This is a genomic window from Vibrio sp. 1F255, from assembly GCF_041439145.1.
In the GTDB taxonomy this organism is placed as follows: Bacteria; Pseudomonadota; Gammaproteobacteria; order Enterobacterales; family Vibrionaceae; genus Vibrio; species Vibrio crassostreae_C.
The window spans coordinates 230,686-281,690 of sequence record NZ_JBGONQ010000002.1 but is presented as its reverse complement, the minus strand read 5'-3'; the positions used below and the strand labels follow the sequence as shown (position 1 = coordinate 281,690).

At 44.1% G+C, this 51,005-nt stretch carries 42 protein-coding genes and 1 other annotated feature; of the genes, 17 read left to right on the top strand and 25 right to left on the bottom strand.

Annotation, left to right across the window (positions count from 1 at the left end; genetic code table 11):
* Positions 1 to 377: 377 nt before the first annotated feature.
* The 3 genes from clpB to rluD all read right to left on the bottom strand — a co-directional run bounded on the left by clpB (position 378) and on the right by rluD (position 4,811).
* Positions 378 to 2,951 carry an ATP-dependent chaperone ClpB gene (gene clpB, locus ACED41_RS02755; protein ID WP_017062851.1) on the bottom strand — a complete coding sequence of 858 codons (2,574 nt, stop codon included), beginning with the start codon at positions 2,949 to 2,951 and terminating at the stop codon, positions 378 to 380.
* Positions 2,952 to 3,093: 142 nt separating this feature from the next.
* Positions 3,094 to 3,834: a peptidoglycan editing factor PgeF gene (pgeF, locus tag ACED41_RS02750; protein WP_065584732.1), complete on the bottom strand. Its 741-nt coding sequence runs from the start codon at positions 3,832 to 3,834 to the stop codon at positions 3,094 to 3,096.
* Between the two features lie 2 nt (positions 3,835 to 3,836).
* Positions 3,837 to 4,811, bottom strand: coding sequence for a 23S rRNA pseudouridine(1911/1915/1917) synthase RluD (gene rluD, locus ACED41_RS02745; protein WP_017059364.1), 975 nt, complete (start codon positions 4,809 to 4,811; stop codon positions 3,837 to 3,839).
* 137 nt (positions 4,812 to 4,948) lie between these two features.
* Here rluD and ACED41_RS02740 point away from each other — a divergent pair, with 137 nt between their 5' ends.
* The 6 genes from ACED41_RS02740 to yjjX all read left to right on the top strand — a co-directional run bounded on the left by ACED41_RS02740 (position 4,949) and on the right by yjjX (position 12,618).
* Positions 4,949 to 5,677 (top strand): outer membrane protein assembly factor BamD, encoded by a 729-nt coding sequence (locus ACED41_RS02740; RefSeq protein ID WP_017059363.1) that lies wholly within the window; start codon positions 4,949 to 4,951, stop codon positions 5,675 to 5,677.
* Between the two features lie 140 nt (positions 5,678 to 5,817).
* On the top strand, positions 5,818 to 7,242 hold the full coding sequence (locus ACED41_RS02735) for a lytic transglycosylase F (protein ID WP_346393666.1): 1,425 nt from the start codon (positions 5,818 to 5,820) through the stop codon (positions 7,240 to 7,242).
* Between the two features lie 424 nt (positions 7,243 to 7,666).
* Positions 7,667 to 8,002, top strand: a complete 336-nt coding sequence (hpf, locus tag ACED41_RS02730; RefSeq protein WP_004735034.1) for a ribosome hibernation-promoting factor, HPF/YfiA family — start codon at positions 7,667 to 7,669, stop codon at positions 8,000 to 8,002.
* Between the two features lie 110 nt (positions 8,003 to 8,112).
* Positions 8,113 to 8,234, top strand: a sequence feature (Phe leader region).
* A gap of 12 nt (positions 8,235 to 8,246) precedes the next feature.
* The gene (pheA, locus tag ACED41_RS02725) at positions 8,247 to 9,422 is read left to right on the top strand and encodes a prephenate dehydratase (RefSeq protein ID WP_017059361.1); all 1,176 of its coding nucleotides are present in this window, start codon (positions 8,247 to 8,249) and stop codon (positions 9,420 to 9,422) included.
* Positions 9,423 to 9,755: 333 nt separating this feature from the next.
* The gene (locus tag ACED41_RS02720) at positions 9,756 to 12,134 is read left to right on the top strand and encodes a bifunctional diguanylate cyclase/phosphodiesterase (RefSeq protein ID WP_017062854.1); all 2,379 of its coding nucleotides are present in this window, start codon (positions 9,756 to 9,758) and stop codon (positions 12,132 to 12,134) included.
* On the top strand, positions 12,097 to 12,618 hold the full coding sequence (yjjX, locus tag ACED41_RS02715) for an inosine/xanthosine triphosphatase (protein ID WP_017062855.1): 522 nt from the start codon (positions 12,097 to 12,099) through the stop codon (positions 12,616 to 12,618). The genes ACED41_RS02720 and yjjX overlap by 38 nt, the downstream gene beginning before the upstream one ends.
* Positions 12,619 to 12,746: 128 nt before the next feature.
* Here the strand turns inward: yjjX and trpR are convergent, their stop codons facing one another.
* Complete coding sequence (gene trpR, locus ACED41_RS02710; RefSeq protein WP_017059358.1) at positions 12,747 to 13,040, bottom strand: trp operon repressor; 294 nt, start codon at positions 13,038 to 13,040, stop codon at positions 12,747 to 12,749.
* A 172-nt stretch (positions 13,041 to 13,212) separates the two neighbouring features.
* Positions 13,213 to 15,162, bottom strand: coding sequence for a murein transglycosylase (sltY, locus tag ACED41_RS02705; RefSeq protein ID WP_371724423.1), 1,950 nt, complete (start codon positions 15,160 to 15,162; stop codon positions 13,213 to 13,215).
* 263 nt (positions 15,163 to 15,425) lie between these two features.
* Here sltY and ettA point away from each other — a divergent pair, with 263 nt between their 5' ends.
* The 3 genes from ettA to ACED41_RS02690 all read left to right on the top strand — a co-directional run bounded on the left by ettA (position 15,426) and on the right by ACED41_RS02690 (position 18,633).
* Entirely contained in the window at positions 15,426 to 17,093 is a 1,668-nt protein-coding gene (gene ettA, locus ACED41_RS02700; RefSeq protein ID WP_017056147.1) for an energy-dependent translational throttle protein EttA, read from the top strand.
* Between the two features lie 90 nt (positions 17,094 to 17,183).
* Positions 17,184 to 17,552, top strand: coding sequence for a PilZ domain-containing protein (locus tag ACED41_RS02695; RefSeq protein ID WP_371724422.1), 369 nt, complete (start codon positions 17,184 to 17,186; stop codon positions 17,550 to 17,552).
* A gap of 49 nt (positions 17,553 to 17,601) precedes the next feature.
* The gene (locus ACED41_RS02690) at positions 17,602 to 18,633 is read left to right on the top strand and encodes a M23 family metallopeptidase (RefSeq protein WP_029235755.1); all 1,032 of its coding nucleotides are present in this window, start codon (positions 17,602 to 17,604) and stop codon (positions 18,631 to 18,633) included.
* Positions 18,634 to 18,762: 129 nt separating this feature from the next.
* On the opposite strand, the gene tyrA is transcribed toward ACED41_RS02690, so the two are convergent.
* The 3 genes from tyrA to nagZ all read right to left on the bottom strand — a co-directional run bounded on the left by tyrA (position 18,763) and on the right by nagZ (position 22,317).
* On the bottom strand, positions 18,763 to 19,890 hold the full coding sequence (gene tyrA / locus ACED41_RS02685) for a bifunctional chorismate mutase/prephenate dehydrogenase (RefSeq protein ID WP_017062859.1): 1,128 nt from the start codon (positions 19,888 to 19,890) through the stop codon (positions 18,763 to 18,765).
* Positions 19,891 to 20,007: 117 nt separating this feature from the next.
* A complete protein-coding gene (locus tag ACED41_RS02680; RefSeq protein ID WP_017059354.1) occupies positions 20,008 to 21,081 on the bottom strand; it encodes a 3-deoxy-7-phosphoheptulonate synthase in 1,074 nt (357 codons plus the stop codon).
* 246 nt (positions 21,082 to 21,327) lie between these two features.
* Positions 21,328 to 22,317, bottom strand: a complete 990-nt coding sequence (gene nagZ / locus ACED41_RS02675) for a beta-N-acetylhexosaminidase (protein WP_371724421.1) — start codon at positions 22,315 to 22,317, stop codon at positions 21,328 to 21,330.
* A 121-nt stretch (positions 22,318 to 22,438) separates the two neighbouring features.
* Between nagZ and ACED41_RS02670 the strand changes: the two genes are divergently transcribed.
* Positions 22,439 to 23,554, top strand: coding sequence for an anhydro-N-acetylmuramic acid kinase (locus ACED41_RS02670; protein WP_371724420.1), 1,116 nt, complete (start codon positions 22,439 to 22,441; stop codon positions 23,552 to 23,554).
* A 45-nt stretch (positions 23,555 to 23,599) separates the two neighbouring features.
* Positions 23,600 to 24,520 (top strand): N-acetylmuramic acid 6-phosphate etherase, encoded by a 921-nt coding sequence (gene murQ, locus ACED41_RS02665; RefSeq protein ID WP_032545650.1) that lies wholly within the window; start codon positions 23,600 to 23,602, stop codon positions 24,518 to 24,520.
* A 108-nt stretch (positions 24,521 to 24,628) separates the two neighbouring features.
* Here murQ and ACED41_RS02660 read toward each other — a convergent pair whose 3' ends face one another.
* Positions 24,629 to 24,979 (bottom strand): DUF2799 domain-containing protein, encoded by a 351-nt coding sequence (locus ACED41_RS02660; protein WP_017059350.1) that lies wholly within the window; start codon positions 24,977 to 24,979, stop codon positions 24,629 to 24,631.
* A gap of 354 nt (positions 24,980 to 25,333) precedes the next feature.
* Between ACED41_RS02660 and ACED41_RS02655 the strand changes: the two genes are divergently transcribed.
* The 3 genes from ACED41_RS02655 (at position 25,334) to btsR (ending at position 29,596) form a co-directional block, all read left to right on the top strand.
* On the top strand, positions 25,334 to 26,824 hold the full coding sequence (locus ACED41_RS02655) for a carbon starvation protein A (RefSeq protein ID WP_017062863.1): 1,491 nt from the start codon (positions 25,334 to 25,336) through the stop codon (positions 26,822 to 26,824).
* A 264-nt stretch (positions 26,825 to 27,088) separates the two neighbouring features.
* Positions 27,089 to 28,759 carry a LytS/YhcK type 5TM receptor domain-containing protein gene (locus tag ACED41_RS02650; protein WP_371724419.1) on the top strand — a complete coding sequence of 557 codons (1,671 nt, stop codon included), beginning with the start codon at positions 27,089 to 27,091 and terminating at the stop codon, positions 28,757 to 28,759.
* A gap of 105 nt (positions 28,760 to 28,864) precedes the next feature.
* A complete protein-coding gene (gene btsR, locus ACED41_RS02645; RefSeq protein WP_017070063.1) occupies positions 28,865 to 29,596 on the top strand; it encodes a two-component system response regulator BtsR in 732 nt (243 codons plus the stop codon).
* Between the two features lie 139 nt (positions 29,597 to 29,735).
* On the opposite strand, the gene ispH is transcribed toward btsR, so the two are convergent.
* From ispH to murJ, 6 genes are all read right to left on the bottom strand, one after another.
* Positions 29,736 to 30,692, bottom strand: a complete 957-nt coding sequence (gene ispH / locus ACED41_RS02640; RefSeq protein ID WP_029235087.1) for a 4-hydroxy-3-methylbut-2-enyl diphosphate reductase — start codon at positions 30,690 to 30,692, stop codon at positions 29,736 to 29,738.
* Between the two features lie 156 nt (positions 30,693 to 30,848).
* Positions 30,849 to 31,280: an FKBP-type peptidyl-prolyl cis-trans isomerase gene (gene fkpB / locus ACED41_RS02635; RefSeq protein WP_017059345.1), complete on the bottom strand. Its 432-nt coding sequence runs from the start codon at positions 31,278 to 31,280 to the stop codon at positions 30,849 to 30,851.
* A 149-nt stretch (positions 31,281 to 31,429) separates the two neighbouring features.
* Positions 31,430 to 31,930, bottom strand: coding sequence for a signal peptidase II (gene lspA / locus ACED41_RS02630; RefSeq protein ID WP_004739521.1), 501 nt, complete (start codon positions 31,928 to 31,930; stop codon positions 31,430 to 31,432).
* A 157-nt stretch (positions 31,931 to 32,087) separates the two neighbouring features.
* Positions 32,088 to 34,964, bottom strand: coding sequence for an isoleucine--tRNA ligase (gene ileS, locus ACED41_RS02625; protein WP_017059344.1), 2,877 nt, complete (start codon positions 34,962 to 34,964; stop codon positions 32,088 to 32,090).
* Between the two features lie 63 nt (positions 34,965 to 35,027).
* Entirely contained in the window at positions 35,028 to 35,963 is a 936-nt protein-coding gene (gene ribF, locus ACED41_RS02620; RefSeq protein WP_017062867.1) for a bifunctional riboflavin kinase/FAD synthetase, read from the bottom strand.
* 70 nt (positions 35,964 to 36,033) lie between these two features.
* Positions 36,034 to 37,596 carry a murein biosynthesis integral membrane protein MurJ gene (murJ, locus tag ACED41_RS02615; RefSeq protein ID WP_032545655.1) on the bottom strand — a complete coding sequence of 521 codons (1,563 nt, stop codon included), beginning with the start codon at positions 37,594 to 37,596 and terminating at the stop codon, positions 36,034 to 36,036.
* A 251-nt stretch (positions 37,597 to 37,847) separates the two neighbouring features.
* On the opposite strand from murJ, the gene rpsT reads away from it, so the two are divergent.
* Positions 37,848 to 38,108: a 30S ribosomal protein S20 gene (gene rpsT / locus ACED41_RS02610; protein ID WP_004739529.1), complete on the top strand. Its 261-nt coding sequence runs from the start codon at positions 37,848 to 37,850 to the stop codon at positions 38,106 to 38,108.
* A gap of 297 nt (positions 38,109 to 38,405) precedes the next feature.
* Here the strand turns inward: rpsT and ACED41_RS02605 are convergent, their stop codons facing one another.
* A complete protein-coding gene (locus ACED41_RS02605) occupies positions 38,406 to 38,699 on the bottom strand; it encodes a metalloregulator ArsR/SmtB family transcription factor (RefSeq protein WP_004735028.1) in 294 nt (97 codons plus the stop codon).
* Between the two features lie 100 nt (positions 38,700 to 38,799).
* Positions 38,800 to 39,690 (bottom strand): transcriptional activator NhaR, encoded by an 891-nt coding sequence (gene nhaR, locus ACED41_RS02600; protein ID WP_017059341.1) that lies wholly within the window; start codon positions 39,688 to 39,690, stop codon positions 38,800 to 38,802.
* 389 nt (positions 39,691 to 40,079) lie between these two features.
* Here nhaR and ACED41_RS02595 point away from each other — a divergent pair, with 389 nt between their 5' ends.
* On the top strand, positions 40,080 to 41,225 hold the full coding sequence (locus ACED41_RS02595; protein ID WP_017059340.1) for a Na/Pi symporter: 1,146 nt from the start codon (positions 40,080 to 40,082) through the stop codon (positions 41,223 to 41,225).
* 259 nt (positions 41,226 to 41,484) lie between these two features.
* Here ACED41_RS02595 and ACED41_RS02590 read toward each other — a convergent pair whose 3' ends face one another.
* From ACED41_RS02590 to rppH, 5 genes are read right to left on the bottom strand one after another with little or no spacing between them, the layout of a single operon-like run.
* A complete protein-coding gene (locus ACED41_RS02590; protein ID WP_017059339.1) occupies positions 41,485 to 42,336 on the bottom strand; it encodes a thymidylate synthase in 852 nt (283 codons plus the stop codon).
* A gap of 9 nt (positions 42,337 to 42,345) precedes the next feature.
* The gene (lgt, locus tag ACED41_RS02585; protein WP_017059338.1) at positions 42,346 to 43,167 is read right to left on the bottom strand and encodes a prolipoprotein diacylglyceryl transferase; all 822 of its coding nucleotides are present in this window, start codon (positions 43,165 to 43,167) and stop codon (positions 42,346 to 42,348) included.
* A 57-nt stretch (positions 43,168 to 43,224) separates the two neighbouring features.
* The gene (locus tag ACED41_RS02580; protein ID WP_017059337.1) at positions 43,225 to 44,016 is read right to left on the bottom strand and encodes a sulfite exporter TauE/SafE family protein; all 792 of its coding nucleotides are present in this window, start codon (positions 44,014 to 44,016) and stop codon (positions 43,225 to 43,227) included.
* A gap of 8 nt (positions 44,017 to 44,024) precedes the next feature.
* Positions 44,025 to 46,274 carry a phosphoenolpyruvate--protein phosphotransferase gene (gene ptsP / locus ACED41_RS02575; RefSeq protein WP_017059336.1) on the bottom strand — a complete coding sequence of 750 codons (2,250 nt, stop codon included), beginning with the start codon at positions 46,272 to 46,274 and terminating at the stop codon, positions 44,025 to 44,027.
* 2 nt (positions 46,275 to 46,276) lie between these two features.
* Positions 46,277 to 46,795 (bottom strand): RNA pyrophosphohydrolase, encoded by a 519-nt coding sequence (rppH, locus tag ACED41_RS02570; protein ID WP_017059335.1) that lies wholly within the window; start codon positions 46,793 to 46,795, stop codon positions 46,277 to 46,279.
* A gap of 616 nt (positions 46,796 to 47,411) precedes the next feature.
* On the opposite strand from rppH, the gene mutH reads away from it, so the two are divergent.
* On the top strand, positions 47,412 to 48,077 hold the full coding sequence (gene mutH, locus ACED41_RS02565) for a DNA mismatch repair endonuclease MutH (RefSeq protein ID WP_371724418.1): 666 nt from the start codon (positions 47,412 to 47,414) through the stop codon (positions 48,075 to 48,077).
* Positions 48,078 to 48,131: 54 nt separating this feature from the next.
* Here mutH and ACED41_RS02560 read toward each other — a convergent pair whose 3' ends face one another.
* The 3 genes from ACED41_RS02560 to vpsR all read right to left on the bottom strand — a co-directional run bounded on the left by ACED41_RS02560 (position 48,132) and on the right by vpsR (position 50,878).
* Positions 48,132 to 48,443, bottom strand: a complete 312-nt coding sequence (locus tag ACED41_RS02560; RefSeq protein WP_004735016.1) for a DUF6482 family protein — start codon at positions 48,441 to 48,443, stop codon at positions 48,132 to 48,134.
* Between the two features lie 214 nt (positions 48,444 to 48,657).
* Complete coding sequence (locus tag ACED41_RS02555) at positions 48,658 to 48,909, bottom strand: DUF1127 domain-containing protein (RefSeq protein ID WP_371724417.1); 252 nt, start codon at positions 48,907 to 48,909, stop codon at positions 48,658 to 48,660.
* 634 nt (positions 48,910 to 49,543) lie between these two features.
* Positions 49,544 to 50,878 carry a cyclic-di-GMP-binding transcriptional regulator VpsR gene (vpsR, locus tag ACED41_RS02550; protein WP_017062873.1) on the bottom strand — a complete coding sequence of 445 codons (1,335 nt, stop codon included), beginning with the start codon at positions 50,876 to 50,878 and terminating at the stop codon, positions 49,544 to 49,546.
* Positions 50,879 to 51,005: the final 127 nt, after the last annotated feature.

Sequence of the window (51,005 nt, the reverse complement as noted above, 5' to 3'; positions counted from 1 at the left end):
ATATTCATCAACGAGTGCCCACACAGATTGATAGGTTTAAATTGTTAAAGAGCTTTACTTGTTGAGCCTTCCTTTTAGTAAGGAGCCTCTCGAAGTGGACGGTCATTCTAGCGGATTAGATTCCAGTGTCAAACACTTTTTCCAGCTAATTTTTCAAAGCATCTTAAATGCTTATCACCGTCTTGTTACTCAGTTCAAACCGCTTGGTTATCCTTGGCAACGGAGGCGCATTATAGAGAGAATAATCCTTTGTACAAGGCTAAAAACGAAAAAAAGCCGCCACCGGCGACCGTTCGAACACTATTCACACAAAGCGTTTAAAATAGGTACGATTAAGCCTTAATTTCGGCCAATCGTACCTACCGTTCTTACTTCAACTATTGGTGAGCAATAATGCGGTCGTTGTTTACTAATAGCTGCACTTTCTTATCTGGATTAATTTTTCCTGCCAGTATCGCTTTCGCTAACGGGTTCTCGACACTTTGTTGAATCGCTCTTTTCAAAGGTCGTGCACCATATACTGGATCAAAACCAACTTGAGAAATTAACTTGAGTGCTTTATCCGAAACTTCAAGCTCATAACCATTGTCTTCCATTCTCTTCTTAAGGTGCTCAAGCTGAATAGCGGCTATCGACTGAATGTGCTCTTGACCCAATGGATGGAACACCACGCTTTCATCAACTCGGTTCAAAAACTCAGGACGGAAATGTTTACCTACCACTTCCATCACTTCATTCTTTATTCCTTGGTAGTCGAGCGTATTGAAGTTCTCTTGAATTCTCGAAGAGCCAAGGTTGGATGTCATGATCACTACCGTGTTTCTAAAATCGACTGTACGACCTTGTCCATCAGTTAAGCGTCCATCATCAAGCACCTGCAATAAGATATTGAAAACATCAGGATGCGCTTTCTCTACTTCATCTAGCAAAATCACTGAATAAGGCTTGCGACGCACTGCTTCTGTTAAGTAACCACCTTCTTCATATCCAACGTAACCCGGAGGAGCACCAACCAAACGAGCAACAGAGTGTTTCTCCATAAACTCAGACATGTCGATACGCACCATTGCATCGTCACTATCAAACATGAAGTTCGCGAGTGTTTTACACAACTCCGTTTTACCAACGCCAGTTGGACCAAGGAATAAGAAAGATCCAATCGGCTTGTTTGGATCAGATAAACCTGCACGGCTACGACGAATCGCATTCGATACCACTTCGACTGCTTCCGCTTGGCCAATAACTCGCTTATGTAGAACACCTTCCATGTTAAGAAGCTTCTCTTTCTCGGCTTCTAGCATTTTAGAAACAGGTATGCCTGTTTGCTTCGATAGCACGTCTGCAATTTCTGCATCAGTGACCTTATTACGCAGCAGCGTCATTTCTTGCATTTCAGCTTGAGTCGCAAGATCTAACTGCTTCTCTAATTCTGGGATTCGACCGTATTGCAATTCAGACATTCGGTTAAGATCACCAGCACGTCTCGCAAAATCCATATCCATACGAGCTTGTTCTAGCTCTGACTTGATGTGTTGCGTGCCAGAAAGCGCGGCTTTCTCTGCATTCCACACTTCTTCAAGCTCTGCGAAATCTCGTTCTTTGTCAGAAAGCTCTTCTTGTAATGTTCGAAGGCGTTTTTCACTGGCTTCATCATTTTCATTGGTAAGAGCTTGCTGCTCGATCTTCAATTGAATGATTTTACGCTCGAGCTTATCTAGCGACTCAGGTTTTGAGTCGATCTGCATACGGATACTCGAAGCCGCTTCATCAATCAGATCAATCGCTTTATCCGGCAGTTGACGATCAGAAACGTATCGATGAGATAGTGTTGCTGCAGCCACGATTGCTGGGTCGGTAATTTCTACATGATGATGGAGTTCATAGCGCTCTTTCAAACCACGAAGAATCGCCACCGTGTCTTCAACCGTTGGTTCATCGACAAGCACTTTTTGGAAGCGGCGCTCTAACGCTGGATCTTTCTCTATGTATTGACGGTATTCATCAAGAGTCGTTGCGCCAACACAGTGGAGTTCACCACGAGCCAACGCTGGTTTTAGCATGTTACCGGCATCCATAGAGCCTTCACCTTTACCAGCGCCGACCATAGTATGAATTTCATCGATGAAGAGAATGATATTGCCCTCTTCTTTAGACAATTCATTGAGGACTGACTTCAAACGCTCTTCAAACTCACCACGATATTTAGCGCCAGCTACCAAAGCACCCATGTCTAATGAAAGTACGCGTCGGCCTCTTAAACCTTCTGGCACTTCATTGTTAATAATGCGCTGAGCCAAACCTTCAACGATAGCTGTCTTACCAACACCAGGTTCACCGATAATGACTGGGTTGTTCTTAGTACGACGCTGAAGTACTTGGATAGTACGGCGGATTTCGTCATCTCGGCCAATTACCGGATCCAGCTTGCCTTGCTCCGCTCTTTCAGTCAGATCGATGGTGAACTTCTCTAACGCTTGGCGTCGGTCTTCGGCATTTGGGTCATCAACTTTTTGACCGCCACGAACCTGCTCGATAGCTTGAGATAATTTTTGCTCAGTAAGACCTAGCTCTTTAAGCAGGTTACCTAAAGGGCCTTTATCTTCAATTGCGGCAAGTAGGAAGACTTCCGAAGAAATGTATGTGTCTTGACGCTTTTGTGCGACCTTGTCACATAGGTTGAACAAAGTACCCATTGCATTCGACAGTTGAACATCACCACCGATACCACTTACTTTCGGTACACGGTCTAATATTTCGCTTAGCTTTGAACGCAATTGAACCACATCAATATTCAGCATGGTGAGCAATGGACGAATTGCACTACCATCTTGATTAAGCAAAGACACCATTAGGTGCACAGGCTCTATATATTGGTGATCACGACCTAATGCGAGCGACTGAGCATCAGATATCGCAATTTGGAATTTACTAGTGAATCGATCGAGACGCATGCCAACCTTCCTACTCTTAGATATGTTTATCTTATGGTTAGAAGATGGATACGGTAACGCGGATTTTCAAGGGATAAGAATGAAGAATAGAGCTGTTATAAAAATATAAATGAGCTGGATGACTGGTTGCACTAGTTAAAGGTTACTCTAACCAAATAAAAGTAGCTTGGCGTCCAGTAATACCATCACGACGATAAGAATAGAACGCATCGGCATCAGCGAAGGTACATAGATTAGAGTCTGTCACAGAAGTTACACCAACTTTGTTCAGTCGTTGCGTTGCAAGCTGAGACATATTCGCTAGCCATTTGCCTGGTTCAGCTTTGGCTTCAAATGCGAGCTTAGCTTGAGAGTCAAAACTAACGAAAGCTTCCAACACATCATCGCCTACTTCAAAAGCTTGTTTGCCTATTGCAGGACCAAGCCAAGCAATGATCTTATTCTCTGAACCTAAGTTTGAAAACTTTGCGACGGCATTTTCAAGAATGCCACCAGCAAGACCACGCCAACCAGCATGAACTGCAGCAACTTGAGTGCCTTTGGTATCAGTAAGGATTACAGGTAAGCAATCGGCTGTCATCGCAGAACAAACAACATCTTTAGCTGTGGTAAATGCACCGTCAGCATCAAGAATATCTGCCGTAGGGTGTAAAACCGTAACGACATCTGTTGAGTGAGTTTGATGTAGCCATACCGGAGCGGCAGGCATATTAGCGTGTTGCTTGAGCCAGGCTCTGTTGTTTTCAACAAGCGAAGCATCATCCCCAACATGCGTACCTAGGTTTAATCCTTGATACGCACCAGTAGAAAAACCATCAAAACGTGTCGAAGCAAATGCTTTCACGTTTTTTGGTGCATTCCAGTTAGGGATGATCATCGACATGATTAAATGTCGTCTTCCAAGTTTTCGCGCGCATCAACACGTAACGCTTCAGCCATCACGACCATGTCATTTGGCACAGGAGCGTGGAACTCAACTTCTTCACCTGTAATTGGGTGAACAAATTTAAGCATAACGGCGTGCAGTGCTTGGCGATCAAAAGAACGAATCATTGTTGTTAGTTCTTCAGATGCACCTTTTGGAATACGAGCACGACCACCGTATGCAACGTCACCTAGCAGCGGATGCTGAAGGTATGACATGTGAACACGAATTTGGTGAGTACGACCCGTTTCTAGGCGTAGACGAATACGAGTATGCTCGCGGAAGTGCTCAGCAACACGGTAGTGAGTTACCGCTGGCTTTCCTAATTCATTTACATCCATCAAGGTACGCTTAGTTGCATGACGGCTAATGCCTTTCTCTACCACACCACCAGCGGTCATTTTACCAATTGCAATTGCTTCATATTCACGAGTAATACGACGCTTAGCAAGAGCACGCACAAGACGAGTTTGAGCTGGAACCGTTTTAGCCACAACCATAAGACCTGTTGTGTCTTTATCAAGACGGTGCACAATACCTGCACGAGGCACTTCTGCAATCTGTGGGTAATGGAAAAGCAATGCGTTTAGTATGGTTCCATCCGGTGTGCCTGCGCCTGGGTGTACAACCAGATCGCGAGGCTTATTGATAACCAATAAGTCATCATCTTCGTAGACAATGTTTAGAGGAATATCTTGTGCTTCCCAGCGCTCTTCATCTGCAAGTTCAGCTTGCAAGATGATCTCTTCACCGCCCAAAACCTTAACGCGCGGCTTTGTAATAACTTCGCCATCCACTTGGATTTTGCCGTCAAGAAGCCACTCTTTAATGCGAGAGCGAGAAAAATCGGTAAATAGTTCAGCGACAGCTTGGTCTAAACGTTGACCTAACTGGCTGCTTTTTACTGTGTCTGTTAATGTGATCTGCTGAGCCATATCGAACTTTTTTAAAAACCGTGAGACTAATACCCATTAGTATGGATAAAATAGAATAATTGCATCATTGTATCTGTTACTGGTTAGAAAGTAACGGAAGCTTACGAAATATTTAATTCAAGGAATCGACGCCTGACATGAAACACCTTACTTTATCGGGTCTATTAGCCGTATCACTCTTGGTTGGTTGTTCAAGTAGTGAAGAGATAGTGCCAGATGTACCACCATCGGTTCTCTACTCTGACGCTCAAGAATCACTGCAGAGCGGTAGCTGGCTTTCAGCAATAGAAAAGCTAGAAGCCCTAGACTCACGTTACCCATTCGGCGCCTATTCTGAGCAAGTACAGCTCGATCTGATTTACGCTTACTACAAAAATGATGACTTGGCACTTGGCCTCGCTACCATTTCACGTTTCCTACGTTTGAACCCAACGCATGAGAAACAAGACTGGGTTCTTTACATGCGCGGCTTAACGCACATGGCGCAAGACCGAAACTTCATGCACGATATTTTTAATATCGACCGTAGTGACCGAGATCCTGAACCAGTGAAACTTGCGTTTGCTGACTTCAAGCGACTACTCGAACGTTTCCCTAGTAGCCCTTATGCTGAAGATGCACAAAAACGCATGTTCGCACTTAAGAACCGCCTAGCAGAGTATGACTTAGCAACCGCTGATTTCTACCTACGCCGCGAAGCTTGGATTGCTGCGATCAACAGAACGCAAGAGCTGCAAAAAACTTACCCAGACACCATTGCTGCGCGTAAGTCTTTAGATATCCAGCTAAAAGCTTATCAACAACTCGGCCTAGATGACGCTGTGTTAAGAACAGAAAAGTTGATTGAGTTAAACCCACTACCTTAATCAAACCTCTTACATCTCAATCCTAAAAGAGCGCTAATTTACTAGCGCGCTTTTTTTCATCTACATATCGCAAACTTGATGGATCGCATAATACACGGTATCTTCAAAAGATAACTTTTAACAAAACATCAACATGGAGTGTGGATGTGAGTAGGTTGTTATTATTTATCTGGATATCGCTATTTAGCCACTTATCCTACGCATTAGAACTGTCTCCATTAAGCAATAAGCCTTACATGGGTGACTTGGATGTGCTCAAAACCAAAGGAACGGTTAGAGTGCTAGTGTCTGCCGATCTTGGTTTCTATTACATCGAGGATGGCAAGCCAAAAGGCATCGTGGCAGAAATGCTCTACCACTTTGAGAAAAGCCTTCGTAAGAAACATCCCTATCTCAATGTTCAAATCATCCCCGTGCAACGAGATGATCTACTTCCCTCTTTAGAGTCTGGCTATGGTGATGTCGCTGTCGCTAACCTAACGATCACCGATAAACGATTACGAACCATCGATTTTTCGGATCCGATGATTAAAGATGGTAAAGAACTCATTATCACAGGGAAAAAGGCCGAACCTATCACCGAAATCAAGCAATTGAGTGGCAAAGAGGTGTGGATACGAGCAAGCTCGAGTTACTTCGAGAGTGTACAAAGAGTTAATAAGGAGCTTAACGAGCTAGGTTTACCACCACTGCATGTCCACTTTATCGAGGAGTCATTACAAGACTACGAGCTGATAGAACTGGTTAACCAAGGTTATATACAAGGCACAATTCTGGATAACCATAAAGCCAAGCTCTGGATCGATGTAATGGAAAACATTCAAGTCCATAACGACTTACCTTTACGAGAAAATGGTCGTATTGCTTGGGCTTTAAGAAAAGACAGCCCTCAACTGAAGAAAGAGATAAACAAATACGTCAAGACCGCACGAACAGGCACCCTGCTTGGGAATGTCATCTACCAGAAATACATCGACAATACTCGCTGGTTAGGCCGAGCACTCAACCCCAATAAAGTAGACCGAGTAGCTAAACTCTCAGATGTCTTTGAAAAGTATTCGAGCAAGTATGAATTTGATCCTTTGATGATGTCAGCTCAAGGTTTCCAAGAATCAGGACTGGATCAGAGCCGGATTTCTCATCGCGGGGCTATTGGTGTGATGCAGGTATTACCGAGTACCGCCAAAGATAAAAACGTCAACATCAAGAACATCCATAAGGTGGATAACAACATCCATGCGGGTGTGAAGTATATGCGCTTTATCAAAGACCGATATTTTGACGACCCGGCAATATCACCCGACAATCAAATCTACTTTACCTTGGCTTCTTACAACGCTGGTCCTGCTAAGATCAGAAAGATGAGGAGCATTGCCAAGCAGAAAGGTTACAACCCAAACATCTGGTTTAAAAACGTAGAAATCATCACTCGCAAATACGTGAGTAAAGAACCCGTAACCTATGTTGCCAACATCAATCGTTACTTCGTAATCTATAAACAATTACAAGCTATCAATGCTATCCGAGAGGACGGCACAGCGAGATTACTGAACACTAACGACTAGGATCGCCTCCATCCCAGAGCTGGGGAGCCAAAGGTATTAGGTAAAGCTAAAAAACACAAAAGCCGCATAAGAATACTTATGCGGCTTTTGTTTATCTAATTCTGAAGAAGCTTATGTAGCGACCTATATTACAAGACCTATATCACAAAACACTATTGAGTAAATTTCAATCAAGCACTTTCCATAGGCTGTAGGACGCCCCTAAAAACTGATTTAATTTTTAGCGAAGCCTTGCCTCCAAGTTATCGTTTTTCATAAGGATAACAAGCATTTTTCGCCAAAAAGATACTAAGACTTGCGTAAGATCACATTTGATTTTAATGCTTATCCCATCCAACCAAAACAAGATCTAGATCACACTCTTTATTCCTAAAAGTCGTAATCTGAAGTTAACCCATGAGGGATACAACAGAGGAAAACTTCTATGAAAATGAACATCACTGGTAAAAACATCGACATTACCTCTGCAATCCGTGATCACATAGAAAGCAAATTTAAAAAGCTAGATAAATGGCAAGTAGACATCATTGGCTGCCAAGCGAGCTTTAGCGAAGAACCAAACAAGAAGAAGAAATTTGAAGCGGTACTAACCGTACCAAAAGGCCAACTTGTTGCTTCATCAATCCATGACGACCTCTACGTAGCGATCAACGAAGTAGAACAAAAACTAGAGCGTCAACTCAACAAGCTACGCCATAAACCAGAAGCGCGCCGCGCTGAAAAGCCTGAAATCGAAGAGCTAGAAGCTGAAGTAGAATAAGGAAAGAGAACAGATTAAAAAATAGCGCCTCAGGGCGCTATTTTTTTGCTTGACGCTCGTAGCTCGCTTGCTTATTGTGTTTAAACATTCATAAAACAATCACTTTTTATGCACACTCAATCTTTGTTTATTTTTGACTTCTTTTTTCTTCCGTAAATCGGAGGCTAAGTCGTTTTAGAAAAACAAGTCAAAAACGAACAAGAAGCCTCCCACACTAGGGAGGCTTTTTTATAAGGACACATTTATGACTGACCGCTCAATTTCACTGGATGATATCCGCCTTCGTCTTAATGATTTAGACGACGAACTCCTGAAGTTACTTTCAGAGCGTCGCAAGCTAAGTATCGAAGTCGCTAAAAGCAAAGTAGAGACATCAAAACCAGTTCGTGATGCAGTACGAGAACAACAACTATTAGTTAAGCTGATCAACAACGGCAAAGATAAATACGAACTTGATGCGCAGTACATTACCAAGCTGTTTCACACCATCATCGAAGATTCCGTTTTACTACAACAGTCATACTTACAAAACCTAGCGAACCCGCAAAGCCGTAAACCATTGGCTCGCGTTGCATTCTTAGGTTCTAAGGGATCGTATTCTCACCTTGCGAGCCGCGAATACTTCAGCCGCAAGAATATGGAATTGATTGAGCTGAACTGTAATCACTTCAAAGAAGTCGCATCAACAGTAGAGTCTGGCCATGCCGACTACGGTGTCCTGCCGATTGAGAACACCAGTTCAGGGTCAATTAACGAGGTCTACGACCTGTTACAGCATACGACTCTATACATTGTTGGCGAACTTTCTCAACCGATTGAGCACTGCCTTGTTGCTAAAAGTGATATCCGTTTAGAAGACATCAAAACACTCTACTCGCACCCACAACCTCATCAACAATGCAGTGAGTTCTTGAGCCGCCTTAAGGGTGTCAACCTTGAGTCTTGCGCAAGCACCGCTGATGCAATGAAAAAAGTTAAAGAATTGGGTGGTAATGACGTAGCTGCTATTGGTAATGCATCGAGCGGTAAGCTTTATGGACTACAGCCAATCCAGAGCAATATTGCAAACCAAACAGAGAACCACACTCGTTTCATCGTTGTGGCGCGTAAGCCTGTTGAAGTATCGACTCAAATACCAGCGAAAACAACGCTCATCATGTCGACATCTCAAGAGGCGGGTTCTTTGGTAGAAACACTACTGATCCTGCAACGCTTAGGCATCAACATGACTAAGCTAGAATCTCGTCCTATCATGGGTAACCCTTGGGAAGAGATGTTCTATGTCGATTTAGAGGCGCATCTGGATTCAGATAACATGCAACAAGCGATAACGGAACTAACAGCCATTACTCGCCACCTTAAGGTGTTGGGTTGCTACCCAAGTGAGAACATCAAAGCGACTCAAGTTAAGTTGTCATAGCTGAAAGTGAGTATCAGCTTTTAGCTAACATAAGTATTTGGCCTACAGCAGGCCAAATACTTAAATCACCCTCTAGTCGAGTACTATTCTCGCTAAGAAAACTCACCCTAGCATGCCTGAAACACAATTCACTTGTTTCGCACATTCGGCACGCTTACTCTCTCCACTACTTGAGCCTTTCTAACAAAAACTCATTAGTGGCTTTTTTTATCAATAAAGACAAAACCTTACCCCCTTCACAGGAAATCATCGAACTACGTATAATTAATAGCGAGTAAGCATTAAGTAACATAAACTTATGCGCTTAATTTATAAATAGTGTTGTCATTAACTATGAAGCTAAGTACTAAAATCTTACTACTAATAGCCCCTGTGATACTGATCAGTACCGCGGCTTCTAGCTATATTATTTATTCGACGCAAAAAAGCAGTTTCATCAAACGCGAAGACAACGCACTTCAACTGAACATGGAAAAACTAGCCGGATACTTTCGCCAATCTCGTTCGTTCCTCAATAGCTACTCTTACACCTTGACCCAGAGTGATATGGTGAAGCGTTATTTTCTCACTGATCAAAATCTATCTCGCGATCTTGAACTGGTCAGTAATCTTCGAGAAGCCATTCATTTCCTGCAAGATGACGATGAAAGCTATACAGGTTTAGCGCTTCTTAATGGTGATCGAAAACTGCGTTATTACGCGGATAATAGCAATGACTCACGCACTCAGATTGACAGTAAGATATTGGAGTATGTTGACCTGCACTATCAAGACACCTTAGCAACATCGAGTACCAACTATATTCAAAACTCCCAAGGCGAAGGGATGTTGGTTCACTATGACAAGGTAGATAGAAAAGCGATTTTCCCAACCGTTAACAATCAACCCGACGATGTGTTCTTTGTTGTTGTCTCTGTCTCTCTCGACAAATTTAATGCGCTGAGAAAACAGATAGAGTTCGACTACCAAACCAGCTTGTTCTTCACATCCATAGCGGTTTCTTTGGAAAATGATGTTACTCACTCAGTCAAGCTTGCACCAGAACTGTACGCCACGGTCGATCCGGCGCAATTCCTGTTGGAAAACAAGCTCGATTCAATTTGGAACAAGCTGAGTTTGTCGTTTGCACTGTCTGCGTTTGTAACTGTCGCTCTGCTACTCATGCTTCTGTCTCGCACTGTGATTACTCCAATAACACGGCTCGATCGACAGCTACAGCAAGTCGAAAAAAAACAACGTAAGAACATTGAACGCTTAGGCACTCGTGACGAGCTTGGCCGCCTATCACAGCGTTTTTATGACATGTATCAAGAGCTAGACAACACCTACCAGCAAACCAAGCTCTTGGCCGAAAATGATCAGTTAACTCAAATAGCCAATAGGCATCAGTTTCAAACCTTCGTTCAGCAATCGTTGCCAAAACCGAGTTCGAATACCGAAACCTGGGTTCTCTATTTTGACTTGGACAACTTCAAGTTTGTGAACGACAAATACGGACATCAAATCGGCGACTCGATTCTGGTCTCTTTTGCTCAGCGTATTTCAGATATTTGTCGTCATTATAAAGAGGAATTCGACGCTCATTGTATGCCAGCCCGACTTTCTGGAGACGAGTTCGTTGTCTACATTAACGCTCCTAGTCACCGAGGAAATGTCGCGCATCGATTCTCGAACGATTTGCTCACTCCACTGCAAAAAGGCTTTGTCACCGAATCAGGCAGCTTTCCGATCACGGTCAGTATTGGTATTGCGACCTACCCTAATGATGGCAACTCAATCGAGAAGCTTCTGTCCAACGCGGATACCGCGATGTACCAAGCCAAGCGTGCCGGTAAAAACCAATTTGCTGACTATTCACGGGATTTAGACAAAGCCATTCAGCGCCAAGCAGATATTGAACGTGCGCTCAGAGGTAAGAATTTTGATGATGAATTCAGGCTCGTTTACATGCCCTACATGGATTCTACCGGGACTGATGTTATTGGCGTTGAGGTGTTATTACGTTGGAATTCAAAGCAACTTGGTTTGGTTCCACCAGATGAGTTCATTCCAATAGCCGAACAAACCGGGCTGTTTGAACATGTTGACCGCTGGGTAATACAGAATGCGTTTGCTTCATTCCATCGACTTCAGGCTCAATTTGATCACTCAATTCAATTGTCGATCAACCTATCTTCTGCTGGCATTGAAACCACTCATCTTGCGGGTTTCATTAAAGAACACGCGGAGTTAAATCGAATTCCACCAAGCCTAATCGATTTTGAAATCACTGAAACCTTTTACTCAAATTCAGAAGGTTTTCCATTGCTGAACGAACTGGCATGCATGGGCTATCGACTTGCGATTGATGATTTTGGTTCCGGTTACACCTCTATCACTCAACTGGTGCAGTATCCAACTCAGAAAATTAAATTGGATAAAGCGTTTTTGGATACCTTGATTGAGACCAATAACCAGAACATCGTAAAACCGGTTATCGGGTTGTGTCATGCTCAAGGGAAAAAGGTCACCGCCGAAGGGATTGAAACTCAAGGCATGCACCAGTGGTTACAGGATGCACAGTGCGATATGCTGCAAGGCTATTACTTTGGTAAACCCATGCCACTAGAAGAATTGAGTGACTGGTACCGACAACATCAACTCAATCTAATCGACAACAAAAAGAATCCGACACATGAAATCTGTAATCATCGCATCGCTGAACCCAGCTAAAATCAACGCCGTTAAAAGTGCGTTCTTATCTGCTTTTCCTGATACTGAATTTGATTTCCAAGGCATCAGCGTCCCTAGTGGTGTCGCCGATCAACCGATGAGCAATGATGAAACCTATCAAGGTGCCGTGAATCGAGTTCACAACGCAACTCAAGCTCAGCCTGATGCAGACTTCTATGTTGGTCTAGAAGCGGGAATAGAAACAAACGTCACCTTTGCCTGGATGGTGATCGAGACGAATGGCCAACGTGGCGAGTCTCGTTCAGCAAGTCTGATGCTGCCACCAGCCGTGCTTGAGAAACTAGAGCATGCAAACGAGTTAGGGGATGTGATGGATGAAGTGTTTGGTACCGACAATATCAAACAGAAAGGTGGTGCCATTGGCCTACTGACACATAACCAATTGTCACGCAGTTCGGTCTATCATCAAGCTTTAATATTGGCTCTGATCCCATTTGTGAATCCTGAACACTTTCCTATTTAGTATTTGAGGCTTCCTTAAACTTCAAAAGATTCCAAGAACAATCTTCAGAAACAAAAAACGCTAACATCCAGTTAGCGTTTTTTATCGAATTCGTATTCATACTATCGCGTGATAGCTTAATTCCATTATTACTTTAGCAATAGGTCGGCGATCACGACTTTCTCTTGCTCAGATTTGGCCTTTAGCTCATTTGAGCCTCTGGTTATCGTCGCTACGCCTACGCCCAGCATTTGACTCACCTGTCGTTGAGACATATCGCCTTTCATCAGCTCACAGAAGATATTAATTCGAGCAACCAGAGCATCTCGCTCGTCTGGTGTCATCATCATAGTCAACAACAGCTCGTGCTGATCTTTTTCGACAGCCGTCTTTACCAAGTCCATCAGTTGTTGCCAATTATCATATTCAGGTTGTGATGCCATATCTCTACACTTACTTTTAAATTCTGACTTTAAAGAGTCGCTTAACGATTGAAAGCGTTTAACACTTTATACCGAAACACTTGATGCGATCCAATGTAAAAAGGCAGTAAGTGGAAATGGTTAGCACTCACTGCCTTTATTCTTACTCAGTTTCGGGCCAAATGCCGAAAGCTTAGTATTTCGTTTTTGCCTCATGGGGCGCTAAAAACGTCCCTTTCTCACCCAAGATATCTCGATAGTAGGTCTCAAACATCAAGATATTCTGAACGTAGCCACGTGTCTCTTTGAATGGGATCATTTCGATAAATGCAAAGGCATCGAGCTTTTCATCGCTGCGTGAACGCCACTGTTTCACACGGCTAGGTCCAGCATTATAAGCCGCAAACGCAAAGATACGGTTGTCATCATATTGAGCGAGTAAACCATCTAAGTAGTGACTGCCAATCTCAATGTTTTTGCCGACATCATAAAGATCATCGCTGCCCTGATACTTAATCTTATGTTTGTTCGCTATGTATTGCGCCGTCTTGGGCATAATTTGCATAATGCCACGCGCGCCAACTGGAGAGCGAGCTTCTGAATCCATCGCACTCTCTTGTCTTGCTAAAGACATCAAAGTGATTGGATCGAGATCGTGCTTTTCAGCGTAGAAGTTAAACCACCACTTATGAGCAACAGGGAAGCGCAGCGCAATGTTATCCCACATCTTCGCAGAGATACTCGCTGTTACGGTAAAGTGATTCCAACGCTGTGTCGCAGCGTAAGCGGCAAGCATCTCTTTTTGCTCTTTATCTGCATTGGTCAGTAACCAGCGCCATTCACTTTTCGCTGCCGCAATTTTGTCTCGGTCAATCAGTTCACCAATACGCACCAAAGAGGTGTCGAATGGCTTCACTGTTTCAGCATTGTATTTAAGTGTCGATGTTGGATATTGAACTGGCTTACCTAACTGCTTAGCCGCAGCCACACTGTAGAAATTACGCTGACCCAAGATATCTGACAGTCGCTTATTGCCTTTGTCAGTATCGCCCGTCGCGATTTCAGCTCTGCCCTGCCAATATTGCCAACGAAGCGAAGCCTGATGTTTATCATCCAAGCGCGCTATCCACTCTTTCAAACCCGTCCAATCGGCATGTTGAATTGCTAAGCGAGCACGTCGTTCCAGCAGAACTTGCTTTGATGAACTCGCGAGCATTTTGTCGCGCCACACCATTAACTCTTCAGAGTCGGTGTTGATCAGACGAAACGTTAGGTAATCAGCGAGCTCTTGAGATTTTTCTTTCGAAAACTTCTGAGCCTTGATGACATCATCAAACACCTTTTGAGCACTGCTTGATGATTTCCTTGCTAGCTTCTCGAAAGCAAACTCGGTTTGAGCTTGGTAGAATTCATTCGCTGGATGTTTTTTAGCAAACGCGAGTACATTTTCAGGCTTGTTGTACAACGCCTTCATCTGCTTCGCTTGAGCAATTGACTCATCATGATCCAATTGCTTAATCAGATAGCTCATTAACTTACCGTTACGGCCCTCGAACGCTAGCAGCATTCTATCCAGAATCAGCTCATCAGTTCTTAGCCCAGCTTGATCCCAGCTTTTAAATAAAGGGTCACAAGCGTCATCAACACCACTACCACTCAACCAAAGTTGTTTAGCTCCTTCAAAGGCAAGCTCTTGGTTACCTTGCTCGTAATGCGCTCGATAATAAATACATTGGTATTTTTCACCGACAGGCTCTTTGGTTTGAAACTCAAGGATCGTCTTCCACTGTTTTTGAGAAGCCAATGAGTCCAAATAAGGTGCGCGCATTCGATTGGAGAAAGGCAATGCCTTGTTCTCTTCAATGAAAGCATCGACCTCAGCAGGTATGCGATCACCTAAGCCAATCAGAAAGGCCCGATAATCGGTGTAAGGTGTTAAAGGGTATGTTTGAATTTTGTTACGCAGCGCGGAGTAAGCTTTTAGATCACGGCTGTCTAAAACCTCTTGCGCTTTGTCATAAACGTCACGCTGCATTTCAAGCTCGGATGCATTGCTAGCCATAGCGACCGGAGCCAGTGAAACCGAAGACAAAATTGCCGATGCAGCCACAGCAATTTTCGTATTACCAATGCGGAAAAACATTCGCTCTTTCCTTAGTGCGTGTATGAATACGTGAAGTCTATTTACGCCCGACATCACATCAAATGTAAAGGATTTGAGTGTAAATATTATTAATATTTAACACTTTGCCTCAGAAGCCCATTAAATATAGTTTTAATGACCAATGTGACAATAATAGGTAAGGATTAGTTCAAGAGTGGCTTTTCTGCCCTAGGAGTAACATCTTTGAGGATATTGGTATAAAATAGCTAACAATTTTGAACAATAATTAGGATCGATCGGCAATGGCTGAATACGTATATACCATGTCTCGGGTGAGCAAAACTGTTCCACCTAAGCGTCAAATTCTTAAAGACATTTCTCTTAGCTTTTTTCCTGGCGCTAAAATCGGTGTTTTGGGTCTAAATGGTTCAGGTAAATCTACCCTACTACGTATCATGGCTGGTATTGATACTGATATTGATGGTGAAGCACGTGCACAACAAGGCCTTAAAGTAGGTTATCTACCACAAGAGCCTGTGCTAGACGAATCAAAAACTGTTCGTGAAATCGTAGAAGAAGCGGTTTCTGACGTTGCTGACGCACTTAAGCGTATTGATGCGGTTTACGCAGCTTACGCAGAACCAGATGCAGACTTCGATGCACTGGCAAAAGAGCAAGGCGAACTAGAAGCTCTGATTCAAGCAAAAGACGGTCACAACTTAGAGACTGCTCTAGAGCGTGCTGCTGATGCACTTCGTCTTCCTGAGTGGGATGCGAAAATTGAATTCCTATCAGGTGGTGAGCGTCGTCGTGTTGCTATCTGTCGTCTACTTCTTGAAAAGCCAGACATGCTGCTTCTTGATGAACCAACCAACCACTTGGATGCAGAATCAGTAGCATGGCTTGAGCACTTCCTTGTTGATTACAGTGGTACTGTTGTGGCGATTACCCACGACCGTTACTTCCTAGACAACGCAGCTGGCTGGATTCTAGAACTTGACCGTGGTGAAGGTATCCCATGGGAAGGTAACTACACGTCTTGGCTAGAGCAAAAAGACGAGCGTCTTAAGCAAGAAAAAGCGGGCGAAAGCGCACGTCAAAAGACAATCGAGAAAGAACTTGAATGGGTTCGTCAAAACCCTAAAGGCCGTCAAGCTAAGTCTAAAGCTCGTATGGCTCGTTTTGAAGAATTGACAACTGGCCAATACCAGAAGCGTAACGAAACTAACGAACTGTTCATCCCGCCAGGTGAGCGTCTAGGTGATAAAGTTCTTGAAGTGAACAACCTGACTAAATCGTTTGGTGATCGCGTTCTTATCGACGACCTATCGTTCAGCATGCCTAAGGGCGCAATCGTCGGTATCGTTGGTGCCAACGGTGCAGGTAAATCAACACTATTCAAGATGCTAAGCGGTGCAGAACAGCCAGATTCAGGTACAGTTGAACTAGGCGAAACCGTTAAGCTTGCTTCTGTTGATCAGTTCCGTGACAGCATGGACGACACTAAGACAGTATTCCAAGAGATCTCTGAAGGCGCTGATATCATTAAGATCAACAACTTCGAAATCCCTGCGCGTGCTTACTGTTCTCGTTTCAACTTTAAAGGCAACGACCAACAGAAGATCATCGGTGAGCTTTCTGGTGGTGAACGTAACCGTGTTCACTTAGCGAAACTGCTAAAAGCGGGCGGTAACGTACTGCTACTCGATGAGCCTACCAACGACCTTGACGTTGAAACGCTACGTGCTCTTGAAGAAGCACTGCTTGAATTCCCGGGCTGTGCAATGGTTATCTCGCATGACCGTTGGTTCCTTGACCGTATTGCGACCCATATCTTAGACTACCGTGATGAAGGTCAAGTTAACTTCTACGAAGGTAACTATACTGAGTACACTGAGTGGCTTAAGCAGACTCTAGGCGCACAAGCGGCAGAGCCGCACCGTATCAAGTACAAGCGTATAGCTAAGTAAATAAGCTTGTATTTTGAACAAAGGCCGCGATAATAGCGGCCTTTGATATATCTGGCTTACGTGTAATGCATCGATATAGAGAGATTACTTATGGTTGAAAGACGTCAATTTTCACGAGTTATTTATCAAGTCCCGACTGAGATCTCACAAGGACAAGTAAAGGTATCAGGCTCAGTGCAAGACTTATCACTCCATGGTTTACTCATTCAATGCAATGAATCAAAACAACTTAGCCATGATGTCCCTGTTCAAGTGAGCTTTAAACTCGAAAACAGTGATATCAATATTCAGTTAGAAGCAACGATAGTCTCTACCATCAATACCTCAATGCGTTTACGCATAGAGCATTTAGATATTGATAGTATCAGCCACCTTAAGCGCCTTGTTGAGCTTAATGTTGGTGACAATGACCTGCTTTATAGAGAGATTGAACACCTTACCGACTTAGGTAAGGAATAATATCTCCATTACCCTTTTTCTATTAGAAGCATTTAGTTAATACAGAACCATGTCTAAAAAAGTGTCCATTACTATTCCCTCTAGTCAGGGGGAACAGACGTTTTACTTCGGTCGAAAAGCCGTACTCTTATGCATGACAACCCTGCTCTCAGTACCGATGTTGATTGGTGGTGCAACCTACATGCACCTTGAGAGTAAAAACAAGCTAGCTGCACAAGCCGGTGATGCACAACAGTTAATTGAAACTCTGATTGTTGAAAAAGAGCAGACCGAGTTCTTATACGCGGAACAAGTTGAAACCAACCACAACCTATCTCAAGCCTTAACTGAGAAAGAAGGTACGATTCAATTACTGGGTAAGCGTGTATTCGATGTGGAATCCGTTCTAGGCCTGGCTGATGAAGAGTTACACACCGATGAGGTTTCACTAGAAGACCGTATTGATGCTGCAGCCGTCGATTCCGCGGTAAGAGCTACCATGTTCCGCTTAATTCCTAATGATAGTCCGATGGCTTATCAACGCATCTCGTCTTCATACGGTCACCGTACTAACCCAATTACAGGCAAACGCCACAACCATACTGGTATCGACCTTACTTGTAAGCGTGGTGAAGATATCTTAGCACCGGCAGATGGTGTGATTGAAACCGTACGCCCAAGCAAGAAAGGCTTTGGTAACTTTATCACCATGCGCCATTCATTTGGCTTCATGAGCTCTTACGCGCATCTGCAAAAATTCAAAGTTCGCAGCGGTCAGTTTGTCAGTAAAGGTGATGTGATTGCGAGCTGTGGTAACTCAGGTAACTCAACTGGGCCACATCTGCATTATGAAGTACGCTTCCTTGGTCGCTCATTGAACCCTCAATACTTGATGGATTGGACACCAGAAAACTTCAATTACGTGTTTGAGAAAGAGAAAAAAGTGAAATGGGGCCCACTCGTTCAGCTGATTGATAACGTGGTTCGCTTGCAGATCAACCTAACTAACGTGCCTTACATCAGTTCAACTATCGACACAGTATCCAGCGATGATAACCGAGTCTCGAACGAGAATAACAAAGAGCCTATCGTGACTAACTAGGTTTGTTCGTTTGGCCCATGATGATCCAAATGCATTTCGCCTACTATAGGCCAGATGCAATATCGGCATTCAACACAAACAAAAAGAGCGACCAAATGGTCGCTCTTTTTTATTTTTCAAACCACACTATTAACCGCGATGAATCGAGTCATGTGCTTGTTTTAACAGGCTTTGGCTCTCTTGTAAAAATTGTTGTGAGTAGTCACCAAACCAATCACTCACTTGGTTGAAGCTCTCAACAAACTTAGCCTTATCTTTGCCATCTAGAATTTCTAACGCTTCTCCGAAACAGCTATGGAAGCGTCGAATCATCTCAATATTCTCATCCGAAGAAAGAATGATATCGCCGTACAAGTTCGGGTCTTGAGCAAACAGACGACCAACCATCGCAATCTCAAGTCGGTAGATTGGCGAGCTTAGTTTCAGAAGTTGATCAATGTTCGGGTTCTCTTTACTCAGGTGCAAGCCGTAAGCAAAAGAGGTGAAGTGACGAAGTGCTTGAATCAAGGTCATGCCGTGATCGTGTTCAGCTGCATCCATCTGGCAAAGGCTCGCGCCCCAAATACCAAATTGATTCAGTAGCCATTGGTAACTTTCAGAACCACGACCATCACTGTAAACAATCACCTGCTTAGCAAGGCTTGGAACATCAGGACCAAACATTGGGTGCAATCCAACCACTGGGCCTTGGTGCATGTTCATCATTGCTTGCAGCGGTTTAGATTTAATTGACGTCAAATCACATAGAATACAATCACTTGGTAGATTACCTAGCTTCGCAATCACACCTTCAGTTAAGTGAATTGGAACAGTCACAACCACAAGTCCTGCATTATCCAAGATTTCATCGGCTGTATCCCAATCTTGGCTGCCAAGGACTTTCACTTCGTAGCCAGACAGTTTGAACATACGACCAAACAAGCCACCAAGTTGACCATTACCACCAACGATCACCACTGAACGTAACTCTGGGTTAAGACACTTAAAGCCAGAATCTTTCTCACTGGCATAAGACTCACGCATAGTACGACGCAAAATATCTTCGATTAACTGTGGTGGAACCCCTATTTTCTCGGCTTCTTGACGACGAGATGCCAGCATCGCAGCTTCACGTTCTGGTACATAAATAGGTAAACCATGTTCACTTTTTACTTCGCCTACTTTCTCTACTAGAGCAAGGCGTTGAGCCAGTAAATCCAACATTTGTTTATCGACAGCATCGATTTGGTCGCGTAATTCGTTCAGTTCAACGGCCATTTTATTCCTTACTAATCTATAAGCCCGTGCCAATCTATCATCCCACAATCACGTAGGTTCGCTAGCAACAGATCTTAAAATGCCCCATTAGATGAGGCACTTAAATTTAAACTCTGACTAACCTTTCAAGCGGTTCTCTAAGAACGGGACTAATTCCGTATGTGCATGTTTCAATAGTGCCTCAGTTGAATCCCAATTGATACACGCGTCGGTAATAGAAACGCCGTATTTCATCTCATTGAGAGGTATATCCGAAGATTGATTTCCTTCGTTAATATGGCTTTCAATCATCAGGCCGATAATCGACTTGTTGCCTTCACGAATTTGGTGAATCACATCTTCTGCAACTAAAGGTTGGCGACGGAAATCTTTACGAGAGTTCGCGTGGCTACAGTCGACCATTAGCGCGGCCTCTAAGCCAGATTTACCCAGCTCTTGCTCACATTCGTGTACCGATACTGAATCGTAGTTCGTCTGCTTACCGCCACGTAAAATCACGTGACCATTTGGGTTACCTTGCGTTGTTAGTAGTGCAACTTGACCTTCGCGGCTGATACCCATGAAACGGTGGCTAGAAGAAGCCGCCTGCATTGCATTGATTGCAGTGCCTAGGTTGCCATCGGTACCGTTTTTAAAACCGATTGGCATTGAAAGACCACTTGCCATCTCACGGTGAGTTTGAGATTCAGTCGTACGTGCGCCAATTGCCGCCCAGCTGAAGGTATCTGCTAGGTATTGCGGGCTGATTGGATCTAATGCTTCAGTCGCCAATGGAATTTCCATCTCAGCGAGTTCAACAAGTAGCTCACGACCCACATGCAGACCATGCTCAATATCGAAAGTGCCGTCTAGATGCGGGTCATTGATCAAACCTTTCCAACCTACAGTGGTACGAGGTTTCTCAAAGTAAACACGCATAACAATATACAGTTGATCGCTAAGTTGCTCAGATAAGGCTTTAAGGCGTTTCGCGTACTCTTTCGCAGCTTCAATGTCATGGATAGAACATGGGCCACATACAACAAGCATGCGATGATCTTTCTTATGAATGATGTTTGCGATAGTTTGACGAGACTCTTGAATGAAACGACGAGCATTATCACTCAAAGGCAGTTTTGCTTTTAACTCCTCAGGAGTAATCAGTACCTGTTCGTCGATGATATTGACATTGCTTAATTCACTTTTCTGCATAACTCAACCTGTATATTTATTTTTACACCCAACATTTCCGTTTGGGTTAACAATCTTTAAAAACACAATAACAGCTAAAAAAACGATTGCAAGTGTAAACAATAAAAAACATTAAGTGTAAATTTTATTTTACACATTAGATTTAACTCACTCTAAGAGATAAATAGGTTTAAACCACGGATCACACATACAAAAAAGGCGATATTTATCATATCGCCTTATCTAAAATTATAATGTGTTTATTTATCACTCACTGCCTAGCATTCGCTTAATCGTCTCTGAGGTCTCTTTCCACCTAGCATCCGAGTGAAGTGTCGACAAATCAAAGCTGTGTTTTTTAAGCAATGAGTTGGCTAAAGGCACCTCTTGAATCGCTAAGTGATCCAGAGCTTCAATTTGTGCATCTCGTTTATTACACATCAACACCATGTCACAACCTGCATTCAAGGCCGCTTTCGCTCTGTCGGCTGGTCCGCCCATAATGGCAGCGCCTTCCATCGTTAAATCGTCAGAGAATACCAAGCCTTTAAAACCAAGCTGCTGCTTCAATACTTTCTGTAGCCAATACTGTGAACCACTCGCAGGTTGATCATCATAGTGAGAAAAAACCACGTGAGCTGGCATCATGGCATCCAATATTCCAGCTTCAATTTGCGCCTTGAAGATTGCCATATCGGTTTCGAAGATGTCGTCTCTAGGGTCATATGGCGTCTCTAAGTGTGAGTCAGCAATCACGCCACCATGTCCAGGGAAGTGCTTGCCTGTCGTCGCCATGCCAACCGACTTCATGCCTTTGATGAAAGCGCTGCTATGACGAACAATGGTATCAATATCTTCACCAAACGCTCGGCTACCAATTGCTTTACAGTCGTGGCCTTTATCTAATACTGGCGCAAAGCTCAGGTCGATATCATGGGCAATCAATTCTGCCGCCATCAGCCAACCGGCCTGTTCTGCTAACTGCTCACCATTATTCTTAGTCGCGAATTCTTGAGCAGCTGGGATAATTGAAAAGCCATCGCGGAAGCGCTGAACTCGGCCACCTTCTTGATCGACACCAATCAAAATAGGACGTTTCGCTACCTTGCGAATTTCTTTGTTTAACGCCGATAACTGTTTGCTATCGTGATAGTTTCGAGCAAATAAGATGAGACCACCAACAGTTGGGTGCTCTAAAATTTCTTTGTCTTCCGCAGTCAGTTCGTAGCCTGCAACATCAACCCACAACGGTCCCATATTTATCCCTTATTAAACCTAATTTCATAAACTTCCCGAGGTTATTCTCTTTAAATTTGCTTTACAATGTTTTTAAACCAATCTGTGGAAGACTTTAAGAATGCAGTGCAAGAGCTTAGGAATGGATCATAAAGAACTGTATATCGGTGTGATGTCAGGGACGAGTATGGACGGTGTTGATACGGCCTTAGTGTCGATTGAAGATACACGTATAATATTGCTTGCTCATGATGAGTTCCCAATGCCTGACGACCTCAAAGTGCGTCTGCTTGAAGTTTGTATTGGTCAGAAAACCGATTTAATTGCCATTGGAGAACTCGACCACCTGCTTGGCCATCTGTTTGGCGATGCGGTTTTGCAACTTCTCGAAAAGTCAGGTACACCTGCATCTTCTGTGACTGCGATTGGTAATCATGGTCAAACGGTATTCCACCAGCCAAGCGGCGAATCTCCATTTACCATGCAGTTGGGTGATGCCAACATCGTTGCCGCTAAAACACAGATTCAAACGGTTGCCGATTTTCGACGTAAAGACATGGCATTAGGCGGACAAGGTGCGCCATTAGTCCCCGCCTTCCACCATACGATTTTCCAACCGCAAGACAGCTCGGTTGTGGTGTTGAATATTGGTGGTATCTCGAATATTTCAGTGCTGCGCCCTAATCAGCCAACGCTTGGTTATGATACAGGTCCGGGCAATATGTTGATGGACGCTTGGGTTGATAAACACACGGGTGAGAAGTTTGACCGTGATGCGCAATTTGCGCTAAAAGGTCAACTCAATCAAGCTTTACTCGAACAGTTGTTAAATGAGTCTTATCTATCTCAAATGCCACCGAAAAGTACTGGTAGAGAACTATTCAACCTACCTTGGCTAGAGCAACAATTAACAGAATTTAAAGATCTTGCAGTAGAAGATGTTCAGCGCACGCTTTGTGAATACACCGCATTGACGATAGCCAATGAAGTGGAGACTTATCGCTTGGGTGACCAGCCTGCACTGTATGTGTGTGGCGGTGGTACACGAAATCCATTGTTGATGAAGAGGCTGTCTGAACTGCTTCCAAGTTGGGAGGTTGACTCAACCACCAGTAAAGGCGTGGACGCCGATTACATGGAAGCGATGGCTTTTGCGTGGCTTGCTCAACGTCATATTCATCAACTGCCAAGCAATTTACCAGAAGTGACTGGCGCAAGCAGAGCGGCCTCTCTAGGCGTTCTCTATCGTGCTGACTAAACAACTTTAGAACCATCATTTTAGAATCACCATTTAAGGATCATTATGAGTAACGACGCTCTCATATCAGCGCTCTCGCACCTCGTTTCGGAGGGGAGAAACCCTGACACTATGGATATTGATCTGCTCACCTCTCTCGAAGTGGTTGAAAAGATTAACCAACAAGACAAGCAAGTCCCGCTGGCGATTGAAGCGGAACTGCCACAGATCGCGAAAGCGGTCGATAAAATTGCTCATGTCTTTCAAAACGGTGGTCGACTGATTTATATGGGCGCAGGCACCAGTGGTCGATTAGGTGTGTTAGACGCCTCAGAATGCCCACCGACTTTCGGTGTTTCGGACAAAATGGTTATCGGCTTAATTGCAGGCGGACCAGAGGCGATTTTAAAAGCCAAAGAAGGTGCAGAAGACTCGCTAACTCTCGGCATTGAAGATCTGAAAGCGATTCAGTTTTCAGAAAATGATGTCGTGGTAGGTATTGCTGCGAGCGGTCGCACACCTTACGTGATTGGTGCACTCAACTATGCCAATCAGCTTGGCGCAGTAACGGTTGCATTATCTTGTAACCCTGACTCTCCAATTGCTGAAATCGCTCAAATCGCAATTAGCCCGGTGGTTGGCCCAGAAGCATTGACTGGTTCAACACGACTCAAATCAGGTACAGCACAAAAGCTGGTGCTTAATATGCTGACCACTGCCAGCATGATTCGCATTGGTAAGAGCTACCAAAACCTTATGGTCGACGTAAAAGCGACCAATGAAAAGTTGGTTGCCCGCGCCGCTCGTATCGTTATCCAAGCAACGGAGTGCGATAAAGCACTGGCGGTGTCGACACTTAAAGCGACTGATTACGATGTGAAGTTATCTATTTTGATGATTCTAACAGGGCTAGATTTAGAGTTAGCCAAGGCTCAGCTTGATAAGCAAAATGGCTTCTTGAGAAAAGCTGTAGAGAATAACCAGTAACCTAGACTCTGCTGTTGAGTGTTACTCCGGCTACCGACAAAAAGACCAGTACACACGCGGTACTGGTCTTTTTTTAGTTTTAATTTTTTATGGCTAGCTTGCTTGGGCTTAATAGTCGTTTGAGAACTCGTCCCAGCCGCGTTGCCATTCCATACGGAAACGTTGAGCGTCTTCCGTACCAGAACACACGCCTTCATACACCTGACCAGATAAACCAATCTGATAAGCATGGTTCGGATTACAATATTCAGTCACACCTAGGTGATAACCTTCTGTGTAACTCGCTTGATCGACTGCGCCAAGCTCAGTCATCTCTGAATACGAACGCTGAGTGTGGCCTTTGATACCATCACGATAGCCAATCTCTTGCCAATTGCCTTCAGCTGCTAAATCTTGAACATTGGCGCTGCATCCTGCAAGGCTAAATGCCACGGCGAATAGTACGATTATTTTTTTCATTTCAATCCTTTATATTGTTACTTCACCACTTTCTGACGAAGCGCTGCCTTTGTGGTGATTCTCCGCTGAACGCCTATCGATGTCCACTTATTGTCTAATGTTCGCCACTTTAGGTTCATTCCGACCACTCAGAATCAATAGTCGCCGTTAAGCCAACTCAAACAACCTCTCTATAGAGCTAATAGGCCTCTCGATAGAAATATCGGCCACTCAGCACAGTGAACAAACCACTAAATCAGTTATAACACCGCTAAATTGGCTATTCGACCACTCACTCTCGTAGCGGAAGTTTCTTCTCATCGACTCCTTTAATATACACCCTGACTTAATTAATACATTCAGGGATAACAAATTATGATGTGGTTTCTTACCTGTGTCGCAGCACTCATTGGTGGCTACTTTATTTACGGTACCTTTATCGAGAAGATTTTCGGTATCAATGAAAAACGCCAAACACCTGCTCACACTAAGCAAGATGGCGTGGACTACGTTCCAATGTCGACACCAAAGGTTTACCTAGTTCAGCTGCTTAACATCGCAGGTGTAGGTCCAATCTTCGGCCCTATCATGGGTGCCCTTTATGGTCCAGCAGCAATGCTTTGGATCGTTCTAGGTTGTATCTTCGCAGGTGCAGTACACGACTACTTCTCTGGTATGTTATCTATCCGTAATGGCGGAGCTTCGGTTCCAACCATCACTGGACGTTACCTAGGCAATGGCGCAAAACACTTTATGAACATCTTTGCCATTGTTCTACTGCTTCTTGTTGGTGTGGTATTCGTATCTGCTCCAGCAGGTATGATCACTAACCTAGTGAACGACCAAACTGATTTCGCGATGTCTGCAACTACGATGGTTGTTATCATCTTTGCTTACTACATCATCGCAACGATTGTCCCTGTCGATAAAATCATTGGTCGCTTCTACCCACTGTTCGGTGCACTGCTTATCTTTATGTCTGTTGGCCTAATCACTGCGATTGGTCTATCTGACGAACACCAAATCATGGGGGGCTTTGAGATCAGCGACATGTTCACCAACATGAACCCGAATGACCTACCACTTTGGCCTGCTCTCTTCATCACTATCGCATGTGGTGCTATCTCTGGCTTCCACGCCACTCAGTCTCCTCTGATGGCGCGTTGTATGGAAAACGAGAAGAACGGTCGCTTCGTATTCTACGGCGCAATGATTGGTGAAGGCATCATCGCTCTAATCTGGTGTGCACTTGCTCTGTCTTTCTTCGGTTCGGTTGAGTCTCTGTCTGACGCAATTGCAAACGGCGGCCCAGGTAACGTAGTATACAGCGCTTCATTTGGCCTACTGGGTGTATTTGGCGGTATCCTTGCTTTCCTTGGCGTGGTTATCCTACCAATCACTTCTGGTGACACAGCGTTCCGTTCAAGCCGTCTTATCCTTGCTGAATACTTCAACATGGAACAGAAAACACTGCGTAACCGTCTACTAATGGCGTTACCACTGTTCGTTATCGGTGGCATCCTGACTCAAGTTGATTTCGGTATCATCTGGCGCTACTTCGGTTTTGCTAACCAATCAACAGCCGTAATGATGCTGTGGACAGCTTCAGCTTACCTACTTCGCCACAACAAACTGCACTGGGTAACAACTGTTCCAGCTATCTTCATGACGTCTGTGTGTATCACATTCATCCTGAACAACAGCCAACTGGGCTTCGGTCTACCAATGCAAATCTCAACCATCATTGGTGTGGTGAGTGCGCTAGGTGTTGCGGCTTACGTTATTAAAATTTCAAAAGGCAAAGGCGATATCGACCTAGCTGATGAAGAAGAGAAAGAAGCAAAAGGCGTCACCAAAACAGCCTAGTTCTTTAAGGCTCTTGGGAACAAGAGACCAATCTTCATAGAAAGAGATAAAAGAACAGCCAAACACAACTTCGCTTGCTCCCGTAATCACTCAGTGATTCGTGGAACCTAAGACTAAAGCCCGTCCACTGTGATGGGCTTTATTGTTTGTAGGCGTTAGTGCTTTCGACTCTGGGAAGCGAATATAGGCTACTAAAACACAAGCAAAGCTACCGTTACCAAGCAATGAGCTTTACACTTAACAAGCGTCTCAATAGGTGAAAATATGGAACTCATTCTCTCTCTGCTGCAACAAACCTGCGTCTACTTAGTGATTGCTTACATGCTGAGTAAAACCCCACTGATTCTCCCTTTGTTGAGCATCTCTTCACGCTTAGGCCATAAGATCAGCTGCTACGTTCTGTTCTCCCTATTCTGTATTATGGGCACCTATTTCGGACTGCAAATCAATGATGCCATCGCCAACACGCGAGCGATGGGCGCGGTAATGGGCGGTTTGTTTGGTGGTCCTGTAGTTGGCTTTGCGGTCGGCTTTACTGGCGGGATTCATCGCTATTCATTGGGTGGATTTACGGACTTAGCTTGTGCTATCTCAACGACAGCAGAAGGCTTGATTGGTGGCCTGCTGCATGTGTACTTAGTCAGAAAGAACAAAGCCAGTCAGCTGTTTAATCCGCTGGTAGTGTTCTCTGTCACCCTATTTGCAGAAATTATTCAAATGTTGATTCTGCTCGCAGTCGCCAAACCCTTCGAACAATCCTATGCTCTGGTCTCCGATATTGCGGCGCCAATGATCATCGCTAACTCGGTCGGTGCAGCACTGTTCATGAGCATCATCCAAGACAGAAAAACCATCTTCGAAAAGTACTCGGCTACCTTCTCACGCCGCGCACTGACCATTGCCGAACGTTCGGTGGGTATTTTGCATGGTGGGTTCAATTCCGATAACGCACAAAAAATCGTACGTATCGTTTATGAAGAGACCAACGTAGGGGCGGTAGCGATTACCGACCGAGAGAAAATCCTCGCGTTCGTTGGTATTGGTGATGAACACCATATTCCGAACACCCCGATTTCATCGCAAAGCACGCTCACTTCGATGGAACAGAACGACATCATCTACCTTGATGGCAAAGAGAACCCATACCAATGCTCCTTGTCGCAGGATTGTAAATTGGGTTCTGCGTTGATTATTCCATTGCGCGCGGGTAACGAAGTGGTCGGCACCATCAAGCTCTATGAGCCAAAGCTGAAACTATTCTCAACTATCAATATGTCGATGGGTGAAGGTATCGCTCAACTATTATCGAGCCAGATCCTATTTAGCAACTACCAGCAGCAGCAAACGCTACTGACACAAGCAGAAATCAAACTGCTGCACGCTCAAGTGAACCCGCACTTCTTGTTCAATGCGCTTAATACTATCAGCGCAGTAACACGTCGTGACCCAGATAAAGCTCGAGAGTTGATTCAACACCTGTCTCACTTCTTTAGAAGCAACCTAAAGCAGAACATCAACACCGTGAAGCTCAAAGACGAACTGGCACACGTCAACGCTTACCTGACCATAGAGAAAGCACGCTTTACCGATCGACTAGAAGTGGAATGGGATATCGACCCGCAGTTATATGAATCTCAATTGCCGAGCTTTACCCTGCAACCGCTGGTAGAAAACGCCATCAAACATGGGATATCTAATATGTTGGAAGGCGGTAAAGTAAAGATCTCTAGCGAGGCTTTCGAGGGTGGGTTCAAGTTAACCGTTGAAGACAATGCAGGTAATTATCAGAAGCCATCTCAAGATCATGTAGGATTAGGGATGGAAATTGTTGATAAACGACTCACTAATTTCTTTGGACAAGATTCAGCACTAAAAATAGAATCTCAACCACAGCAATTTACTCGAATGAGCTTTATCATACCTATACTCAAATAATGGTATTTTCGGAGACGGATCGCTCCGAGTTGAAACATTTAGAAGCAGACATTTAAAAGATAAGCGTGAACCAAGCAGGGATAGAACCAAGATGAAGATTGTAGGATGTTAAAGGCACTAGTTATCGATGATGAGCTTTTTGCTCGCGAAGAGCTGATTGAGCTGCTGACCGAAACCGGAGAAGTGGAAATCATAGGCCAAGCGAGTAACGCGATCGAAGGACTGAAACAGATCAACCTACTCAAGCCTGATGTCGTGTATTTGGATATCCAAATGCCGCAGGTTACTGGGATTGAGCTGTTAAGCATGCTTGACCCAGATACCATGCCCTACGTGGTATTCGTCACCGCCTACGACCAATATGCGATTCAAGCCTTTGAAGATAACGCTTTTGATTACCTACTTAAGCCAGTCGAGCCTTGTCGATTAAACAAGAGCGTTTGTCGCCTGAATAAGGTCATCAAACAAAATCAGAAAGCACCAGAACAGAACATCTCAGCGATTGCTCCCTGTCACTTAGAGCAAATCCCATGTATTGGTCATAACCGCATTGTGATCATGGCAAGCCAAACGGTAGAGTGCGCCTATTCCGATATCAGTGGTGTGCATGTTCGTAGCTCATCGCAAACCGCAACCTCACAGTTAACACTAAAGATCTTGGAAGAAAAGACCGATTTGATCCGCTGTCATCGACAGTATTTGATCAACATAAAATCGATCCAAGAGATCAAACTGCTAGAAAATGGATTAGCAGAGATCATTACCCTGACTGGCTTTGAAGTCCCGGTGAGTCGTCGTTATTTAAAGACTTTAAAAGAGCAACTCGGTCTCCAGTAACGCGTTAGAATTAGACGCCTTGTTCCAAAGCACGATCAAAAAAGCCAACGTATCAACGTTGGCTTCCTGCTGTTTACAAATCAATAGTGTTTGCAAATCGATAGTGTTACGCATCGATCTTGTCACCAATCAATAGAGATTAGTCGACTTGCTTAATCTGTAGCTCTTTTGGTACTTCAAAGAACATGTTCTCTTCACGACCTTGAATCTCTTCAACGTCAGTCGCACCTAGCTCACGAATACGATCTAGAATTTGGTTTACCAGCTCTTCAGGAGCAGAAGCACCAGCTGTTACACCGATTTTCTTTTTCCCTTCAACCCACTCGGTTTGAATGTCTTCAGGACAGTCAGTTAGGTAGCCTGGTGTGCCTAGTTTCTCAGCTAGCTCTTTTAGACGAGTTGAATTCGATGAGTTCTTAGAACCAACCACTATCACCACATCAACGTCATTCGCCATCTCACGCACAGCGTCTTGACGGTTTTGAGTCGCGTAACAGATGTCGTCTTTACGTGGGCCTTGAATCTCAGGGAACACTCGACGTAGCTCTTCAATCACATCTGCAGTTTCATCTACTGATAGCGTAGTTTGGCTAACATAGTGCAGGTTACTTGGATCATTCACCACGAGGTTCTGTACGTCCTCAGGTCTTTCAACCAAGTACATACCACCAGTTTGGCTCGCGTACTGACCCATAGTGCCTTCCACTTCAGGGTGACCTGCGTGGCCAATCAGTACCACTTCCATATGTTTGCGGCTCGCACGAGCAACCTCCATATGAACTTTAGTCACCAAAGGACACGTCGCATCAAATACCGTTAACTCACGCTCTTTCGCTTCTTTACGAACCGCTTGAGAAACACCGTGAGCCGAAAAGATCACGATGTTGTCGTCTGGCACCTCACTCAGTTCTTCGACAAAAATAGCACCACGCTGCTTGAGCCCCTCAACAACAAAGCGGTTGTGTACCACTTCATGGCGAACATAGATCGGTGGCTGATACATTTCGAGTGCACGCTCTACGATGCTGATCGCACGATCGACACCGGCACAAAAGCCACGAGGGTTAGCTAACATTATTTTCATTTCATTGCTCATCATTTACCGCGGTACTAAGGTTGCTTCTATAGAGTTCGCCGTCAGCGAGGTTCGCATTCTACAGTGAAGCGTCTAGACAGTGAAGCTCTGGGTGAGATCACAGCTGTAAGGCTATCTTATTCTAGCGTGAAGACAGCTATTCTAACGTTAAGAGAGTTATTCTACCGTTAAGATATTGACGTCAAAGCTAACGTCTTGACCAGCGAGTGGGTGATTAAAATCAACCGTCACTGAATCACCTGCGATCTCAGTAATAATACCTGGAATTTCCATACCGTCAGGACCTGAAAATGCCATGATAGTGCCCACTTCAACTTCAGAGTCGCCAACAAACTTAGCACGATCCATATAGTGAATATGATCTGGGTTTGGCATACCAAACGCGTCTTCCGCCTTCAGTTCGATAGACTTTTCAGTGCCGGCTTCAAGTCCAAGTAAGCACGCTTCAAAGTTCTCACTTAGGCTGCCATCACCCATGACGAACTTCGCTGGTTTGCCCATGTTCTCCGTACTATCGGCAACTGAACCATCCTTCATTTTAATCGTAAAATGTAGAGTTACTGCTGAATCATTTTTAATTGCTGCCACGTTACTTTCCTTAGACTTCTTTATTATTTGAGGATGCGCTGTGCTTTGCTTCCTTGTTGACTGAAGCATAAAAAAAAGCGCCGTCGGAATCAACCGACAGCGCTTAGGGCTATTCTATTCTGTGAGTCATAGACTGACTTTGAAGCAAGCTATTTGCTTTCGTCTTTCTTACGGAAACCATCTAAGATGATCATCGCAGCACCGATACATATTCCCATATCCGCTAAGTTAAATGCAGGCCAGTGGTAAGTGCCCCAGTAGAAGTCTAAGTAATCGACAACAAAGCCGTGTACGACTCGGTCAAACACATTACCTACTGCACCACCAATGATGATCGCATAAGCAATGTTATTCCACTTCTCTGTTGCTGGTAGTTTGCTCATCCAGTACGTCAGCATACCTGTTACCGCAAATGCGATACCCGTAAATAACCAACGCTGCCAACCACTTTGATCACTCAAGAAGCTAAACGCTGCACCGTAGTTATGCACGTACAAAAAGTTAAAGAATGGCAGCACCTCAATACGGTTTGCCCAACCATAACCCATATTGTCCATGACAAAGAGTTTAATGCCGATATCAGCCAAGAAGACCAATAGAGCCAGCCATAACCAACGTACACCAGATTGTTTTAACGAAACTTCACTCATTTCTATTCCTAGTATTTACGAAGTTGGTATTCATTGTTAGTCACCTTACGTGACCTTGATTACCAACTTGGTTAAACACATTTCCTATAACTAAAAATAACCCCAGTTGATACTGGGGCTATGATTTTTACAAAAAGTTCAGTCTTTCTCTGAGTCGTTATGCGAACTTACGCACTTCGCCTTCACCGTCGATGTTCGACACACAACGACCACAAACTTTCTCGTGACCTTCGATAGTGCCTACATCTGGAGTGTGGTGCCAGCAACGGTCACACTTCTCAGCTTCAGTAGCCGCAACTTCAACGAATAGACCAGCAACGTCTGTCGCTTGCGCTGCATCAGACTTCTCGCTCAGTGGCTTAACAACAGCTGCAGAGGTGATAAGTACGAAACGTAGCTCATCTTCTAGCTTGTTGATTTTAGCCGCTAGTGCATCGTCAGCGTATAGAGTAACTTCAGCTTGCAGTGCACCACCGATCGTTTTCTCTTTACGAGCATCTTCAAGAAGCTTGTTCACTGCGCCACGAACAGACTGGATTTCAGTCCAGAATTCGTTGCTTAGCTCTTCGCCTTCTGCAAGACCAAATAGACCTTCGAACCACTCACCTGTGAATACGAACGTGTCGCGCTGCTCTCCAGTTGGTAAAGAGCTTGGCATTTCGTTCCAAATTTCATCTGCAGTGAACGACATGATAGGTGCCATCCAACGAACTAGAGCTTCTACGATGTAGTAAAGCGCCGTTTGACAGCTACGTTGAGCATGGCTGCCCTGCTTCGCTGTGTACTGACGGTCTTTGATTACGTCTAGGTAGAAAGAACCCATTTCGATAGAACAGAACTGCATTAGACGTTGAGTCACACCGTGAGTGTTGTACTCGCCGTATGCTTTAACAATCTCTTCTTGTGCAGCTTGAGCACGGCCAACAGCCCAGCGATCAAGTGCAACCATCTCTTCAGCAGGAACTAGGTCAGTTTCAGGGTTGAAACCGTTCAAGTTCGCTAGGAAGAAACGAGCCGTGTTACGAATACGACGGTAAGCATCCGCTGAACGCTTCAGGATTTCATCAGAAACCGCAACTTCACCCGTGTAGTCTGTAGAAGCAACCCATAGACGCAGGATATCTGCACCTAGCTTGTTGGTTACGTCTTTAGGAGCAACAACGTTACCGATAGATTTAGACATCTTACGGCCGTTACCATCCACTACGAAACCGTGCGTTAGTACTTGCTTGTACGGTGCTTCGTCTTTCATCGCGATAGATGAAATTAGAGAAGACTGGAACCAGCCACGGTGTTGGTCTGAACCTTCAAGGTAAAGATCAGCACTGTGAGTGCGCTCTTCGTTCGGGAAGTTGTACTCTTCACGAGAATCAACAACAGAGAAGTGCGTAACACCTGAGTCGAACCATACGTCTAGCGTATCCATTACTTTTTCGTACTTATCAGCGTCTTCTGCGCCCATAAGTTCAGCAGCGTCTACATCCCACCAAGCTTGAATGCCTTTCTCTTCAACTAGCTTCGCAACTTTTTCAATAAGCGCTGGGCTTTCTGGGTGAAGTTCTGCTGTTTCTTTATGAACAAACAAAGCAATTGGCACACCCCAAGTACGTTGACGAGAGATACACCACTCAGGACGACCTTCAACCATGCCTTCGATACGGCTTTGACCCCATTCAGGCAACCACTCAACACTCTTGATTGACTCTAGTGCTTTAGCACGTAGGCCAGCTTGATCCATAGAGATGAACCATTGTGGTGTTGCGCGGAAGATGATTGGAGTTTTGTGTCTCCAACAGTGTGGGTAGCTGTGCTCGTAAGCGTGGTGATGCAGAAGTGCACCTTTCTCTTTTAGAACTTCTAAAACAGAGTCGTTCGCTTTGAATACGTGCTGACCAGCAAATAGCTCTGTATCTGGCAGGTAAACGCCGTTAGAACCAACTGGGTTAGCGATTTCTAGGTTGTACTTTTTACCAACCACGAAATCTTCTTGACCGTGACCAGGCGCAGTGTGAACCACACCAGTACCTGAATCTGTTGTTACGTGATCGCCAAGAACTGCAGGAACAGTAAAGTCGTAGAACGGGTGGTTGAACTGAGAAAGCTCAAGATCAGCACCTGTAGCAAAACCAAGGTTGTGGAAGTGCTCGATACCTGCACGATCCATTACGTCTTTTGCTAGTTCAGAAGCAACAACGATACGTTGAGCAGGCTGGTCGCCATTCGCTTCAACTTGGATAAGCACGTATTCAAGATCATCACGTAGACATACTGCGCGGTTAGCAGGCAGAGTCCATGGTGTTGTTGTCCAGATAACGATAGAAATTTCGCCTTGACCCGCATGACCTTCAGCTAGAGTAAATTTCTCTAGAAGCGCCGCTTCGTCAGCTGCTGTAAATTTCACATCGATAGATGGAGAAACTTTATCTTTGTATTCAACTTCAGCTTCAGCCAGAGCAGAACCACAATCAGTACACCAGTGAACGGGTTTGAAACCTTTAAGAAGGTGACCTTTGTCTGCGATTTTGCCAAGAGAACGAATGATGTTCGCTTCTGTGCCAAAATCCATAGTGCGATAAGGTTTGTCCCACTCGCCCATGATGCCAAGACGTTTGAAGCTCTCTTTCTGACCTTCAACTTGACCCGCAGCGTACTTTCGACACTCTTCGCGGAATTCAGCCGCCGAAATCTTCTGACCAGGCTTACCTTTCTTCTTCTCAACCATTAGCTCGATTGGAAGACCGTGACAGTCCCAACCAGGGATGTACGGTGCATCAAAACCAGAAAGGGTCTTAGATTTGATAATAATGTCTTTAAGAATCTTATTCAGCGCGTGGCCAATGTGAATATCGCCGTTCGCGTATGGAGGGCCATCATGCAGTACGAAAGATTTTTTACCTTTCTTTGCCTTACGGATTTCGCCGTAAAGATCTTCTTTGTACCAACGCTTCAGCATTTCTGGCTCACGATTTGCCAGATTGCCGCGCATTGGGAACCCTGTTTCTGGTAAGTTCAGGGTATCTTTATAATCACTCATCGATTCTTAATTCCGTTATATTGGGCGAAGTTAGACATTATGTTAATCGGTGGAATCATCCGATTAATTCTTTAGCTGAAGCAGCCACACCCTTGCGGCTTCAGCATCCAATTCTATTTGATTCTTTAGTGCGTCGAACGATTCAAATTTTATCTCGTCGCGCAGTTTGTGCAAAAGTCGTACTTCTAACTGTTTACCATATAAATTGGCTTTAAAGTCAAAAAAATGCACTTCCAATTGCTGCCTTACCCCATTAACTGTTGGTCGTTGTCCAATATTAGCAACGCCACCGACAGGAACACCGTCGATATCCAAAGCTTCAACAACATACACTCCCGATACAGGAGAAACACAACGCTTTAATGGAATATTAGCGGTAGGGAAACCGATAGTTCTCCCTAGTTTTCGACCATGGGACACTCGACCACTAATACTGTAATCACGTCCTAACATGGTAGCACTTGCAGCCAAGTCATCGACCGCTAATGCATTTCGTATCTCAGTACTGCTTACTCGTAATTGGTTTAAGCAATAGCTTTGGGTGCTGACCACCTCAAAACCGTACTTCTCGCCCGCCTCTTTGAGCATAGCGAAATTACCAGTACGACCTTTACCAAAGCAAAAATCGTCACCAACCACCAAGAACTTCACACCAAGCTTATCAACCAAAAGATCCTTAATGAATGCTTCCGCGGATAAACTTGCAAAATACTGATTAAAATTAACACACAATAAGCGACTGATATCTAGCTTACTCAGTTGCACGTATTTGTCTCGTAAACGAGTTAAACGTGCTGGCGCTCTATCTCGGGCAAACAGCTCCATAGGCTGCGGTTCAAACGTCATAACAACAGAAGGTAGCCCTAATGCTGCAGCTTGTTTAGAAACCTGACTCAAAACCTCTTGATGTCCTAAATGAACACCATCGAAGTTACCTATGGTTAATACACAGCCATGATGCTGCGCTTTAATATTGTGTATACCTCGGATCAGTTCCATTATGATCAGCTAAAACCTGTTATTTGCATCATTTATTGTGTGAAACCGACGGATTATATACTAATCAGTATTAATCTGTCGCTGCTTTTAAATGTTTTACTCGGATACCTAAAATCAGTACCGAAACAATATAAACAAAGCCACCAAGTCCAATCAAGCCAGTTAATGTCAGCGCTCTCTGGCTAAAGCTCCATTCAAGCCAATGTTGCATATTATCCAGCTGCCATAAAATAGCCGCTACCATCACCACACCTGAGATAATTAATTTGGCACTGAACAACAAGGTTGTCTTAGTTAATTGATACACACCCGCAAGGTGCAATCCTCGATATAACAAGGCCATATTCACAAAGGCAGACAGTGCCGTCGCAATCGCCAAACCCACATAGCCATAAAAATAAGCAAAGATCGCGTTAAACACCATATTGGTCACCATAGCGATAATGCCGTACTTAACCGGTGTTTTGGTATCTTGGCGAGAGTAATAGCCCGGAGCTAAAACTTTAATCAGCATGAAATTAAGCAAGCCTGATGCGTAAGCTACCAATGACATCGATGCTTGCTGTACATCGTGTGGAGAGAACTCACCACGCATAAATAGCACCATCAACATGGGTTTAGCTAAAACGATAAGACCTAACATCGCAGGAATACCAAGCAGCAACACCATGCGCACGCCCCAATCCATGGTATGCGCGAACCCTTCCCCTTGAGCATCTACGTGTTTACGAGACAAAGCAGGAAGAATCACAGTCGCAATCGCGATACCGAATAAACCGAGAGGAAATTCAAGCAGTCGGTCTGAGTAGTACAACCAACTGATAGAGCCTGTTGCGAGGAAGCTGGCAATAAAGGTATCAAACAATAAGTTGATTTGGCTGACCGATACACCGAACAGAGCAGGGATCATTAATGTGCGGATCTTAACCACACCCGGGTCTCTCCATCCCCACTTCGGCTTAACCAACACACCCGCTTTGATCAAGAAAGGCATTTGGAAAAGGAATTGGACTAAGCCACCAAGAAACACACCAATAGCCAAACCAATTTCTGGTTGTTCTAAATTAGGTGAGATAAACCATGCAGCGCCTATGATCATCACGTTCAAGAACACAGGAGTAAAAGAAGAGACCGCAAATTTACCTAATGTATTAAGAATGGCACCAGATAAAGCGACGAAGGTGATAAACCATAAATAAGGAAAGGTAATCTTGAGCATAAAGCTCGCTAGCTCAAATTTGGGTGCTGATGGGCCATCATTTAGCCAGTCGATAAACCAACCCGCACCAAACATCGCGGTGATCACGCCAGAGCCCAATACCCCGATGACGGTGACAATAGAAACTAAAACCCCGAGCGTCCCCGACACCTTAGCAATTAAATCTCGTGTCTTATCTTTATCACCTGCGGCGTGATATTCCGTTAATACAGGAACAAACGCTTGAGAAAACGCACCCTCTGCAAAAAGTCGACGTAAGAAATTAGGAATTTTATTAGCGAAGAAAAATACGTCGGCACTCGCTCCTGCCCCCATCAAATTTGCTACTACTACATCACGTACTAGCCCCAATACACGGGAAACAAAAGTCATTGCGCTGACAATCAGGCCTGACTTTAATAGTCGTTTACTCACAGAAACCTCTGACACTGGTTGATTACTTTCAAGCGAGGATAAATACTATCCTGTCCTAAGAAGCATATTTATTAGCATTGGTCTAAAAATGCTGTTAGAATCCCCGCCATCTTAACCGCGATGACCTTTCCATACCAAAGTTTGTTTGGCTACGATTGGTTTTTGCACAAATCATTTGACAATTAAGCGCTAATGAGGGATAGTCCTCGCCCTTAAATTGTCACCGAACTAAGTTTTTGGGAGTTAGACCCTTGGCAAACAGTAAATCTGCTAAGAAGCGCGCTATCCAAGCTGAGAAACGTCGCCAGCACAATGCTAGCCGTCGTTCTATGATGCGCACTTACATGAAAAAGACTATCGCAGCTATCGCAGCTGGTGATAAAGAAGCTGCAACTGCTGCTCTTGTAGAAGTTACACCACTTCTTGACCGTATGGCGACTAAAGGCCTTATTCATAAGAATAAAGCTGCACGTCATAAGTCTCGTTTCGCTGCTGCAATCAAAGCTCTTTAATAGAAATTTGATTACAACGCAAAACGAAAAAAACCGGCCTAGGCCGGTTTTTTTATATCTAAATTTTGAGTAACGCTTTTATTTTACGTGCTAACAGCCGTTTTTCTGACCGATAAACAATTTAAGCAGATAGATAAAACAAACAATCAGAAAAATAAATAGAGAAGCAAATTGGTACGTAGATAGGTAGATAGATAGGTAGGTAGATAGGTAAACACTAACGTTCAATGTGAAATGCTAACACTTCCTTGTGTCATTCTATCGCTGATAAGAAATCCCCCTCCCACCAGCAATAAGCTACTTGCAGTAAATACCATGCAGTAGGTTAATCATCGCTTTTACTTCTTCACTACTCAATGTGTAATACACAGTTTGAGCTTCTTTGCGAGTTTCGACCAAACCATCTCTTCTCAACCAAGCAAGATGTTGAGATAAAGCAGACTGACTCAGTTCCAACTTGCCACACAACTCCCCAACCGACAGTTCAGTGCCATGTAATAGGCACAAAATCTGTAAGCGACGCTCGTTAGCCATGGCTTTGAGTAGAATCACAGCTTGTGCTGAGTTCTTCTCCATCTCTTTTAAGTTCATAGTTTGGCTCCCTACAACCTTTACGCCAACTACGGGCTATCAGTATTTCCGGCATATTGCGGAGTTATGATAATCGATATCAATTCATTAACAAACTATCTCACTCGAACAATTTGCTAAAATCTGCGTCACATACGTTTTTTACTGCTGGATGTTGGATCATCCTCTCAGCAAATATGACGTAGTACTCCTCTTTTAACTCTTCAATACCGCCTAATAGTTGCAGTGATGTGTCGTCTTCCACTTCAGACATATAAATCGTCGGTGCTAAAAATATTACGTCATGATGGTAACGAGCAAAAGCCTTCATCAATGCGGCATCATCAAACTCACCTAAAATATCTGGCTTAAGCCCTTGTCTATCAAACCATTGCAGCACTTTACGACCCATTGAGGTTCGGCTGCCAGGGATCAAAAGCTTTCTTTGCTCCAATACAGCAGGGAAATTAACCCCTTCAACCTGACCTGAACTAAAAAAGCTCATTCCACTCTCACCCAGCTTTTTACTGAACAGGCCCGGGCTTTGACTAGAGTCCACCGGACAGTCAGACAAAATCATATCGAGCTTATGTTGAGAGAGTTGCTCAAGTAGCATTTCATGGGTCGATTCAAAACAGCGCAAGTGAATGCTGTTATCTGGAGGGATGGTCGACATCAGTATCTTACTGACGAGTCTTTTAGAGAGCGCATCCGCGACGCCAACATCAAACAGAATATTGGAGTGCTGGCTGTAATTCACGATGTCCAGCATCTCGTAACTCAGGCCAAACATACGATCGGCATATTTAAAGACCAGTTGCCCAAGCTCTGTAGGCTCAACACTTCGGCCATTACGCTTGGTCAACTTGCCATCCATGCGTTCTTCTAAGGCTTTTATCTGCCCCGTTACCGTTTGTGGTGTTAGGAATAGGGCTTCTGCAGCTTTAGTAACAGAGCCTTGCTTGCAAACCATCCAGAAGTAATACAGATGGTTGTAGTTGAGATGCGACATAGATGTGCCGTAATAAAAGAGTAGATACCCTTTTATATCAAATATGACACCGCCACTCAACAAACTCGAAAAAACCTAACCAAACATAGATTTACCACTTATTTTTTCGAAGTGTCTGATTTCATAATGTAATATTTCATCGATTATTTTCAATTTTTTTCTAACTTTTAAGATCTATATCACCTATAGAATTTCCATTAAAAAACAATTTAAAACAACAACTTAAAACAACCACATTAGCAATTGGAATATTTAAAGAGTAAATCATCACAAAAAAGTCGCACCTAAACCAAAATGTAATATTACTGAAATATTTCCCCTCTAACATCACGCTCAGATTAAACAAACAGACCAAACACAGACTTAAACGGTCCAATGGAGAAAACATTATGAACCAAGCTACTACTGCAGCAGCGCCTATCTCGAGCACTACTCGTTGGCTACGCTGGGCTAACTTGGCATTCATGCTTTACCTACTATTACTTTCAGTTTCAATGGTTGGTACAGGCTTCAAATGGGCAACAGGCGAGCAAGCAAAGGTTCTTTTCGAATTTGCTTCACACCCAGTTGCAGGCTTAATGATTGGTTTAGTAGCAACAGCGCTTATTCAATCATCAAGTACAGTTACTTCAATTATCGTTGGCCTTGTGGCAGGTGGTTTACCTGTTGAGCTAGCAATTCCTATGATCATGGGTGCTAACATTGGTACTACGGTAACCAATACGCTAGTTAGCCTTGGTCACGTTCGTTGTAAAGAAGAGTTCAAACGTGCATTCGCAAGTGCGACAATCCACGACTTCTTTAACCTATTAGCCGTTGCTATCTTCCTACCACTAGAGATGGCGTTTGGAATTCTAGAGAAAATTTCTCACTGGTTAGTATCACCGATGCTAGCAACAGGTGATATGAGCATGGGTGGTCTTAACTTCATCAAGCCAATCACTAAGCCTGTTGTAAGTGCGATTAAAGAACCACTATCAACGTTTGGCGACACTGTTGGCGGCATCATGCTTATCGCTCTAGGTATCGCAACTATCTTCGTAGCTATTACTGTAATGGGTAAGCTGATGAAGAGCCTAATGGTTGGTCGTGCTCGTGAGATTCTAAAGAACGCAATCGGTCGTGGTCCAATCCACGGTATCGCTTCTGGCTCTATCGTGACTATCCTTGTTCAGTCTTCTTCTACGACAACAAGCTTGATGGTTCCACTAGTAGGTTCAGGTGTTCTTAAAGTACGTGACGTTTACCCATTCACTCTGGGTGCAAACATCGGTACATGTATTACGGCTCTACTTGCAGCTACAGCAGTGTCTGGTGAGTTCGCAGTATTCGCACTACAAATTGCTCTAGTACACTTGGTGTTCAACATCATGTCAACGGTATTCATCTTCGGTATCCCGTTCCTACGTGAACTTCCAGTTAAAGCGGCAGACATGATTTCAGACATGGCTGTGAAGAACAAAGCTGTAGTGGCTGGTTACCTTGTTGCGGTATTCCTTGTACTGCCTGGTAGCGTGTTAGCTCTTACCGCTTAATAGCAAAATAAACATCGCTTATAGCAAAGCCCGCTACCTCCTAGGTTGCGGGCTTTTTCTTTTTAAGAGCAGATACGGGATTCGTGTAAGCGAGTATCGAAGAGAAAGAGCCAATGCGCGTTGAGAGTATACGAGTAACATAAAGCATCACACAGCATATGATTTCTCTGCTCTTCGAATCTCGATTACTCGTCACTGTAACTTAGATACAAAAAAGGCTGCACAGAGGCAGCCTTTCAATCAAACAAAGCGAGTGAGATTAAACCGAGAATGGGTACTTAATCGCTTCGTGGCATTCGTAACCTTCAACCCAGAAGTCATCCATCGTTACCCATGTTTCCAAATCTTCTAGAGACTTAATCTGAGGATTGATATGGAATGTTGGGCCAGCTAACGGCTCACGCTTTAACTGGATATCACGCATAGGTGCAAGTTGATCTTCGTAAATATGAGCATTTACTAGCTTATGGTAAGCCACGCCAGCTTTCTTACCCGTGATTTGCGCCATGATAGCTAGGAAGACATACACTTGAACCATGTTGAAGTTCAGGCCTAGGGGTACATCGCAAGAGCGCTGAGTGCTGTTTAGGTACAGAGTATCACCAAGTAGTGAGAAGTGATGGCTGTACATACACGGACGCAAACATCCCATGTGGAACTCACCTGGGTTGTAGAAGTTTAAGATCTCGCCGCGGTCATCAATACCGTTAGTTAGATCATCAACAATCTTCTTCAGTTGGTCGATATGACCGCCGTCAGGTTTTGCCCATGCACGTCCTTGAACGCCATAAACACGGCCCATGTCATCTTCACCCTTGCGGTAAGGGTTATTCAGCCATGCTTCATTCAGGTTAGAATTCGCATCCCAAGTTTTAGTCCCTAGCTTACGAAAATCTTCAGCATTGTCGTAACCACGGATATAGCCAAGCAGCTCAGCAACTGCGGCTTTCCAAAAACTCTTACGCGTTGTTACCAGTGGGAATTGGTTATTACCAACATCATATTCAAGGTCAGCATTGATCACGGTTAGGCAACGCTTGCCCGTGCGTTCATTTTCAATCCAAGTACCGTCATCAACGATACGCTGACAGAGATCTAAATACTGTTTCACACCAATTCCTTACTTCGTTTGTTGTGGTAATTCGTCTTTGTAGTGACCACGCTTGTATGCCCACACCATCATCAGCACACCGATGATAACCATTGGCAGTGACAAAATTTGTCCCATAGAGATAAATCCACCGAACAAACCTAGGTGAGCATCAGGTTCACGTACGTATTCTACTAAGAAGCGGAATGTACCATATCCAGCTAGGAATAACCCTGATACAGAACCAAGAGGACGCGGCTTTTTGATAAACCAGTTCAAGATGAAGAACAGCACGATACCTTCAAGCGCCATCTCGTAAAGTTGAGATGGGTGACGAGGAAGTGGACCACCGTTAGGGAACACAATCGCCCATGGCACATCAGTCACACGGCCCCAAAGCTCGCTGTTCATGAAGTTACCTAGACGGCCCATACCTAAACCAAATGGGACGAGTGGTGCAATCATGTCTGCCACGCCAAAGAAGGTGCGACCATTCTTTTTCGCATACCAGAACATTGCGGTGATAACACCCAGCAAGCCACCGTGGAAAGACATACCGCCAGTCCATACCTTAAATAGGTACAGTGGGTCTGCTAGGAAAAGGTCAAAGTTGTAGAAAAGTACGTAGCCAATACGACCACCCAACACCACACCTAGAAAGCCAGCAAACAGTAAGTCTGATACTTGCTCTCGAGTCCAACCACTACCCGGTTGATCAGCTCGGCGATTTGCTAACCAAAGAGCAAACATAAAACCGACAAGGTACATTAGGCCGTACCAACGAACTGAGATTGGTCCTAGTTCAATAAGAACAGGATCGATATTTGGGAATTCGATAAAACCCTGAGACATACTTGGCTCTCTATCTAAATTGATTAACGGTTAGCTCAATGACTAACAGAAAAGACACTACAGCAGCATTGTGGCTGCTATAAACATTAAAAATACCGCAAAGAATTTCTTCAGCACAGGGGTTGGCAATTGAGTGGCCAGTTTCGCACCCACTCGAGTGGTCAAAACTGAGGTACAAGATATCGCGATCAAAGCCGGTAGATAAACATAACCCAAGCTATACGCAGGAAGATCATCGACAGAAGATCCATGCCAAATGAAACCTAGCATTCCCGAAATCGCGATAACACAACCGCATACCGAAGATGAGCCGACGGCTTTACGCATTTCCACACCGTGATGGTTAAGGAAAGGTACCGATAAAGACCCACCGCCAATGCCCGCTAAGCTTGATACCAAACCAATCCCGCCGCCACACAACACGGTTTTAGCTGAACCCGGCATCGATTTTTGGCTCTTGGAGCGAATCGACAATAGCATTTGCAACGCCAACACCAAAACAATCACACCAAAGACTTTTGGTAAGTATTGAGCTGGAATTACATCGGCCACGAAAGAGCCGAGGAAGCCACCTATCACCACACCTGGCATCAACCATTTAACGACAAACATCTCTACGTTACCCAACTTTAGATGGTTAATCGCAGACGATCCCGACGTAACGATGATGGTTGATAGCGAAGTAGCCAATGCCATTTGCATCGCAAACTCTTGGGGGATCCCCGCTTTAGGAAGCAAAAACAGTAAGGCAGGAACAACCAGCAAACCACCACCAATGCCTAGCAAGCCTGCTAAAACACCAACAATAGCACCAAGGCCCGCTAACAAGCCTATCAGTTCATATGACACGTTAAATCCTATTTTTTACCTGCTCGAATGAAGCCTGTAAATTCACGCTCTTCGAAATAGTTCAGCATCATACTATAGATGTCACTACCATACGGTTTTGAAAGTGCCTTATTTGCCAAATCCTGTAATTCAGCCAAGTTCGATTGACGAATCAAATATTTGGTTCTTGCGACATTCGAGGTATTCATACTTAACGTCTCATACCCCAATCCAATCAATAGCAGCGCGCCCATCGGGTCACCGGCTAACTCGCCACAAATACAAACAGGTAATTGATATTGCTTACAAGTATCATGAATTTGTTTTAATGCCATGATCACCGCAGGGTGCATTGATTCATAGACATCGGATACTCGTGAATTGTTCCGATCAACCGCTAATAAATATTGGGTTAAGTCGTTGGTACCGACTGAAACAAAGTCGACCTTATGCGCAATCAGCGGCAGTATGTACAGCATGGATGGCACTTCAATCATGATACCAACGCGAGGCATACGCACTCGGTTATCAAGCTCATGCACTTCATCATACGCTTGTTCAATCAACTGTAGCGCGTCATCCAACTCCTGTGCACCAGAGATCATCGGCAGCAAAATACTCAAGTTATGGCTTTCACAGCTCGCACGTAGCATGGCACGTAACTGAATAATAAAGATGTCAGGATGATCGAGCGTAAACCGAATACCACGCCAACCAAGGAATGGATTGTCCTCTTCGATAGGAAAATACGGTAAGGCCTTATCACCACCGATATCGAGTGTACGCATCACCACTTGTTTCTCTGGGTAGCTTGCCAGTACAGAACGATACTGCTTGAATTGTTCATCCTCTGACGGGAATCTTTGCTGCAACAAGAAAGAAATTTCAGTTCGATACAGCCCTACGCCATCAACGCCTTGGTTGATAGCGATGTTAGTGTCTGCACTTAAACCCGCATTAAGCAGAATCTCGACTTGCTTGTTGTCTTGCGTTTTTGCCGGTAGGTACAGCTCGCGATTGACCATAGAGGAGAGCTCACTCTCTTCTAGAATCAGCCCTCGATACTCTTTGAGCAGGCTTTTAGTCGGCTCAATAAAGATCTCACCGCTATACCCATCAACAATCGCTCGCTTGCCATTAGCTTGAGCTAGGTTGAGGTTTACCCCCATGACGGAAGGTATGCCAAGCGCTCGAGATAAAATCGCTGCGTGCGAGTTCGCCGCCCCTTCCAAGGAAATCACCGCTAAGAGCTTTTCTTTGGGAATAGACGCTAATACCGAAGCGGTTAACTCACGAACCACTAGGATAATCGGCTTATCTAACGTGCGAAGTTCATGTTCAGAGTTGTGGAGGAAATAGAGCAGCCTTTGTCCGAGCTCTCGGATGTCTTGTGCTCTCTCACGAAGATACACGTCCGACATACGAGCAAAGCGATTAGAATAACTCTCTACAACCTGTCTTAGTGCCCAATCGGCTTTATCGCCTTTCTGGATTTGGCTTTTTAGATCCTTACGCAGCATAGGATCGTTGAGTAAGTGAGTAAACAGGTCAAAGATCGCCAACGCATCTTTATTGATTTCGCTATCTAAGCGCTTTCGCATGCGCTTAAAGTCATTGAGGGCGTTTTCAACCGCTACCGCCAACAACTCATGCTCTCTCTCTATATTGAGCGTCGAAGCAGGATAAACATCGGTGAGTTCAGGCTGAGTGTTGTCCCACCATAAGTCACCAATCGCCACGCCCGATGAAGCTGCAATACCTTTAGTAGCCGGTAGCTTCTGTTGCTCTAACAGCCAATGGCCTTGAGTTTGGGCGTGCGCCACAATAACGGCAAGTTGTGCAGAGAGCGTGACAAGGAAGGATTCTTCCATCTCACTAAATAAACGTGGGGTCTTCTGTTGAATGACCAATACACCGAGCACTTGCTTGCGGTGGATAATCGGAGTACCGAGAAAAGAGTGATAGACGTTTTCTCCAAGCTCTGGAAAAAACTTATAAGCAGGGTGAGCAGACGCTTGTGCAAGGTTGATAGGTTCAGCACTTCTTTTAACAAGGCCAACCAGACCTTCGTCAAAACCAATGTGAATGCTATTGCCTTTGAAGATCAGGCCTTGAGTTGCCATCAACTCAAGGCGCTGCATATCATTATTTGCCAAATACACGGTGCAACATTCCGTCTGCATCGCACTGCATGTCTCTTTAACCAAAATATCAAGAGCCGTCGACACATCTTCAACTCTTGATACGTGTTCAACTATTTCCCTTAGTTGACTGAGCATGCTTAACCTCTACGCAATTTGCGCTTTCCTTTTATTTTTCGCTCTTTAAACGGCATTGCTAAAGATGCGAACTCTTTCATCGCTCGACGGTAAACATCTCGCTTGAAAGAAACAACTTGTCGAACTGGGTACCAGTAACTCACCCAACGCCAACCATCAAACTCAGGTGTACTTCCACGCTGCATATTGATATGCGATTCATCGCAATCTAAGCGCAAAAGGAACCACTTCTGTTTTTGTCCAATACAGACAGGTTTAGAATCCCACCGAACCAGTCGTTTGGGTAGCTTGTAGCGTAACCAATGACGACTTGTCGCGACGATCTTTACATCCTTTTTAGTAAGGCCAACCTCTTCATACAACTCGCGGTACATTGCCTGTTCCGGAGTCTCACCTTCATCTATTCCCCCTTGAGGGAATTGCCATGAATGTTGCCCGTATCGTTTAGCCCAGAAGACCTGACCATGGTTGTTACAGATTACAATACCAACATTTAATCGGTAACCATCGCCATCTATCACTGGCCAACCTCTATCTAAATTTTTAATTACTCTGATTTTTCCACATATCCCCAATCGGAGCAAACTTAGTGACGTGATAAGCGCTATATTTATGAATAATAACTAGGAATATGGATAAGTTTTGCTCAAATTCTAGTTACCCACACAATAGTGAGACATAGACCACATTTATTCACCTTTTCTGTGAATAACTATGTGAAGAATTACCCGCAATCGTTTTTTTTAATCCATAGATTCATCAACACCAAAAACAACAAATCAGTCAAAATAATTTTATTATTATATAAATCAGTAAATTAAAATAACATTCTAGTTTTAAAAAACATTAGAAATGTAAAAGATCTTTCAGAAACCTGACATGGTTAAAGATCAACCACTCCGATGTTTATCCACACTACTAAGTGAAAGATTCATTTTGAACCCCATTTGGCAAGCATTTTATCCACCATAAACCCCTGTTTATTTATCCACTAAATTAATATTTCAATTAATTACCTTTATGTCCTGTGGGTAACCCTGAATTTGATCCCTTCTCTCGCAAGGAGATCATTTCTTAACCAGTCGTCATTTGGTGATAACTTCTGATAAAATCATTTTTTTGATCATGCCTTTTATTATGAAACCAGAACCACAAACACAACAAGAGCTGTTAGAGCGCGCGTATGCCATCGCCGGGATGACCTTCAAAGAGCTCTCCGATGAAGCCGAGATGGTGATGCCAAGCGACCTTAAGCGTGATAAAGGTTGGGTTGGGCAGCTGTTAGAATGGCATTTAGGTGCACCCGCTGGCAGTAAGCCAGAACAGGATTTTGCAAAGCTGGGCATCGAACTTAAAAGCATTCCGATTGGTTATTCTGGAAAGCCACTCGAAACAACGTTTGTTTGTGTTGCGCCACTGATGGGCGTACAAGGCATAACATGGGAAACTAGCCACGTTAGAAATAAACTGTCTAAAGTGCTGTGGATCCCAGTTGAAGGAGAAAGAGAAATCCCGTTGGCAGAAAGGCATGTTGGTTCACCTTTATTATGGACGCCAAGCCAAGAAGAAGATGAACTTCTAAAAAGAGATTGGGAAGAGCTGATGGAGTTGATTGTTTTAGGCAATGTTGAACAGATAACAGCAAGGCACGGTGAAGCACTCCATTTACGCCCTAAGGCCGCAAACAGTCGTGTGTTAACGGAAGCTTACGGTGCAAGCGGTAAACCCATAAAAACCAAACCTCGTGGTTTTTACTTAAGAACCCAGTTCACCCATAAACTGCTGACTGCACACTATGCATAACTGTCGAGAACGAAAAGTCGAACATACTGATTATAAGTACGCTGTAAATTCCCTCTAATGAGGTTTAAGCGCTAATTCAATATCGCAGTAACTCTGGCTAGGTTCATTACCAAACTCATCATACGCGTTGTGCAAGCGAAGGTAAGCCTTTTCAAAGCCGAGCCGGAGTAACTCTTCTTTCACTTGATCCAAGGATCCAAAGTGAAGCGGCTCACCGTCTTGCTTTACCGGTTCTAGCTTGTGTTTATATTCCACTGCTAATAGATATTCCGAGATATCGGAACAGCCAATAACGTATACCTTTGGTGTTTGATACGAGTCTTTGTGCTCTCCATGTAACCACATGTCTAATTGATGCTTTTGCATAGCCAGCCTCCCTTGCTCTATAAAGCGTAGTAGAACTCTTTTTCTTTACTAGATAACGACTTAAAAAAGCACACATAACGGCTTAAAAAAGCAAAAAAGAGAAGCAAGTGCTTCTCTTTTTTGGCCAGTTCTAGTTCAAAAGCTTGCACTTCCGACGCCACAACTATCGCTGATATTTATCTTAAGGGGTGAAAGGCGCTATCACCCCACAAGATTACGTCGGTATTCGCGCGCTTAAGACTCGACGAAGGTGACGAACTCGACGTTCAATCGTAACGACTTCAGGTTCAGAAAAACCAATTGGTCGACCATCGGCTTCAAGGCCAATATCTCTCAATAAATGAGTATTGTTCCATGGTAGATCGTATGAACTACGACGAACTTTTCGTTGCCATTCACGTACTTCACGACGAAGGTCTGCACGGATAAGGACTGTTGCTAGTTTTAAGTATACTGAGTGACGCATAATAACTCTCCAGTTGTAAAATAAACTGAGGAAAAATAGCGTGTTAAATAGTATGAGGGCTTCTCACTTAGCTGCTATTTTTCCGCAGCCAAATAAGGGTACGGATCTATTAGTTAGGTTTATCTTGGGTGTTTCGATCGGCCATGGCTGATGTTTGTGACATAACAGTCACCATGTCAGTACACGGATCAAACGACGCGCAAATATGCTGTATAAAATCGAAATGTTTCATTTGCGCCTCCAAACTAACTAAAAAATCCAAAAAGAAATGAGATAATAAAAGCAAATAAGTCTTTGTTAAACCATTGCTTTCACGGTTAAAGTCTAACCAAGTGAGTATATTATTCAACCGATAATTGATTAACAATTTCAAAACAAATGATTCACCCAAAATATTAGTTGCATATTACTTTATATATAACATATTCACTATGATTATATAAAATCACAGAACATCTCTCTTAAAGACCGAGCCTCTAATAGCTCAATCTATCAACCTGTAAATCTGTCAATCTGTCAATCTGTCAGCAGTCAACGATCAACGAGAAGTTGTAGCAATGGATATAAAAAAACCACGCATCATGCGTGGCTCTTAGATTGACACTAACGGGATAGAATCAATGAATAGAGAGCTCTAAACAACACCTTCAGAAATCAGGCTATGTTTGTTCAGCAATCGGTACATGGTTGCACGCGAAACTCCAAGCTCCTTAGCGGCCAACGATACTTGACCACCATAAGATTCCAGAACAATCAGCAACGCATCTCGCTCTGAACGCTCACGGATACTTTTGAGACTGCGGCGCTCATCATTCTGTTTTGGTAAATCCAGTTGGTGATCCTCAATGATCACAGCATCAGACATCAACACAACACGCTTAATCTGATTCATCAGCTCACGCACATTTCCAGGCCAATGGTATCGATTCATCGAACGGATAGCATCGTCTGAGAAGCTCTTCGCTTGAGCATTAAACTCTTTCGAGTACTCACGCAGAAAATGATTCGCCAGTACTGAAATATCGCTCACACGTTCTTTTAAGCTTGGAACATGAATACGCAGAACATTGATATAGTGATAAAGCTCTTCATTGAAGTCGCCCTCGATCAACGCCTTCTCGATATCAGAGGAGTTCGCGGCCAGAATACGCACATCGACAGATTTAGGTCCATTCGCAGTTTCAATCTTACCTTCTTGTAGAAAGCGCAACAGGTTCAGTTGTTGATTGCGTGGCATCGCTAAAACATCATTAAGCAAGATGGTTCCGCCATCGGCTTCTTCCAACATACAAGGCGCAGTCGCTGACTGTGCTGATATGCCAAACACCTCGGCCTCTATTCTCATTTCAGACAAGGCACGACAGTTAACCGTTAAAAATGGTTTCTGTGCTCGCGACGAATTTTGATGAATCGAGCGTGCAATCGTCTCTTTACCAGCCCCACTCTCGCCATAAATCAAGATACTGACATCAGTCGGCCCAATACGCTTTACTTGGTCTCTCAAGCGCTTCACGGCCACAGAATCGCCTAGCAGTCCCATGTTGTTATTGATGCCGTAGTTTGGCCATACCTTCTGCTCAAGCTTAAGCATACCCAGTTGGTGACCAATGGTACTCAGCAATTGAGCATCTGGGATTGGTGCCGTGAAAAAGTCGATACAGAAGTTGACGATAAACTGGCAGATCGTATCAGAGCTTAATTGAGATTCACGGATAAAGGCGAGCCATCTCACCTGCTTGTTATTGCTCACAAGGTTAGCAATACCGTTGAGACTGAACTCATCATGACTAAGATCGACAATACCAATACATGGGCCAATATCAGCAATCAAGGCATCGGCTTTTCGTAAATCTGCACACTGGGTACACTGCCAACCCACTTGTTCTAACACTGATAACCAGGGTTCGTACGCACCACCAACGACGATAAGAGAACCTGGTAAGGAATCCATCTTAAATTGAGTTCCCATCCTTCTTCCTTATTCTATTTTTATTTAAATCAGACTAATACGAGTCACTGCTTCATCGTTCGACAAAATGCCGCGAGAGCGTATTCAGCGCAGAGACGTATAGTAGTGAGACTATCTTAGATTTTAT

What these genes read in the sequence shown, in the direction of transcription:
- clpB (WP_017062851.1), bottom strand. Translation starts at nt 2,951, where the DNA reads ATGCGTCTCGATCGATTCACTAGTAAATTCCAAATTGCGATATCTGAT.
- pgeF (WP_065584732.1), bottom strand. Translation starts at nt 3,834, where the DNA reads ATGTCGATGATCATCCCTAACTGGAATGCACCAAAAAACGTGAAAGCA.
- rluD (WP_017059364.1), bottom strand. Translation starts at nt 4,811, where the DNA reads ATGGCTCAGCAGATCACATTAACAGACACAGTAAAAAGCAGCCAGTTA.
- ACED41_RS02740 (WP_017059363.1), top strand. Translation starts at nt 4,949, where the DNA reads ATGAAACACCTTACTTTATCGGGTCTATTAGCCGTATCACTCTTGGTT.
- hpf (WP_004735034.1), top strand. Translation starts at nt 7,667, where the DNA reads ATGAAAATGAACATCACTGGTAAAAACATCGACATTACCTCTGCAATC.
- pheA (WP_017059361.1), top strand. Translation starts at nt 8,247, where the DNA reads ATGACTGACCGCTCAATTTCACTGGATGATATCCGCCTTCGTCTTAAT.
- ACED41_RS02720 (WP_017062854.1), top strand. Translation starts at nt 9,756, where the DNA reads ATGAAGCTAAGTACTAAAATCTTACTACTAATAGCCCCTGTGATACTG.
- yjjX (WP_017062855.1), top strand. Translation starts at nt 12,097, where the DNA reads ATGAAATCTGTAATCATCGCATCGCTGAACCCAGCTAAAATCAACGCC.
- trpR (WP_017059358.1), bottom strand. Translation starts at nt 13,040, where the DNA reads ATGGCATCACAACCTGAATATGATAATTGGCAACAACTGATGGACTTG.
- sltY (WP_371724423.1), bottom strand. Translation starts at nt 15,162, where the DNA reads ATGTTTTTCCGCATTGGTAATACGAAAATTGCTGTGGCTGCATCGGCA.
- ettA (WP_017056147.1), top strand. Translation starts at nt 15,426, where the DNA reads ATGGCTGAATACGTATATACCATGTCTCGGGTGAGCAAAACTGTTCCA.
- ACED41_RS02695 (WP_371724422.1), top strand. Translation starts at nt 17,184, where the DNA reads ATGGTTGAAAGACGTCAATTTTCACGAGTTATTTATCAAGTCCCGACT.
- ACED41_RS02690 (WP_029235755.1), top strand. Translation starts at nt 17,602, where the DNA reads ATGTCTAAAAAAGTGTCCATTACTATTCCCTCTAGTCAGGGGGAACAG.
- tyrA (WP_017062859.1), bottom strand. Translation starts at nt 19,890, where the DNA reads ATGGCCGTTGAACTGAACGAATTACGCGACCAAATCGATGCTGTCGAT.
- ACED41_RS02680 (WP_017059354.1), bottom strand. Translation starts at nt 21,081, where the DNA reads ATGCAGAAAAGTGAATTAAGCAATGTCAATATCATCGACGAACAGGTA.
- nagZ (WP_371724421.1), bottom strand. Translation starts at nt 22,317, where the DNA reads ATGGGACCGTTGTGGGTTGATGTTGCAGGCTACGAACTGACTGCGGAA.
- ACED41_RS02670 (WP_371724420.1), top strand. Translation starts at nt 22,439, where the DNA reads ATGGATCATAAAGAACTGTATATCGGTGTGATGTCAGGGACGAGTATG.
- murQ (WP_032545650.1), top strand. Translation starts at nt 23,600, where the DNA reads ATGAGTAACGACGCTCTCATATCAGCGCTCTCGCACCTCGTTTCGGAG.
- ACED41_RS02660 (WP_017059350.1), bottom strand. Translation starts at nt 24,979, where the DNA reads ATGAAAAAAATAATCGTACTATTCGCCGTGGCATTTAGCCTTGCAGGA.
- ACED41_RS02655 (WP_017062863.1), top strand. Translation starts at nt 25,334, where the DNA reads ATGATGTGGTTTCTTACCTGTGTCGCAGCACTCATTGGTGGCTACTTT.
- ACED41_RS02650 (WP_371724419.1), top strand. Translation starts at nt 27,089, where the DNA reads ATGGAACTCATTCTCTCTCTGCTGCAACAAACCTGCGTCTACTTAGTG.
- btsR (WP_017070063.1), top strand. Translation starts at nt 28,865, where the DNA reads ATGTTAAAGGCACTAGTTATCGATGATGAGCTTTTTGCTCGCGAAGAG.
- ispH (WP_029235087.1), bottom strand. Translation starts at nt 30,692, where the DNA reads ATGAGCAATGAAATGAAAATAATGTTAGCTAACCCTCGTGGCTTTTGT.
- lspA (WP_004739521.1), bottom strand. Translation starts at nt 31,930, where the DNA reads ATGAGTGAAGTTTCGTTAAAACAATCTGGTGTACGTTGGTTATGGCTG.
- ileS (WP_017059344.1), bottom strand. Translation starts at nt 34,964, where the DNA reads ATGAGTGATTATAAAGATACCCTGAACTTACCAGAAACAGGGTTCCCA.
- ribF (WP_017062867.1), bottom strand. Translation starts at nt 35,963, where the DNA reads ATGGAACTGATCCGAGGTATACACAATATTAAAGCGCAGCATCATGGC.
- ACED41_RS02605 (WP_004735028.1), bottom strand. Translation starts at nt 38,699, where the DNA reads ATGAACTTAAAAGAGATGGAGAAGAACTCAGCACAAGCTGTGATTCTA.
- nhaR (WP_017059341.1), bottom strand. Translation starts at nt 39,690, where the DNA reads ATGTCGCATCTCAACTACAACCATCTGTATTACTTCTGGATGGTTTGC.
- ACED41_RS02595 (WP_017059340.1), top strand. Translation starts at nt 40,080, where the DNA reads ATGAACCAAGCTACTACTGCAGCAGCGCCTATCTCGAGCACTACTCGT.
- lgt (WP_017059338.1), bottom strand. Translation starts at nt 43,167, where the DNA reads ATGTCTCAGGGTTTTATCGAATTCCCAAATATCGATCCTGTTCTTATT.
- ptsP (WP_017059336.1), bottom strand. Translation starts at nt 46,274, where the DNA reads ATGCTCAGTCAACTAAGGGAAATAGTTGAACACGTATCAAGAGTTGAA.
- mutH (WP_371724418.1), top strand. Translation starts at nt 47,412, where the DNA reads ATGAAACCAGAACCACAAACACAACAAGAGCTGTTAGAGCGCGCGTAT.
- ACED41_RS02560 (WP_004735016.1), bottom strand. Translation starts at nt 48,443, where the DNA reads ATGCAAAAGCATCAATTAGACATGTGGTTACATGGAGAGCACAAAGAC.
- ACED41_RS02555 (WP_371724417.1), bottom strand. Translation starts at nt 48,909, where the DNA reads ATGCGTCACTCAGTATACTTAAAACTAGCAACAGTCCTTATCCGTGCA.
- vpsR (WP_017062873.1), bottom strand. Translation starts at nt 50,878, where the DNA reads ATGGGAACTCAATTTAAGATGGATTCCTTACCAGGTTCTCTTATCGTC.